Raw genomic sequence first — 57671 nt, 5'->3', positions numbered from 1 at the left:
CGTCCTGGTAGGCAACAGCACGGACACGCCGCGCATTCCCGCCCGGCGTGGCGCGACCGGGCCGATCGGCGCGGTGGGGCACAGTGGACGGTGTGAACGTGGCGCAGACGACACCGATTCGCGTGGGTGATCCGGCCTTGCGCCGCTGGTGGCTGGGGTTGGCGGCGGTGTCGTTGGCACTCACCGGGTGCGCGCAGAGTGTCAGTGGGACGCCGGTCGCCGAGAGTGCGGTGTCGGTGCGGCAGGTCGAGGGTTCGCTGGCCGAACTACTGCCGCCACCTTCGCGGTTTCCGGCCCGATACCCGGCGGTGGTGCTGCCTGCACAGGCGGCGACGGCGGCCGCGGCCGATCTCGACGGCGTGGGGGCGGGCGCATCGGTCAGCCCCGCGCAGTGCACGCCGATCGAGGCAGAGCCCGGTGGGGAGCCCGCGGCGGTGGCGGTCGGGACCGACGATGCGAGCCGGGCCACCCTCACCGTCGAATTGTCGCGGAGCGCCGAACCGGTGGCCCGGCTGCGCGATCGACTCCACGAATGCGGGCAGATCCAGGTTCGGCGGGCCGGTGCCGGCTCCACCGTCACAACCGTGCTCGACCAGGCTGTGCCTGTCGGTACCGATGATGCGATAGCGTTGCGGCGCACCGTGGTTCCCGAGGTCGGTGGTGTGGGGCTCACGCAGACGATGCAGACCTCGATCGGACAGATCGGCGACGTGCGAATCACGGTGACGTCGATGACTTTCGGTGCGGGACAACCGGATACGGCCGCTGTGGACGAGATGTTCGCGACAACCGTTGCCTCCGTACGAGGCAGCTGACGGATCTACCACGAGGCGGTGACAGATTCGCCGACGGCGCATCGCCGGGACCGGGGTTACTCCACAGTGTCGGCGCTACTCACAGGGCGGATAAAAGCCCAGTTCGGCGCACCCGGTGTGCGGTAGGCGGCGGGCACGGTGGAGCCATGACGCCTTCGACGAATCCCACCCGCCGGGCCGAGCGCACCGGGCCGTTTCCCCGCGCACTCGGCTGCGCCGAATCCACCCCCCGCTATCCCGGCGGACTGCCACGCCCACCACTGCGGGTCGACGAACCCGGTGAACTGATCGCCGCCCTGCCCGCGATGCTCGGCTTCGTTCCCGAGCGATCCCTCGTTGTCGCCGTTCTGCACGAGGTGGCGGGTGGCGTGGCCGAGGCAATCGAGGCAGTGGTGCGCTTCGACCTCGACGTGGCCACCGACATGCGGCTGCTCGACCAGTTCACCGCCTGCCTGGCATCGATCTGCTTGCGCGAAGAGGCAACCGGGGTGCTCGCCGTCTTCGTCGAGGACCGCGCCGAGTTCGAGGGCGAGGAAGTTTTGCGCGCGGCCGAATTGATCGACGTGCTCGCCGAGGACGGTATCGCGGTGCGCGGTGCCTGGTCGGTGCCCGCGATCGCGGTGGGCGAGCGCTACAGCAGCGTGTTCGGCACGGTCGGGACCGGCCTGGTCGCCGATCCGTCATCGTCGATCGTGGCGCTGTCACATGTGCTGGAAGGCAAGCAGATTCGCGGTTCCCGCCACGAGATGACCGCATTGATGATTCCCGACGACCTGCTGAGCGCGCGAGTGCGTGCCCAGCTCGGGGCGGCGGACGCGCGGTACCGGGGTGGGCTGGCCGCGGCCACGCGCGCCGGGAACACGGCAGCCTACCAGCGGCGGGCACTGGAATGGGTGCTGTGGCAGATCGCCGACACCGCCTCCGGCGCACCGCGGGCCGATCGCGAACTCGCGCGACTGGCCGCGACCCTGCGTGACCGGCCGATCCGCGACGCCATGTACGGGCTGGCACTGGGCGATCACGCCGAAGCCGCCGAGCTGCTGTGGGCGCAGCTGGCTCGGGCGACTCCAGGTACCGACCGCGCCGAAGCAGCGGCCCTGCTGGGTTTCAGCGCCTACCTGCGCGGCGACGGACCGTTCGCCGGTGTCGCTATCGCCGCCGCCGTCGAGGCCGACGCCGAGCACGCGATGGCGGCACTGCTGGAGACGTCGCTGCAGACCGGATTGCGGCCCGAACGGCTACGCAGACTCGCGCATTGCGGTCACCAGATCGCCGCCGATCTCGGGGTCGACATCGGCCCGATCGCACCGTGAGGCGGGCGTTTCAGCGAGCGCTGTGGGCTTTCGTGCCGAGGGAGCGCAGGAAATCCCAAGCGTCGGAGACGATCTCGTCGAGGTCATTGTGCTCTGGTTGCCAGCCCAGTTCGGCGACCGCGCGGTCACTGGAGGCGATCAATACGGCCGGATCGCCCGCGCGCCGCGGTGCGTCGATCGTCTCGATCGGCAGGCCGGTGACCCGCTCGCACGCCGAGATCACTTCGCGCACCGAGAAACCGGTGCCCGAACCGAGGTTGCAGATCCGGTGTGTGCCCGGCTGCGACGACGACAGCGCGAGCAGGTGTGCCTGCGCCAGATCGCGGATGTGGATGTAGTCGCGCACACACGTACCGTCCGGCGTCGGCCAGTCGGTGCCGTACACCGAAATGGCCTTGCGGTGACCCAGTGCCACCTGCAACACGAGGGGGATCAGATGTGTTTCCACGACCCGGTTCTCGCCGAGCCCGGCATACGCGCCTGCCACGTTGAAGTACCGCAGGCTGGTCGCGGCCAGATCGTGCGCCGCCGCATAGGAGGTGATGGCGTGATCGATGGCCAGCTTGCTCGCACCGTAGGGATTGGTGGGGCGAGTGGGCGAGTCCTCGGTGATCGGGACCTGCTCGGGCTCGCCGTACACCGCGGCCGTGGAGGAGAACACCAGGCGCGGCGTGCCGGTCTCCCGGATCGCCTCGAGCAGCGTCAGCGTCTTCACGACATTGCCGTGCCAGTACTTCTCCGGCTGCTCCACCGACTCGCCGACCAGCGACTGTGCCGCGAAATGCAGGACGCCGTCGAAGGATTCGGCACGCAGCAGTTCGGGGGCGGCGACGGCGATATCGCCGTCGACGAATCGGGCACCGGCCGGGACGCCGTCGGCGTTACCGGTCGAGAGGTCGTCGACGACGACGACCTCGTGGCCCTCTTCGAGCAGCACTGCGGCGCAGCCGCCACCCACATAGCCGGCGCCGCCGGTGACAAGGAGTTTCACGAATCAGACCAGCCTCACCTGGACGGCATGCGCCATCTCTTCGGACAGTTCGAAACCGTTGTGACCCGGCACCGTGATCAATACCGCACCCGGTTTGGTCTCCACGGTAACGCGTGCGTCGGGCACCACGCCCGCCTCACGCAACCGCCCGATGACCTCGGGGTCGGTCTGGATGTGCTCGGCCAGCCTGCGCACGACCACCGCGTGCAGCGCGCCGTTGGGCAGATCGGAAAGCCGGACCAGCTTCTCCTCGGGGGCGGGAGCGTCGCTGAGGCCGAGTTCGTCCAGGCCGGGAATCGGGTTGCCGTAGGGCGAGGTGGTCGGGTGGTTGAGCACCTCGATCAGGCGCCGCTCCACCTCCTCGCTCATCACGTGCTCCCAGCGACACGCCTCGGCGTGCACGTTCTCCCAGTCCAATCCGATGATGTCGACCAGCAACCGCTCGGCCAGCCGGTGCTTGCGCATCACCGACACGGCCATGGACCGGCCCTTGTCGGTGAGTTCGAGATGGCGGTCGCCGGCGACGAGCAGCAGGCCGTCGCGCTCCATCCGCGCGACCGTCTGGCTCACCGTCGGACCACTCTGCTCGAGGCGTTCGGCGATACGCGCCCGCAAGGGCACCACGCCCTCTTCCTCGAGGTCGTAGATGGTACGGAGATACATCTCCGTGGTGTCGACCAGATCCTTCACCTGATACCCCTTCGTCAGCACGAATTCTACCCACGCGCGAACCCCGGCCCGCCCGTCGGACCAGCGGCCCTATTTCTACTGCATGTCAACGCTGCACGGGGGCCGCTGCTTCCGGCTAGCGTGGCGAGCATGGTCACGTCGCCGCGCAGCGAACACGCAGGGACCGTCGTATGGACCGAGCGATTCCTCGGTTACACCTGGAGTCCGGAGCACCCGATGAAGCCGGCGCGCCTGCAATACACTATGTCGCTGGCCCAAAGCCTAGGTCTTCTCGATGGTGTCGAGCCGCTGGCACCCGACGCGGCCACCCGATCCGACCTGATGCGGGTCCACAGCAGCTCCTACATCGAGGCGGTGCGCCGGGCCGGGCAGGGACCGCCGACGCCCGAGGACGCCGCCTACGGGCTCGGAACCGCCGACAATCCGGTGTTCCCCCACATGCACGAGGCGGCGTCGGTGATCGTCGGCGGCACGCTCGCCGCCGCCCGCGAGATCGCGGCGGGCCGGACTCGGCGCGCGGTGAGCATCGGCGGCGGAATGCACCACGCCATGCCGGATTCGGCGGCGGGGTTCTGCGTCTACAACGATGCCGCGATCGCCATCTCGTGGCTGCTCGACCACGGCTTCGACCGCATCGCCTACCTCGATGTCGATGTCCACCACGGCGACGGTGTGCAGCGGGCGTTCTATGCCGATCCGCGCGTGCTCACGGTCTCGCTGCACCAGCATCCGGCCACGCTGTGGCCCAATACCGGCTGGCCCGAGGAGACCGGTGTCGGGGCGGCCGAAGGCACCTCGATCAACCTGCCGCTGCTGCCCGGCACGCGGGACGCGCAGTGGCTGAGGGGATTTCACGCGGTGGTACCCGGCGCGGTGGCCGCTTTCCGGCCGCAGATCATCATCAGCCAGTGCGGTGTCGACACCCACCGCGAGGATCCACTCGCTGATCTGGAACTCACCGTCGACGGCCAGCGCGCGGCGTTTCTCGCGATGCGGGACCTGGCCGACGAATACGCCGAAGGGCGCTGGCTGGCCATCGGGGGCGGCGGATACGGCGTGGTGCGGGTGGTGCCGCGCGCCTGGACCCACCTGCTCGCCGCGGCACTCGACCGGCCGCTGGCCCCTGAAACGCCGGTGCCCGCCGACTGGATCGAACAGGTGCGAGCATCCGCGCCGCGCGTGCAACCACCGACGACCATGAGCGACGGCGGCGACACCGCCTACCGGGCCTGGGACGGCCCCGGCGGCACACCCGAGATCGGCGACGCGGGCCAGATCCGCGCCCAGCGAGCGGTCGACACCGCTATCACGGCCACCCGGCGGGCGAGTTTCGGTCTGCTCGGGCTCGACCCGGAGGACCCCCGTGACTGACCCACTGCTGCCCGATACCTCCGACACGCCCGCGAATCCGCCTGCGCCACCGCAACACTGGTACGGCGATGTACTCGCCGCCGACGGCGGTGTGGTCCAGCTACGCCCGATCGTGCCCACCGATGCCGACGCGCTCGCCGCCTTTCACACGGGTCTGTCCGATCGCACCCGGTATCTGCGCTATTTCGGTCCGTACCCACAGATCTCGCCGAAGGACATGTACCGCACCACCCACGTCGACTACCGCGATCGGGTCGGTCTCGTCGCGGTACTCGGCACGTCCATCATCGGCGTTGCCCGCTACGAGCTGCTCGCCCGGCCGGGCCCACGCGCGGCCGAGGTGGCCTTCGTGATCGCCGACGAGCACCAGGGCCGCGGGCTCGGTTCGGTGCTGCTCGAGCATCTGGCCGGTGCCGCCGCCGAGAACGAAGTGGTCGCGTTCGTCGCCGAGGTACTGGCCGAGAACGAGGCCATGATCACGGTCTTCCGTGAGGCGGGCTACCAACTGCAGCGCAGTCGCGACGGTTCCGAAGTGCACCTCGAATTCGCCATCGACCCCACCGAAGCGCTGCGCACCGTGCGGGATTCGCGGGAGGCGGCCTCGGAGGCGCGCAGCGTCGGAAATCTGCTCGCACCCGGTTCGGTCGCGGTGATCGGCGCGTCACCGGAGCAGACCCGGGTCGGCGGTGCCGTGCTCGCGAATCTGCTCGCCGGCGGTTTCAGCGGGCCGGTGTTCCCGGTGAATCTGCACCGGCGTTCGGTGCGCGGCGTGCGCGCTTACGCCACGGTGCGCGAGATCCCCGACGAGGTGGACCTGGCGGTGGTGGCGGTGCCGCCTGCCGCGATCGGGGCGGTTCTCGACGATTGCATGGCCAAGGGAGTCAAGGGCCTGGTCGTGCTGACCGCGGGCTTCGGCGAGACCGGGGCGGCCGGGTTGGCCGCCGAGCACGACCTGGTCGCCGCGGCACGTGGACACGGCATGCGGGTGGTCGGGCCCAGCGCGCTCGGCATCGCCAATACCGACCCGGCGGTGGGCCTGAACGCCACCCTGGCCCCCGTTCTCCCCGAGCGCGGGCGGATCGGCTTCTTCTGCCAGTCCGGCCCGCTCGGAGCGGCGATTCTCGGCGAGGCCGCGGCCCGCAACCTCGGTCTGTCGACGTTCGTCTCGGCAGGCAATCGAGCCGATGTCTCTGGCAACGATCTGCTCCAGTACTGGGACACCGCCGCTGACACCGAGGTGATCCTGCTGTACCTGGAGAGCTTCGGTAATCCGCGCAAGTTCTCCCGGCTGGCGCGCCGGGTGGCACGCGGCAAACCGATCGTCGCGGTGAGCAGTGGGCGCCTCGCGGCAGGTGCGGACATGGACCGCACGGTGGTCCGTGACCTCTTCGGCCAGGCCGGAATCATCCAGGTCGACTCCATCTCCGAACTGTTCGACTGCGCCGCCCTGCTGGCCTGTCAGCCGCTTCCGAAGGGCCCCCGGGTCGCCGTGGTCGGCAACAGCGCCGCGCTGAACTGGCTGGCTATCGACGCCGCCCGCGGCGAAGGTCTGCACGTGTACCGGCCCGTGACGGCTGTCGACCGGGGTCCCGGCGCCCGCCCGACCGAACACGGCGTACACAGCGCCCGCCCGACCGGCGTGCAGAGCGCTCGGTCCGAGGGGCGGGTCGCGGACAGCGCCCAGCCGACCGAGCGGGATTCGGGTCGTGCGGTCTCGGCCGAGCGAGGTGCGGACAGAACTCTGCGGATCGACCGGGATTCGGCAGCAGCGGCCGAGCGAGATGCGGACCGAGCAGGGCGAGTCGGCCGGGGCGCAGATCGTGGAGGCGCCGGGCGGGGAGCAGATCGTGTGCGGCGGACCGCACGGGATTCCGATCGTGCGGAGCAGGGTGCGGATCGTGTCGGCTGGACCGGCTGGGGCGTGCGAAGTTCTCGGCGCGTGGGCCGTGGTGCGGACAGCGTCGAACCTCGCGAGCACGATGCCGACATTGCCGGGCCCATCGAGCGGGGCGTCGTCGGTGTGGACGGGCCGGTGGACCTCGGACCGGATGCCACGCCGGCCGACTTCAGGGAAGCGGTCCTCGCTGCGCTACGCAGCGAGGAGGTCGACGCGGTGATCGTCGTGGTCGCGCCGCCGGTTCCGGTGCCGATGGAGGGCTTCGGGGATGCCTTGCGGGCGGCCGCAGCGGCGGCGCCGGGCAAGCCGGTGCTCACCACGTTCGTCGCCGAATCGGGCATTCCGCGACAGCTGGCGGTGCGTACCACCGCGGGCGCACCCGCGCGCGGATCCATCCCGTCCTATCCGGACCCGGAGCGGGCCGCGCGTGCGCTGGCCAGGGTCGACCGGTACGCGCGCTGGCGGGACCGGCCCATCTCGCCGGTGGTGCGCCCGCCCGGGATCGACACCGCGGCCGCGGCGGCCCTGGTGGAGGGCTGGTTGGCGGAATCGGGCGGCCGGTGGCTCACCGATGAGGAGGCGGTGCTGCTGCTCGGGTGCTACGGGATCGACGTGGTCGAGTTCCGGGCGGTGCGCGATGCCGAACAGGCGGTCGCCGCGGCCGAGGAACTGGCCTATCCGGTCGCGGCCAAGGCGACCGGGGAGCTGTGGCGGCGCCGACCGGATCTGATCGGGGTGCGCTTGGACCTGTGGGGACCGGACGCGGTCCGTCAGGCCTACACCGACCTGGTGGAGATCTGCGGCGATCCACTTCTGCACGTGCAGAGGATGGCGACCAAGGGAGTCGGCTGCGTGCTGCGCGTCACCGATGACCCCTCGTTCGGGTCGGTCATCCAATTCGGCCTTTCCGGCATGATCATCGACCTGCTCGGCGACCGTGCCTACCGCGCTCTACCGCTGACCCAGGACGAAGCGACCGCACTCATCGACGCACCACGCGCGGCACCGCTGCTGTCGGACGGACCGGGCAGAGCGGGCGTCGACAAGGCAGCCCTCGCCGAACTGGCCCAACGCATTTCGGCCCTGTTCGACGACATCCCCCAGATGCGCGAACTCTCCTGTGACCCCGTGCTGGCCGCCCCGGCATCGGCGGAGATCATCTACGCCCGCGCCCGCATCGGCCCCGAACCCAGCCGCTTCGACACCGGCCCCCGCCGATTGGCCTGAGGTGCGGGTGAACGAACAACGCCGACCGGCTCGCGACCCGGAGGGGAGGGGTTCGCGGTCGCCGGTCGGCGTTTCGGCAGACGACCCCGGGGGGCCGTCGAGATTTGGGATCAGCTGGCGTAGGCGCGCAAGCGGTCGGCGCGGTCGCCCTTGCGTAGCTTGGACATGACCTCGCGCTCGATCTGGCGGACCCGCTCACGGGACAGGCCGAACAGCTTGCCGATCTGGTCCAGGGTGCGCGGCTGGCCGTCGTCGAGACCGAAGCGCAGGCGAATGACCTGCTGTTCGCGCTCGTCGAGGGTGGCGAGGACGCTGCGCACGTCGTGGTGCAGCAGGCCCGCGATGACCGCGCTCTCGGCGGAGGTGGCCTCGGAGTCCTCGATGAAGTCGCCGAGCGGGGCTTCCTCGTCGTTGCCGACGGGCATGTCCAGGCTCACCGGGTCGCGGCTGTGGTCGAGCAGGTCGGCGATCTTCTCCACCGGGATGCCCGACTCGTTGGCGAGTTCGGCGTCGGTGGCCTCGCGGCCCAGCTGCTGATGCAGTTCACGCTTGATCCTGGCGAGCTTGTTCACCTGTTCGACCAGGTGCACGGGCAGCCGGATGGTGCGGCTCTGATCGGCCATGCCGCGGGTGATGGCCTGACGGATCCACCAGGTGGCATAGGTGGAGAACTTGAAGCCCTTGGCGTAGTCGAACTTCTCCATCGCGCGGATCAGCCCGAGGTTGCCCTCCTGGATCAGGTCCAGCAGCGGCATGCCGCGACCGGTGTAGCGCTTGGCCAGGGATACGACCAGACGCAGGTTGGCCTCGAGCAGGTGCGAGCGGGCGGCGGAGCCCTCGCGGACCAGGATCGCCAGATCACGCTTGCGAGCCGCCGTCAACCGCTTACCGGTCGATAGCAGGTTCTGGGCATACAGGCCCGCCTCGATGCGCTTGGCCAGCTCGACCTCGTCGGCCGCCGTGAGCAGTGCCGTGCGTCCGATTCCGTTGAGGTACACGCGTACCAGATCGGCTGCGGGGCTCTGGGCGTCGATATCGGCCTCACTGGGGCGCAAACGAGTGGTGGCGGGGCTTGTCATGACTTGCCTCCTGTCGGTGGTGTCTCATTCCGTTCAACGGACCCGACTTAGAGAAAGTTCCCGTTCCCGCGGTCGATAAACCGCTCTGAGCTGCTGGTTCCCACCCCAACGGCTGAGAAGTTCCTGAGAAGAGCGCCGTGGTCGCCACTCGCTGCCACCGCGGGCCGGTTCAGACGGGCCGGACCAATCCGTGGCGGACGAGTCCGGCGACGACGCCGAGTGCCTGGGCGGCGAATTCCGGCGTGACCTGCTCGGCTCCGTCGGCGAGGGCGAGTAGTTCGATCAGTTCGTACAACGGCAGTCCGTCGGGCCGCATTCCCGCGACCAGGGCGACCGTCGACTCGTCCACCTCGTGCTGCCAGCGTGGTCCGTCGCCGCGATGCAGCCGGGACACCTGCTCGGTCCAGCCGAACTCGCCGGGCAGGTACACCCGTTCCAGCGCGGTCGCCGGGCTCGGCGCGAAACGGGATGTCCACGCGAGTTTTTCGTCGCCCGCCACCGCGCGCAGCCACGCGGACCGCGCGAAATACCCGGCCACCTCGGTGCCGAGCGGGTCGTCGAAACCGTGGGTGAGGTCCTCGGCGAGGAGTTCGGTAGGCCCGTCGATCGCGCGCAGATAGACGAAGCCGAACCCGATTCCTTCGACGTCGGCGGCATCGAAGGCATCGAGCCACCGCGCCGCCTGTTCCTGGGCGGCCGGGTCGCGGGGGTCGAGGCCCGCGTCGCGCAGCCAGGTGCCGACGTAGAGGGCAGGATCGGCGACGTCGCGCTGCACGACCCACGCGTCGACGCCGTGGGCGGGCAACCAGCTCGACACCCGTTGCCGCCAGTCCTCGCCGTCCACGTGCACCCAGGCGGCGAGCATCGCGGCCGTGCCGCCGGGTGCCAGCAGCGCGGGCGCCTGCCCGATGACCAGTTCGCTGGCGCCGTCCAGGGCGAGCCCGGAGTCGCGATAGGTGTGCTCGATGCGTGCCGGACCGACCACGAACGGCGGATTGGCCACGACCTGATCGAAGCGCCGCCCGGCCACCGGCTCGAACCAGGACCCCTCGAGCAGCTCGATCTCGAGTTCGTTGAGCGCCGCCGTGGCCTGCGCCAGCCACAAGGCCCGCGCGTTGACGTCGGTCGCGGTGACCCGGCCCGCGTAACCGGCCGCGTGCACGGCCTGTACGCCACAGCCGGTGCCCAGATCCAAGACGGTGCCGACGGGTTCGGTCGGTGTCGCGCGCAGCAAGGACAGTGACGCGTGCCCGACGCCGAGGACGTGATCCTCGGTAAGCGTGCGCCGCCGCATCGAATCGTCGAGATCGGACAGGATCCACCGCGTACCCGCGCCTGCATCGAGCGGCCGCAGATCCAGTGCGGCCCTGACCTCGTCACCCTCGCGGATGAGCAGACCCGCCGCCACCGCCGCGTCGATGCGCACCGGCGCCAGCGCGGCCGCGACCTCGCGCTCGGGCAGCACATCGCCGAGCAGCAACAACCGCACCAGCGTGCCCAGGTCACCGGCCGCGCGCGCGGCCCGGCGCACCGGCACCGGCTCCGAACGGCTCAGCGCCGCATGCACATCCGGCCCCAATGCCTCCACCAGCGTGTCGGCGTCGTAACCGACCCGGAGCAGCGCGGTGCGCAGGTCCGGGCACAGCGCGGTGAGCAGGGAGTCGGTCATCGTCGGGTTCGTAGGCACGCGCCCACTCTGCCAGGACCGTGAGCACGGAGATCGACCAGCTACCGCTGCGTGTCGCCGTGTACGCAGACCTCTGGCCGCCTGAGCGGCGCGGGTGGCTGCGGCGGTTTGTGAACACGCGGCGCACCGAAAGCCGTCGGGCCGGATGGCGCGTCTACTGTGTTCGCGGTGGGTCGATGTCGGCGGTGGCTCAGCCGGTGTAGGGGTCCCTGGATGTCACGCAGTACAGGCCGTTTCCTGGGTCACGTAGGACTATCCAGTGTTCGGCGTCGGTGATTCGGGTGGCACCGAGGGATTCGTGCCAGGCGGCGGTGGCGGTGATGTTCGACGAGGCCAGGTCGGCGTGGGCGCCCGTGGGGCCGGGGTCGTCGAGACGTTGGAGCAGAAAGTGCAGTGGCTGGTCGGGGCCGCGGAGGCGGGAGAACTCCGGGCGGCGGCCGGGCTTGTGCGTCCAGTCGGTGAGTGCCTGCCAGAAGGCGGTATCGGCGTCGATGTCGGTGGGGGACAGGTCGAGACAGATCTGGTCGAGGCGGGTCACTGTGCCGTCGGGTGCGGTCGATACCGTGACCGGTGCGGGCCCGAGACCCGATCGGTCGGCGGCCGGGGTGAGGCAGAACGTCTGTCCGGCAGGCGATTCCAGCACGGTGTAGTCGGGCTGCTCGGCCGTGACGCGGGCGCCGAGGCCGGTCGCGGTCGCTACCGCCGATGCGATGTCGTCGACGTCGAGGTCGAGATGGATGCCACCGTCGTCACCGACCGCTTGCATCTTGATCCACGCGGGTCCGGTGGCGGGCAGCAGCGTGACGAACTCGTCGTGCTCGCCACGCGGCGCCGACACCGTGGAATCGGTGACCTTCGCCCAGAACCGCGCACACTCGGCGAACGTATCGACGGGTCGATCGAGAAACGCCCAGGTCCAGCGAATCATGCTGTCTCCCTTCCGGTATGCGGGACTCGCCGAGCGGTCGGCCCGTTCCGGTCGCACTGTCGGCAGTCCTGTCCGAACGGTAGGCGGCATGAGGGCCGCTGTCGACCAGTTGCGCGAGCGCCGCGGTCGAGGGAACCTTGCGTGCAGGGTGCGGGAGTCGAGAGTTCTTGGTGCACAGTGTGTGCGGCCGTCGACAAGGCCCGCTCGCCAGTATGCGTTGGCAGGATATCGACGAAACATGTCATACCGGCCACTAGTCCGTCCTTGGCCGATCCGGCACGCTGGGCAAGTGACCGATCTACGTGCGCCCCTGCCGCCCACCGGCGACGAACCGGCCGACAACCTCACCCACGCGCCGGCAGCGGGCACCGACGGACGCGGTCGACTCCATCCCGCGTGGATCGTGGCGGGCGTCGGATTCGTGGCCCTGCTCGGCGCGGCAGCCTTCCGCTCGGTTCCCAGCGTCCTCATCGACCCGCTGCACACCGAGTTCGGCTGGTCGCACGCGACGATCTCCACCGCCATCTCGCTGAATATGCTGCTCTACGGCCTGATTTCGCCGTTCGCCGCCGCGCTGATGGACCGATTCGGCATCCGCAGGGTGGTGTGTTCGGCGCTGGTGCTGATCGCCGCGGGCAGCGGGCTGACGGTGTTCATGACCCAGGCGTGGCAGCTGGTGGCGACGTGGGGACTGCTGGTCGGCGTCGGTGTCGGGTCGATGTCCATGCCGTTCGTCGCCACCATCACCGGACGCTGGTTCGTCCAGAGTCGCGGCCTGGTCACCGGGGTGCTCACCGCCGCGGGCGCGACAGGGCAGCTGGTGTTCCTGCCACTGGTGTCGATGCTCGCCACCGAGCACGGCTGGCGGTTGCCGTCGCTGATCGTGGCGGCGGTGGCGCTGTCGGTGGTGCCGCTGGTGTGGTTGTTCGTGCGCGACTACCCCAGCGATGTCGGCGTGCGCGCCTACGGGGCGCCCGCCGATTCGGACGCGGGGGCGCGGGTGCCGATCGCCGGCGGCGCGAACCGGGCGCTGACGGTGTTGGCCTCGGCCGCGCGCAAGCGCGGATTCTGGCTGCTGGCAGGCGGGTTCGCGATCTGTGGCGCCTCGACGAACGGCTTGGTCGGCACCCATTTCGTCACCGCCGCCCACGACCACGGCATGCCACCGACCACCGCGGCCGGACTGCTGGCACTGATCGGAATCTTCGATGTGGCGGGCACCATCGCCTCGGGCTGGCTCTCCGACCGCGTCGACCCGCGCTACCTGTTGCTCGGCTACTACTCGCTGCGCGGGCTGTCGCTGCTGATCCTGCCGTCGCTGCTCGGCCCGCACACCGAGCCGAGCATGTGGGTGTTCATCGTGTTCTACGGCCTGGACTGGATCGCGACGGTCCCGCCGACGGTGCTGCTGTGCCGTGAGCTCTTCGGCGCCGACGGCCCGATCGCGTTCGGCTGGGTCTTCGCCGCCCACCAGGTCGGTGCCGCGATCGCCGCGACCGGCGCCGGCCTCATCCGTGACCTCCAGGGCTCCTACGACCTCGCCTGGTATGTCGCGGGCGCGCTCTGCGGCATCGCGGCCGTCATGTCGATGCTGGTCCGCAGACCGAAGACGGCGGGGTAGCGGAGAACCAGCGGGGTCGGTCGGCTATTCGATCGACTTGTGGTGCCCGGATTCGAGGGCGATCTGATTGTTGCGGCCGTCCCAGCGGCTCGGTTCGTCCTTGGTGCGCGGCGGCCGGTCGTTGGCGATCAGCACCGCGATCCACGGCAGTGGCACCGAGGCGGCGATGATCAGGATCGACAGCAGCGGGTTCTCGAACGCGCTGTAGGCGATCGCGGCCAGGATCAGGCAGGGGATTCGGAAGGCCATGATGAACGTGTAGCGGCGCACCCTGGCGCGATGCTGCTCGTCGAGCGAGGGCGCGGCCTCGGTGATCAGCACGGCATGTTCGGCGGGGGCGGGACGGAAGAACCCACGCGAGGGCTTGGGCTCGGTGGGCATGGTCACTTCCGGGTCCGGCTTCGGTTGGTCGGCGCCTGGGACATCGCCGTAGGACTGCATACCCCGAGTCTTCCACTCTGCGTCGTCGAGCGCACACGCGGCTGGTCAGCGGTGCGGGCGCCGGATGCGGCATCATGGATGGCGTGAGTACAGACACTCTGGTACGCCCGGAAACCACGACCGACGAGACGACCAGCGATGACACCCCCAAATTCTTCCACTATGTGAAGAAGGACCGGATCGCCGAGAGTGCCGTGATGGGCACGATGGTCGTCGCCCTGTGCGGCGAGGTTTTCCCGGTGACGCGTTCGGCCAAGCCCGGCTCGCCCGTGTGCCCGGACTGCAAGAAGGTCTACGAGGGCTTGCGCAAGGACGGCGACTGAGCGCAGGGCTCGGTCGGTGACGCCGGTGCCTCGGGTGGGGCGTCGGCGGTTTCGTCGTGCTCGTCGTCGTCGTCCTCCTCGTCACCGCGCACCTGGCTGGTGATCCACTCCTTGACCTGCTCGATCCGGGTGGCCCGGGCAGGCCAGAACTCCTGAACGGCGGCGTTGAACTCCGCGCCGAGGATCACCGCGAAGCCGAGGAAGTACGTGAACAGCAGGAACGCGATCGGGGTGGCCAGCGCGCCGTAACTCACCCCGGTGGCGGTGATCCACGACAGGTACCGGCGCAGCAGGTCGCTGGCCGCCAGGAAGAAGACCCCGGCCACCAGCGCACCGCCGAGGAGCCGATGCCACGGCAGCGATTTGTGCAGAGCCAGCTTGTAGAGCGTGGTCAGGCCGAAGATCAGCAGCACTCCCACGATCGGGTAGTAGAACGTGTCGATCAGCCGCAATCCCGGCTCGCGCCACGTCTCGGGCAGCACCCGCCCGATCCGTGTGGGGCCCAGCGCGATCACCGGCAAGATCAGCACCGCGGCCACCAGGAACTGCACATACAGCAGCAGCGCGAAGATCCGCTGCCAGACCGGATGACGCGCGTCCTGCTGCCCGTGCGCCTCCACGATGGCGTCGACGAAGGTGGCCATCGCCGAGGATCCGGCCCACAGCGACAGCACGAAACCCACCGACACCACCGCGCCGCGTCCCCGGCCGAGTACGTCGTCGACTGTCGGTTCGATCAGATCCGAGACCACCGACGGACTGAAGAACTCGCGGCTGAACGCGATGATCTTGCTCTCCACGATCTGCACGGTGTCGGGCCCGAACAATCCGCCCACATAGCCGAGGCTGCCGAGCAGGCCGAGCAGCAGCGGTGCCAGCGACAATGTCTGCCAGAACGCCGCGGCCGCGGACTTGGCGAAGATCGAGTTGTCCCAGCACTTGACCGCGACCCGGACCACCAACCGCCACGCCGTAGCCAGCCAGCGCACCCACGGCGCGTGATCGCTGCGACGTTGCGGGGCGGCCTGCGCGGCGACCGCTGGGCGCGCGGGCGAGTCGCGGGGCGGGCGCGCGTGCGGCGGGTGCGCCGCATCGGCAGCCGGGACCTGGTCGTTGCTCATCTCAGTGTCAAGCATCCCGCACGTCGGTGGTCCGTGTGGTGCGGGCCGGGCATCGTGTCGGCGGGTAACAGGTAAATGGCCGGTGACCACGGGTGCGGTTGTGATGCCTGTCGCCCACCCCGCGTCGGTTTGGCGACACGCCGCATCGGGCGGCTAGGGTCGTCTGCGTGACTGGGTCGGGTGGTGCCGCTACGGCGAAGCAAGTGGGGACACCGGGCGATTCTGCCGCCGGAGGTGCCCCATCGGGTTCGTTGCGCGCCTGGCAGCGGCGCGCGCTGACGAAATACCTGGCCACCAAGCCGCGTGACTTCCTCGCGGTCGCGACACCCGGCGCCGGTAAGACCACCTTCGCGCTGCGGGTTGCCGCGGAGTTGCTGGCCGATCGCACGGTGGATCAGATCACCGTCGTCGCCCCGACCGAACACCTCAAGCACCAGTGGTCGGCCGCCGCCGCGCGCACCGGGATCCAGCTCGACTCACGGTTCTCCAACTCCACCGGCGCGACCTCGGGCGACTATCACGGCGTGGTCGTGACCTATGCCCAGGTCGCCGCCCACCCCACCCGGCACCGTGTACGCACCGAGAACCGGCGCACGCTGGTGATTCTCGACGAGATCCACCACGCGGGCGACGCCAAGACCTGGGGCGAGGCGACCGAAGAGGCGTTCGGCGACGCGACGCGCAGGCTCGCGCTGACCGGAACCCCGTTCCGCAGTGACGATTCGAAGATCCCGTTCGTCACCTACGAGCCCGACGAAGGTGGTTTCCCGCGTTCGCGCGCCGACCACTCCTACGGCTATGCCGACGCGCTCGCCGACGGCGTCGTGCGTCCGGTGGTGTTCCTGGCCTACTCCGGCGACGCGCACTGGCGCGACAGCGCGGGCGAGGAGCACACCGCCCGGCTCGGCGAACCGCTGAGCGCCGAACACACCGCCCGGGCCTGGCGCACCGCACTCGATCCGGCGGGCGACTGGATCTCGTCGGTGTTGCGCGCGGCCGACATGCGCCTGCGTCAGCTGCGCGCCTCCGGCATGCCCGACGCGGGCGGTCTGGTGATCGCCACCGATCAGGAACGGGCCCGCGACTACGCCGAACTGCTCGAACACATCTGCGGTGAGCGGCCGACGGTGGTGCTCTCCGACGATCCGCAGTCCTCGCAGCGCATCGGTGAGTTCGGCAAGAGCACCCAGCCGTGGATGGTGGCGGTGCGCATGGTGTCCGAAGGTGTCGACGTGCCACGGTTGGCCGTCGGCGTGTATGCCACCAGCGCGTCGACGCCGTTGTACTTCGCGCAGGCCATCGGCCGTTTCGTGCGTGCCCGCAAGCCGGGGGAGACCGCGAGTGTGTTCCTGCCGTCGGTGCCGGTGCTGCTGGATCTGGCCGCGCAGCTCGAGCTGCAGCGCGATCACGTCATCGGCAAGCCGCATCGCGAGAAGGACGGCCTCGACGATGAGCTGCTGATGGACGCGAACAAGGCCAAGGACGAGCCCGGTGAGGACGAGAAGTCCTTCGTCGCGCTCGCCGCGGACGCCGAACTCGACCAGGTGATCTACGACGGATCCTCCTTCGGCACCGCCACGATCGCGGGCAGCGACGAAGAAGCCGACTACCTCGGCATCCCCGGTCTGCTCGACGCCGACCAGATGCGCGCGCTGCTGCGCGACCGGCAGACCCGCCAACTCGCCGACCGAAGCGCCGCCCAGGAGTCCGCCCCCCAGCCCGCGGCGGTCGCCGAACGCGTCGCGACCTCCGACAAACTGGGCGAGCTGCGCCGCGAACTCAACAGCCTGGTCGCCATGCACCACCATCGCACCGGCAAACCGCACGGCGTGATCCACGGCGAGCTGCGCCGCGAATGTGGTGGTCCGCCAACCGCATTGGCGAGTGTCGATCAATTGGGCGAGCGCATCGCGGCCCTGCGCCGACTCTGAGAGATCCCGCCGACGGGTCGCCCTCGCCGTAGCCCCCTGTCCGGCCGTTCGCCGATCACGCGGCTCCACTAGCGTGTCGCGGCCGCCAGTGTCTGCATGGCACTGTCGACGGCGATGTTCAGTTCGTCGGGCCCGACGCCGTCTCTGGCCTGGATCGACAGGCCGTAGAGCACAGTGCTGAAAAGCATGGCGAGCGAAGCGGTGTCGGTGCCGGGGGCGAGGTCGCCCTCGGTGACGCCACGGTCGAGCCTGGCGTGGATGTCGGCCGTGGTGCGGCGGCGGGCTTCGACCAGGAATTCGCGGACCGCGGCATTTCGGGTGGTGTAGGTCGCGCCGGCGAGGACGACCATGCAGCCGTGCGGAAGGCCGGGGTCGGTGTAGATGGGGATGTTGTCGCGCAGCATCGCCTCGATCGCGGTGTAGGCGGTGGGTTGCTCGCGCAGCGCCCTGGCCGTGTGGGACCCCTCGCTGCGGCCGTAGAGCTCGACGGCCGCGCGGAACAGGGCTTCCTTGTCGCCGAAGGCGGCGTAGAGGCTGGGGGAGTTGATACCCATGGCGGCGGTGAGGTCGCTCATCGAGGCGCCGTCGTAGCCGCGTTCCCAGAACACCTCCATCGCCCGGCGCAGCGCGACCTCACGGTCGAAGCCCCGGGGACGCCCGCGTTCTGCCATGCGAAACCTTTCTGTGCCGATCGGTAAATATACCGCGCCGAGCTGGGGTCGCGGCGCCCGCCCGCTATTTCTGTGTCGATCGATAAGAAACTCTTGACGGCTGGGTGTGGATGCGCTTGTCTATTTGTGTATCGACCACTACAAAATTGGAGCGAGCCTGATGACGAGCAGTAACCCTGATGACGAGCAGTAACACCGTGGCCCTGGTAACCGGCGCGAGCCGTGGGATCGGCGCGGCCATCGCCCGCGCACTGGCCGCCGCGGGCACCGATGTGGCGTTCACCTACCAGCGCGACGAGGTCGCCGCGAAGGCGGTCGCCGCCGACATCGAGGCGCTGGGCAGGCGGGCGCTGCCGATCAGGGCCGACAGCGCCGATGCCGCACAGGTCGTCGCCGCCGTCGAGCGGACCGCGCGCGAACTGGGTGGCCTCGATGTGCTGGTGAACAACGCGGGCATCTTCCCTGCCAAGCCCTACGAGGAGTTCACCCTCGACGAGATCGACCGCGCGCTGAACATCCACGCACGCGCCGCCTTCGTCGCGGGCCAGGCCGCGCTACCGCACCTCGGCGAGGGCGGCCGGATCATCTCCATCGGCTCCAACCTGTCCGAGCGCGCGCTCTTCGGCGGGCTGGCGCTGTACAACCTGAGCAAGTCGGCCCTCAACGGCTTCACCAAAGCCCTTGCGCGCGAACTCGGTCCGCGCGGCATCACCGTCAACCTCGTCCAGCCGGGCCCCACCGACACCGACATGAACCCGGCGGCCAGCGACCACGCCTCGACCCAACGAGAGTTCAACGCCCTCGGCCGGTTCGGTGCCGCCGCCGATGTCGCCGACCTGGTCACCTTCCTCGCCGGACCGTCCGGCCGATCGATCACCGGCGCGATCCTCACCGTGGACGGTGGCACCAACGCCTGAGCGGGGCTGACGGGCACCTGATCGTGGTGCGCGTCCACCGGCAGGCCCGCGATGTCCCGGCTCAGGAGGCGGGCACGAAGAACTGGGTCGGGTCGAGCGTGTTGATACTGGTCCAGCGCGGTTCCTGCGCGGGCAGATCGGCGTCGGTGGTGGCGTCGAAGTAGCCCTGCAATTCCAATGCCAGGCGCGGATTCTCGTCGACCTTGCGGGCGATCGTGTACAGCGTCGCGAACACGTGCACGCAGCGCGCGGTCCGTGCCGAGCAGGAGCAATCGGTGCTCACCAGGGTCGGCGCGGGGGAGTGACCCGCGTCGAGCAGGGCCCGGTGCATCTCGTCGGTGAGGACGGTCGGGTCGGTGATCGTGAGACCGATCGCGGTCACCGCCGCCCGCGACAGCGGTGCCACCTCCACATGCGCGATCGAGGCCTGACCGCCGCGATGCAGGTGCGCGCGCACGGTGCGCCCCTGTATCTCGGTGCGGACACCGTCGTTGCGGGCGATGCTGCGGGCCCGGGGCAGCAGGGGTTCCGGGCGGGTCTGGCGTAGTGGTTCGGCCAGCCGGACCCAGTCCATTCCCCATGGGGTGTATCCGAATTCGTTGTCGGCCATCAGTTCTCTCGCTTCCGGCGCAGGATGTCGACGAGGGCGTCGTCGTCGAGGCGGGCCAGCTCGGCGATGCCCGCGGTATCGGACAGGTCCGTCAGCGCGGACTTGCGGGTGTGCATCGCCGCGATGTGTTCCTCCACCGTCGTGGCACTGGTGAGGGTGGTGACGGTGACGGTGCGGGTCTGCCCGATCCGGTGCGCCCGGTCCGAAGCCTGCGCCTCCACCGCCGGATTCCACCAGCGATCGAAATGGATCACATCGGCCGCGCGGGTGAGGGTGAGGCCGGTGCCCGCGGCGCGCAGGCTCAGGATCAGCACCGGCGGTCCGTCCGGTGCCTGGAAGCGGGTGACCAGGTCGCCGCGCTGGGTGGCGTCGAGCCCGCCGTGGAAGAACGGCGCCTGGATCCCGAACTGCTCGGCCAGGTGACGCACCAGCAGGTCGCCGGTCTTGCGGTACTGGGTGAAGATCAGCGTGGGATCACCGGTGTCGAGGTTGGTGGCCACGATGTCGGTGCACAGGTCGAGTTTGCCGGAGCGGCCCGCGAGTTCGCCCAGGTCGCCGGCGACCAGTCCGGGGTGGTTGCACACCTGCTTGAGGTGGGTGAGCGCGGCGAGTACCCGTCCCTGTCGTTGCAGGCCAGAGCCGAATCCCTCGTCGATGGCCTCGGCGAGCACCGCGTCGTACACCCGTTCCTGCTCGGCGGTGAGATCGCACAGCAGATCACTGTGGATCTTCGCGGGCAGCGACGCGGCCACCTGAAGTTTCTTGCGTCCCAGGACAACCGGCTCGACCGCATCGCGCAGCCGGGCCGCCGCTGTGGCCGAACCCTCCTCGATCGGCCGGACGAACCTTCGCCGGAACTGCGTTCGATGCGCGAACAGTCGCGGCACGGTGAGGTTGAGCAGCGCGAACAGTTCGTCGAGGTGGTTCTCCACCGGCGTGCCGGTCAGCGCGACCTTCGCGTCGGCGGGCAACGCGCGCGCCGCCCGCGACACCTGGGTACGCGGATTCTTCAGCGCCTGCGCCTCGTCGAACACCACGGTCGCCCACTGCTCACCGGTCAGCCCCGCACCGTGCAGCCGCAAGGTCGGATACCCGGTCACGACGACCGTCCCCGCTCCGGCGGACACCGCACCACCACGCCACGGCACCGGCTTCGACCCCGGCGCGAACCGTTCGATCTCGTGCACCCAGTTGCCGACCAGCGAGGTCGGACACACCACCAGCTGCGGCCCGTCGGCGCGCCCCTGGAGGAACCCGATCGTCTGCACCGTCTTGCCGAGGCCCATCTCGTCGGCCAGTACGGCCCCGCCGTACGCCGAAACGGTCTCGCGCAACCACCCCACCCCACGCACCTGATACGGCCGCAGCGTGGCATCGAGAACCCCCGCCAGCTCCCCGTCCAGCGCCTGGGTCTCGCGCAACACCCGCGCCGCTCGTTCGGCGGAGACGATCGCGGTACCGACCGCATCGGGCACCGCGTGCGCGGCGGTGGGCAGTCGGGCGGGCCGCTCGTCGGTCATCAACGCGCGCCAGGCCAGCGCGGACGGGGCGAGGTCGCCGACTGTGGCGTCGGCCAGTTCGGCGGGTGTGACCACGGCGGTCGACACCTCGACGGGCTCGATCGCGCCGCGCTCACCCACGGGCAGCGCGAGGGCGAGCTGTTCCGGATCGCCGATTCCCGCCGGCGCGGCACCGGCATCGTGCCCGGTCCACGTCCACAAGGCGAACAGGTGACGGTCGGGAAGGTAGGTGGCCTCGATGGCGGGCAGAACGTTCTCCTCTGATCGGGAAGCGCGAACAACCGAACAACGTACACTGTACTGAGTTTGTTCCCGAACGCTCGGACAAGTTCCGGAGAGGACGGCTCGTGCCCGCCGACGAGGACGCGAAATCCACCGCACAGGCCACCCAGATCCTCGAATTGCTGTGGCGCCACGCCTTGCTGCCCAAGCCGGGCGCGCGCGGTCCGAAACCCGGTCTCACCGTGGACGACGTGGTCGCGGCCGGCATCGCACTGGCCGACCGCGACGGTATCGGCAAGCTGACCATCCGGGCGGTCGCCGCGGAACTCGGCCTGCGCGCGATGAGCCTCTACACCTACGTCCCCAGCAAGGACGCCCTGATCGTGCTCATGGTCGACGCCGTCGCCGCCGCGGACACCCCGATCCCGGTCGACCTGCCGGTCCGGGAACGCATGATCGCCATCGCCACCCAGATCAGGGCCGAACTGATCGAACACCCATGGCTCCTGGAAGTGTCCCCGTGGCGTCAGGTACTCGGCCCGGCCAGGATGCGCCGGTACGAACGTCAACTGGCCGCGATCGACGGCGTCGGCCTCGACGATCTGGCCATGGACCGCGCGATCGCGGTGCTCACCGACTTCGCCACCGGCAATGCCCGCCTCGCCATCGCAGCCGCCGGAGCCGCGGCGCAACTGAGTGACGCGCAGTGGTGGGAGGTCAACGGCCCCGTGCTGGCTCGGGTGATGCCCGCCGAGGAATTCCCGCTCGCCGGGCGGGTCGGCACCGCAGTCGGCGAGCACTACCAGGCCCCCGCTGACCCGGACGGTGCGTTCGGCTACGGCGTGGGCACTCTCGTCGACGGAATTCTCGCCGACGCCTGACCAGCGGCGATATCCGGATACAGCAACAGCGGGCGCCCTGTTCGGGTCGCCCGCTGCTGGGAGTTTTCGGTTGTCAGATGTGGTTGTTTCGGACGCGAGGAGTGGTCAGATCGCGGGAGCTTCGTCCGTGTTGATCACGGCTTCGAGTTCGCGCAAGCGGTCCATGTGTTCATTCGCGTGGTGCTGGCAGAAGAGCAACTCGCCACCCGCGGGAAGCACGGCACGCACTCGGGCAGCCGCCCCGCAACGATCGCAACGATCGACAGCGGTCAGTGGGGTGCTGGTCAGGGTTCCTGGCATGACTCCTCCGTCCCGGCTCCCGGCGCTGCGTGGCCGTTCGCCTAGGTGTGGGCCTCGTGGTCACTCCACGCGGCTCGCGTCCGCTACTTCCCAGCAGTGGTACGACTACTCTGTCAGACGTTCGGGGTTCAGGCTTTGTTCCCGGAAGTGAATCTTTGTGTTTTCGATAACAGACCTGCGGTTTCGCTGAAAGCGAACACCCACCGGTCGTCTGATTCGAGCACCCACCGATCACCCGCGAAGCGCTGATGCCACCTCCCACTCGATCCTGATACTCATCAATATGTCGCTCGCTGCGGTGTTGCTCGCTACGCACGGGGCGCACCACCGAACCGGGCCGATCATGTCGAGTTGTGACAGGGTCTTGACCGTCCGAACCTGTTGTCTACCCGGAGGTTACCCGTGACATCCGACACTCACACGCTTGTTCACCTGTGTTCTTCCCAAGAATGGGAACAAGCCCGCGGCGCGGGCGAGCGCAGGCCGCCGTCGCTGGCCGACGCGGGCTTCGTCCATCTGTCCACCCCGGAGCAGGTCCACCTGCCCGCCAACCGGCTCTTCGCCGGGCGCGCCGACATGGTCGTGCTGTGGCTGGACCCGGCGGCGTTCACCGGCGAGGTGAAGTGGGAGCCGGGTGTGCCGAGCGACCCGTCGTCGATGCTCTTCCCGCACCTCTACGCCCCGCTGCCGGTCGCTGCGGTGCTCGCCGCGCAGCCGTACCTGCCCGGCCCCGACGGCGTGTTCACCACACCGCGCCGGGACGGAGTGGCGTAGACCACAATCGATGCCGGGCGCGGCTACTGTTGATGAGGTGAACGTCGACGTCACAGCGCTACCGGGCATCGGAGTGCGCAAGGATTTCGAAGTCAGGTCGGGGCGCCGCGTCGGGGTGGTCGCCCACCGCGACGGTGACATCGATCTGATCGTGTCCAAACCCGACGACCCGGACGCCATCGCGGCGCAGGTGCCGCTGTCCACCGACGAGGCGTCGGTGCTGGCGAACCTGCTCGGCGCACCGCAACTGGTCGCCAAACTCAACGACGACCACCGCGATCTGCCGGGCATCACCACCCGCCAGCTCGCCATCGTCGACGAATCACCCTATGCGGGACGAACCCTCGGCGAGACGGGCATGCGCACCCGCACCAAGACCTCGATCGTCGCGGTGATGCGCGCCGGTCAGCTCCACCCCTCACCCGGCCCGGATTTCACCTTCACCGAGGGTGATCTGCTCGTGGTCGTCGGCACCCCGGACGGCCTGGAAGCGGCCGCGAAGATTCTCATGCACGGCTGAGCGCCGTGACCTCGCAGGCCTTGGCGCTGCTCGAGCTCGGCGTGATCTTGTTCGCGCTGGGGATCTGCGGGCGAGTGGCAGGCCGGTTCGGGATGTCACCGATTCCGCTGTATCTGCTCGGCGGGCTGGCGTTCGGTCGCGGCGGGTTCTTCGAACTGGACGCCGCCACCGAGTTCGGGCACATAGCGAGCGAGATCGGCGTCGTGCTGCTGCTGTTGCTGCTCGGGCTCGAGTACACCGCCCCCGAGCTGATGACCGGCCTGCGGCGCTCGTGGGCGGCCGGAGTGCTCGACCTGGTGGCCAACGCGCTCCCCGGCGTCGCGGTGGCGCTGATCCTGGGCTGGGGTGTGGTCGGCGCCGTAGTGCTCGGCGGGGTCACCTACATCTCGTCATCGGGGATCGTGGCCAAGGTACTCGACGATCTGGGTCGCCTCGGTAACCGTGAGACCCCGGTGGTGCTGTCGATCCTGGTGCTCGAAGACCTCGCGATGGCGGTGTACCTGCCGATCCTGACCATGATGCTGGCGGGGCTGAGCCTGCTGAGCGGACTGATCTCGCTGGCGATCGCGCTCGCGACCATCACGGTGGTGCTCGTGGTCGCGCTGCGTTTCGGTCGGGTGGTCTCGGCGGTGCTCGACAGCGCCGATCGCGAAGTGTTCCTGCTCCAGCTGCTCGGCGCCGCACTGCTCGTGGCCGGCCTGGCCTCGGCGCTCAATGTCTCGGCCGCGGTCGGCGCGTTCCTGCTCGGCATCGCCATCTCGGGGTCCACCGCGCACGAGGCGGCGAAACTGCTGGAGCCGCTGCGTGATCTGTTCGCCGCGATCTTCTTCGTCGCGTTCGGCCTGTCGATCGACCCGGCCGCGATCCCGCCGGTATTCGGCTGGGCGGTCGCGCTGGCGGTGGTGACCACCGGCACCAAGATCGCGGTCGGCTGGTGGGCGGCGAGCAGGCAGGGAATCCGGCGGATGGGTCGCGCGCGGGCGGGCGCGGCGCTGGTGGCGCGCGGCGAATTCTCCATCGTCATCGCCGGATTGGCGGTCGCCTACGGCAAGGCCGATGTGAAACTGGCCGCGCTGGCCTCGGCCTATGTGCTGCTGATGGCGATCCTCGGGCCGATCGCGGCGCGCGTGGTCGAGCCGGTGGTCGAATTCGCCAGGCGCCGTTCGGATGTCGCGACGAGCTGATCAGTCGACGACGCGACGCGGCCAGGCGCCTGCACCGTCGTAACTCAGTTCCTCGGTGCGGTACTCCTGCTGTGCGGGCGGCGCGAACTGCGCGACCGGCGGTGTGGGCCTGACCCGTCGCGGCCGCGGACGGTGCCGGGAGGTGAGCCACATGCGCGGTAGCGCTTCCTCGTTCTCGATCTCGGTGAGGCTCACACTGATCAACACGAGCATGGTGACGATGCTGCTCACCCCGATCAGCGGAGCCAGCAGTTCCATCGCCTCGGCGCCCGTCGCGGGCGCGGTCTGATGCCCGGTGTGGGCGTGCATCGACGCCATCCCGGTGTAGTGCATGCCGCACACGGCCACGCCCATGATCAGCGCAGCACCCACGGTGGCGAGAAAACCCTTGACGCGCAACGTGAACCACAGCGCCACGATCGAAGCCACCACCGCGATCACCATCGACAGTGCCACGATCGCCGGGTCGTATTTCACGGTCGCGCTGGACTTCATCGCGTACATGCCGGTGTAGTGCATGGTCCCGACACCGAGGCCGGTGATGGTGCCACCGGCGAGCAACGAGCGCAGAGTCGGCTGCGGCTTGTTGACCATGAACAGCCCGATCCCGACCACCACCATCGCGGTGATCGCGCTGCACAGCGTCAACGGGATGTCGTAGCGAATGTCGGCGCCGCGGATGGTGAAGCCCAGCATGGCGATGAAATGCATGACCCAGATGCCGGTTCCGCCGATCGCGATCGCGGCGCCGATGAGCCAGCCGACCCGTCCCTCGGCGGCATTGCGACCCCGAGCCGCGCACTGGAGCCCGAGCAGACAGCCCGTGACAGACATGAAGTAGGCGAGAACAGGGGTGATCCAGCCGTAGCTGAAGTGATAAATGTCGAGCACGCGCGAAAAACCCTCAATGCCGATACCGCAGACCTGAGGCGGTAGAACGAAAAACTGAACGTGACAATACGGTGAAGATCGCCAATCCGTGTCCTCCACAGTGCAATCCGGCAGTGTGGGGTTGATCACGAAACGATCACCCGTCCGTGAATTGGATAAACAGACCGCTGGGAATGTAGCGATCGAAACGAAAACGAGGCCCGTACCACCGAATCGGTGGTACGGGCCTCGTTTTTCGTAGAACCGTTAGTCGAGGTAGTCGCGCAGAACCTGCGAACGGCTCGGGTGGCGCAGCTTGCTCATCGTCTTCGACTCGATCTGGCGGATACGCTCACGCGTGACGCCGTAGACCTGGCCGATCTCGTCGAGGGTGCGCGGCTGACCGTCGGTGAGGCCGAAGCGCAACCGCACCACGCCCGCCTCACGCTCGGACAGCGTCTCCAACACCGACTGCAGCTGATCCTGCAGCAGGGTGAAGCTCACCGCGTCGACCGCGACGACCGCCTCGGAATCCTCGATGAAGTCACCGAGCTGGCTGTCGCCCTCGTCGCCGATGGTCTGGTCCAGCGAGATGGGCTCACGCGCGTACTGCTGGATCTCCAGCACCTTCTCCGGCGTGATGTCCATTTCCTTGGCGAGCTCCTCCGGCGTGGGCTCACGGCCCAGGTCCTGGAGCAGCTCGCGCTGGATGCGGCCGAGCTTGTTGATCACTTCGACCATGTGCACCGGGATACGGATGGTGCGGGCCTGATCGGCCATGGCGCGGGTGATGGCCTGACGGATCCACCACGTCGCGTAGGTCGAGAACTTGTAACCCTTGGTGTAGTCGAACTTCTCGACCGCGCGGATCAGACCGAGGTTGCCCTCCTGGATGAGATCCAGGAACGCCATGCCACGACCGGTGTAGCGCTTGGCCAGCGAGACCACCAGGCGCAGGTTGGCCTCGAGCAGGTGGTTCTTGGCCCGGTTGCCGTCGCGCACGATCCAGTTGAAGTCGCGGCGTGTCGTCACCGAGAGCTTCTCGCCCGCCTCGGCGAACTCGCGCATCTTCTCCGCGGCGAACAGACCGGCCTCGATCCGCTTGGCGAGTTCGACCTCCTCTTCCGCGTTGAGCAGCGCGACCTTGCCGATCTGCTTGAGGTAGGCGCGCACCGAGTCGGCGGAGGCGGTGAGCTCGGCGTCCTTGCGTGCTTGACGCAGCGCTTCGGACTCCTCCTCGTCCCAGACGAAATCACCGGAAGCCTTGTCCTTCTCGGACGGCTCCGCGGTCTCGGCGACATCGGCGGTTTCCTCGGCGACGTCTTCGACGACGACTTCCTCGCCGACGAGTTCGTCCTCGGCGACTTCGAGATCACCGAGATCGTCGACTTCGACCGACTCGTCGTCGAGCTGCTCCTCACCGCCCTCGCCCGAGGTCGCCTTCTTCGCGGCGGTCTTCTTGGCCGGAGCCTTCTTGGCGGCAGCCTTCTTCGCCGGCGCCTTCTTGGCTACGGCCTTCTTCGCCGGGGCCTTTTTGGCGGCGGCCTTTTTGGCCGGCGCTTTCTTGGCCGGGGTTACGGCGTCGTCGGCATCGGCGTCGGAGGCCGAGTCGGCGGTCTGACGGGTATTCGTGGCTACCACGTACGCCCTTTCGTGACGGTCTCGTGCGGCGTCACGCCAGAGTGGTTTTCCGGCGGAGCGGTCGGTCGGGTTGCACCGGCGATGCGTCGGCCGGGGGAAGTCGGCGCTCGTTCACCGACCTTCTCGCGACCGGCCGCGGCCGGAAGGTTTCACCGGCTCACCGCCGGACGTGTTCCATTGTAACGATCCAACCAGGGTACTCATGGCACGATGCCACCCAGGCGTTGCGTCGCAGGCCGCACCGGGCTACGGCGCGATGCCCGCATCGATGGCCATCGCCGCGCCGACGATACCCGCGGTGTTCTTCAATACGGCCGGAATCACGGGAGTTCGGTTGGTGAGCAAGGGAATCCACTGTTCGTGATCGCGGCTGATGCCGCCACCCGCCACGATCACCTTCGGCCAGAACAGGTCCTCGATGTGACGCAACACGCGACTCACCCGGTGCGCCCACTCGGGGTAGGTGAGCTCCTCGTTGTCCTTGACCGAGGCCGCGGCCAGATCCTCGGCGTCGACGCCCTCGATCTCGAGATGACCGAGTTCGGAGTTGGGCACCAGCACGCCGTTGTAGAGCAGCGCGGAGCCGATGCCGGTGCCGAAGGTGAGCAGCAGGGTCAGCCCGTCGAGGTCGCGCGCGGTGCCGTAGGCGTCCTCGGCCAGGCCCGCGGCGTCGGCGTCGTTGAGCACGGTGACGGCTCGCCCGCCCAGTGCCTCGGCGAACAACGCGCGGGCGTCGGTGCCGATCCAGGCCTGGTCGATGTTGGCCGCGGTTCTGGCGTGGCCGTCGAGCACCACACACGGCATGGTGATGCCGACCGGGCCTTCCCAGCCCGCCTGCGCGACCAGCTGGGCGACCGCCGCGGCGACGGCCGCGGGCGTCGACGGCTGCGGGGTCGCGATCTTGATGCGGTCATGGGTGAGCAGGCCGGTGGCCAGATCGACCTCGGCGCCCTTCACGCCGCTGCCGCCGATATCGATCCCGAATGCGTGCCCCCGAGTGGACATGGTTCAACCCCTTGCTGACGCGGTCGATGTGCCTGACAGACACCAGCAAGCAGAGTAGCGGTAGTCACCTCTCGCGCGAGGCGCCACGACATGTGATGCGATGGAGAGGTGCCCGAATACACCGAGCCCGAGACTTCGACCGCCCCCCTCACATCCGCCGATTACGAGCAGTTGCGGCGCCTCGCCGTCGAGCTCGCCGAAGCGGCCGCCGCGCATGTGCGCGCCCGCAGGCCCGAGGTGTTCGCCGACGGCGGACCCGTGGCGGGCGCCGTGACCACCAAGGGGCACGTCACCGATCCGGTCACCATCGTCGACACCGAATCCGAACAGCTGATCCGTGGGCTGCTCGCCGAGCGCAGGCCCGGCGACGCGATTCTGGGGGAGGAGGGCGGCGGCGATGTCGGCGCCACCGCGCCGGGCACCGTCACCTGGGTCGTCGACCCGATCGACGGCACCGTGAACTTCCTCTACGGGCTGCCCGGCTACGCCGTCTCGGTCGGTGCGGTGGTCGATGGCAAGCCCGTGGCGGGCGCCGTGGTCGATGTGGCCGCCGCGACCACCTACAGCGCCGCACTGGGCGCTGGATCGCACGCTGTGCGCCCGGACGGCACCCGTGTGACACTTCGGTGCAGTAGTGAGGATTCGCTCTCGGTGGCCCTGGTAGCCACCGGCTTCGCCTACGGCAGCGCGCGCCGTGCCCGCCAGGCGCAGCTGCTCACCGAGATCCTCCCGCGGATTCGCGACATCCGCCGCCTCGGCGCCGCCGCCATGGACCTGTGCCATGTCGCCTCGGGCAGGCTGGAGGCCTACTACGAGCACGGCCTCAACGCCTGGGACTGGGCCGCGGGCGCCCTCATCGCCGCCGAAGCGGGCGCGGTCGTCCACGTCCCCCCGGTCACCGTCGGTGGTGCCGCGGGCGAACTGACGGTCGTCGCCGCCCCCGGCATCGCGAAGGACCTCGACGGGCTCCTCGACCGTGTCGGCGCGCCGACGGCCCTACCGGACTAACTCAGCACTTGACTTCGCGCGCGGCGTCGAGGAGGTCGGGGTCGATCGAGGACGAGCTGGCTCCGGGAGCCAGGTTCTTCAGCGACCGGAGCACCGCCTCGGCGTCGGCACCGGGGCGCAGCGACTCGCCGAACGCTTGCCCGAGGACCAGATCGACGGTGTCGTCGGTGCGCGGATCCTCGATCAGCTCGGCGCAGGGCGCGATCAGCTGCACCGAGGCGGCCGCCGGTCGACCGTTCACACCGAACCGGATCTGACCGGTGCAGGTGAGGTCGCCGCTGACATAGACCGGATCGTTACCGACCTGTGTCCCCGGCGCGCCCGCGAAGCCGAGGTCGGCCAGCGCCGCGCCGATGTTGCCCGCCTGGCCGCTCTTGCCGTTGGCGTTGAACACCCGCACCCGCGACTCCGACAGGGCCGCCGGGTCGACCTCCGCGAGTCGCGTCGGACCCACCCGGGTACCCAGTGCCGCGGGCTTCGGTGCGTTGGTGGCCGTCGGCGTGCTCGGCGCGTTGCACGCCATCGGTTCGTTGCTCTCGTCACGGGTTCGGAACGCCGTGATCCAGACGAACAGGCTCACCAGAGCCAGCACGAGGACCAGCGCGAGCCAGAGCTCGGGCCGCCGCCGCGGAAAGGGTTTGCCGTCGCGATCAGTCGCGCTGCCTTCGGTGATCAGTGAAACCACGCGCTCACTCTACGAGTCCCACGGCCGTGCGCGAGTCCGGGAGGTCTCGGCGAGTTTCCCGGCAGGTGACGATTCGTCGTCGGTTTCGGCTCGGCGGGGGTTTGATTGCGACTTTCGCCCATTGGTCCGCTATTGTCTGGCCGCCCAGATCGAATATTTACCGGTGAAACGGTGGTCGGTCGCGGGAACAACAAGGGCATGTCCTGCGTTTACCGAACGCTGTCGGAGTAGATCGCTAGCCGATCGAACCTGATAGACGACCGGTGCACGTGTGAGGTGCACCACCGGCGGGGCGGTACGAACGCCGGACCCCTGCGGGGTTACGGCAATCGACTGATCCGGGATATACGGAGTAAGGACTGAGGGGAAGACGACATGGCAACCGACTATGACGCACCGCGGCGCACCGAATCCGACGAGGTGTCGGAGGATTCGCTCGAGGAGCTGAAGGCGCGCCGCAACGAGGCGCAGTCCGCCGTCGTGGACATCGACGAATCCGATACAGCGGAATCGTTCGAGCTTCCCGGCGCGGATTTGTCCGACGAGGTACTCAGCGTTCGGGTGGTCCCGAAGCAGGCTGACGAGTTCACCTGCTCGAGCTGTTTCCTCGTGCATCACCGCAGCCGACTGGCCACCGAGAAGGGTGGCCAGCTGATCTGCATGGACTGCGCGCTCTAGAGGCAGGCGATGCGCGGCACCTTGCGGGCGAACTGATCCGCACGGGCTGCGCAGTCTGATCCGGTACGGATCAGCGAGGAAGGGTCAGCCCGCGCTCGGGAGTCCGAGCGCGGCCAAGACCCGGTCCGGCCTACGCGTACTGACCAACCAGTACGGCGTCGGATCGTCCGGGTCGTCCAGTACCAGCAATGCCATCGTGCCGATCCAGGCCCGATGCTGCACATAGGCGGCGGGGTCGAGTTGCCGGCCCAGCGCCGCGCTCTTGGCCGTCGGCGCGACGGCCGCGGCACGCGCGACGAAGCTCACCGGCAGGTGGGCACGGTCGACGCGCAGTTCCGCCGTACCGTCGTCGGCCACGGTGACCTCGAGGCGATGCCTGCTCATCCACAACAGAATCCAGACCGGGACCGGCGCCAGCAGCACATACGGCAGCCAGGCCCGCAGTCCCGGCGCGCCCATGTGGATCTCGGCCGCGAGCAGGCCCGCGATCGCGAAGCCGACGGGCCACCACCACAGCGGCACCCACAGGCGCTCGGAGTAGGGCGACGGACCCTGCGCGCTCGGCGCGCGGTGGTCGGTGTCTGCGGTCGCGGTCGTCGGGGAATCGGGCTGGTCGGGCACCCCTCAACACTAGGTCACCGCACCAGGGCTGCGACGAGAAGGTCCGGCCTCGACCGCGTAGTCTCGACCGATGTGAACGCACTTGCACCGATTCCGCTGCGGCGGCTCGATCCCGGCATCCCTGTGCCGACGCGTGCCCATCCGGGTGACGCGGGCGTCGACCTCTGTACCACCGAGGATGTGATCATCGAACCGGGCGAGCGGGTGCTGGTCGGCACCGGGATCGCGATCGCGTTGCCGATGGGCACGGTCGGCTTGATCCATCCCCGTTCGGGCCTGGCCGCGAAGGCCGGTCTGTCGGTGGTCAATACGCCCGGCACGGTCGACGCGGGCTACCGCGGTGAGATCAAGGTGTGCCTGATCAACCACGACCCACGCACCGCCATCGAGCTGCGACGCGGTGACCGCATCGCGCAGTTGCTGGTGCAGCGGGTCGAGCTGGTCGATTTCGCCGAGGTCGACGATCTCGACGACACCGCCCGTGGCACCGGCGGATACGGGTCGAGCGGCGGGCATGCCAGCCTGGCCGGCAAGGAGGCGTGATGGGTCTGTTCGGAAAGAAGAAGCGCGCGCGCGACGACGATGCCGACTACGTCGAGTACGACGAGGTCGAGTACGACGAGGCGGACTACGACCTGGACGCGGACTCCGACGAGTACGACACCGACGAGTTCCAGCGCCCCGACTTCGCGCGCCTCGACTTCGACGACGCGCCGACCGATGAGCGCATCTACGGCAACTTCGACCACGCCCCCGATGCCGCCGCGGGCCCCTACGACATCAGCGAGGTCTCCGACGAAGCGATCGCGCGGCGCCTCGACCTGGGTTCGGTGCTCATTCCGGTGCCCCAGGGCGGGCAGTTGCAGGTGGAGATGAGCCCCGACGGCACCCCGCAGGCGGTGCACCTGGCCACCGAGCACGGCAGGCTCACCGTCGCCGCCTACGCCGCGCCGAAGTCGGCGGGCCAGTGGCGCACGGTCGCCGCGGATCTGGCCGAGTCGCTGCGCGGTGACGGCGCGAGCGTGGCCGTCGAGAAGGGCCCGTGGGGTCGTGAGGTCAAGGCGATCACCGAGGGCGCCGACCTGCGCTTCATCGGCGTCGACGGTCCGCGCTGGATGATCCGTCTGGTCGCCGCCGGTCCCAAGGGTGCCGTCGACGACCGCAGCCCGCTGATCACCGCCGCCCGCGCGGTCCTGGCCGACGCCGTGGTCCGCCGCGGCACCGACCCCCTGCCCGTGCGCGACCCGCTCCCGGTGGTCCTGCCGCAGGAACTGGCCGAACAGCTGGCCGCTGCCCATCAGCAGCAGGTCCAGGCCCAGCAGGACGCCCTGGAGGCACAGGCGGCCGCCGCGGCCGCCCCGCCGCCCTCGGCCCTCCCGCCGAAGCTGCCGGACGAGCCGCGTCGAGGCGCGGACGGTTCGGCCATGCAACAACTGGGCCTGAACTAGGGGCTGCGCCGCCTCTCCGCGACTTTTGCCGGTCGTGGGGAGGCGGTTCAGCTACTTGCCGGGCCGGCGGTTTTGGTCGGGTGGCGTGTTGGACGTGCCCGGCGAGTTACCCATGTACTCGCGAAATCAGTTGTCCTGCAAGGCTGTTCGTTGTCTGTGTGGTCGCTGGGAGCAACGCGCTCAACTCTGCGAATCCGGCATGCCCGAGTATTGCCGGGTCGGCGCCCAGCTCGGTGAGTGTCACTCGATGCAGTCGGGCCGACGGCAATGTTGCCGCCCATTCCTCGGCGACAGCGATCGGGTGCACCGGGTCGTCGCTCGCGCCGACCACCGCGACCGGCACATCGTTGGCGGCCAACGCTGCCAGCGACGGCCACGCATACCCCGCGGCCTCGTCCAGCGCCGCGGGCAGATGCGGCCACTGCCCACGCCACGACTGGGTCAGCGCGTCGGCCAGCCACGGCGGGCTCGACGCCCGCATCCGCTCGATCACTGCCTCCAAGCCGTCGGCTCGTAGTTGCTCGGCGGTAACCGATGCGCTCAATGCGGCTGGGCACGCGGCGGTTTCGGCACCGGTCCAGGCGGGTAATGCTGTGATGACACCGACTACCGCGGTACGGTGCTCGGCTGCCCAGTCGAGCGCGATCGCGGCGCCGAGGGAGATGCCCGCGGCCAGGACCGGACCGCGCTCCGCGGCAGCGTCCAAAGCCGCGGTACAGCTCCCGATCACGGCCTGCGGGTCCGGTTCGACGGCGTGGAAAGCGAGTCCGCGCGCATGGGCGGCAGGCCCGAACGCGCGGGCCGCGAAATCGGCGTCGGAGCCGGTCCCCGGCAGGGCGACCACGGTGACCTGGGGTGGGGTGCACAACACCGACCGAGCGTAGCGGCCGGGCGTTTGCCCATCTACAGTGGCGGTGTACGGCCAACTAGCGGGAGAAGCGTGACATGTCGTCATCCACGGGCGGACACAAGTCGGGATCGGGTCCGGACTCGGGATATTTTCGTCGACTCGGTCGTCGTCTCACCGCCGATATCGATCAGCTCGACGCCGAGGAATTGGCCGAGACTGTCGATGCCTCCGGTGCCCGGCGGGCCAAGGATTGCTGTCGCGGTGAAGAGGCGACGATTCTGGGCAGGCTCCGCAGTGTCGAGGCGTGTCCGAAGGCGGCCGGTGCCACCGTGCAGGCCGAGTTCTTCGACGGCACCGACGCCATCACCCTGGTGTGGATCGGGCGCAGGCGCATTCCCGGTATCGAACCGGGCAGGCGCATTCTGGTCCGTGGCCGCGTCGGCGACCGCGACGGCCGTAAGGTGATCTTCAACCCCTACTACGAATTGCGCGGGAACAGCTGACGTATGCCCTCCAGCGACGAGTACCGCCACGCCGCGGACCCCGAAGCCACCGTGGCGTTGCCCGTGGTCACCGATGAATCGGTGGACCCGGATATCGACACCGAGGTCGGCAAGGCCGAACAGACCTTGCTCGAACAGCTCGGCGGTTTCAGCGGCCTGATCTATTCCACCCTCCCCGTTCTGGTCTTCGTCCCGGTGAACACCTTCGCGGGCCTCACCGTGGCCATCTGGGCCGCCCTCGGCGTCGCCGCCGCCATCCTCATCTGGCGGCTGGTACAGCGCAGCCCGATCCAGCCGGCGATCTCCGGCTTCCTCGGCGTCGGTGTGTGCGCGCTCATCGCCCAGCGAGTGGGAGAGGCCAAGGGCTTCTTCCTGTTCGGCATCTACACCAGCCTGGTGTACGCGGGCGTGTTCGCGTTGTCGATCCTGCTGCGCAGACCGCTCGTCGGGGTGATCTGGGGCGCGCTCAACGGGCACGGTCACCGCTGGCGCACCGACAAGCGCATCCGCAAGCTCTACGACCTGGCAACGGGCGTCTGGGTGGTCGTGTTCGGTGCCCGCTACCTGGTGCAGTCGCAGCTCTACGACACCGACCACACCACCTGGCTGGCCGTGGCGCGCATCGGCATGGGCTGGCCGCTCACCGCGATCGCGCTGGTGGTCACCGTCTGGGCGGTGCGACGCGCCGGACATCTGCCTGCCGAGAAAGCTGACAAGCCCGGCGCCGGAACGGAATCCGTGTCCGCGTAAGGGTGGGTGGCGCGCCGCCGGAGGGGGGAAGTACCCACCCTGGGGTGCCTGGTCGCGACCGCCTGTTCGTCGCACGATCAATGCGTACCGAAAAATACGCGATGATCGTGAGAGGACCGGCGACCATGATGGCAACCGAGCACCGAAATGAGCGACCGGCCACCGCGGCCCGCCGCGACGCCGCCGCCAAGACGCCGGCACCGGTGCTGTCGGAGAGCAAGCGCATCGGCGCCGAACTCGACGCGCTGATCGGCCCGGCCGCCCGCGGTGACCGCGACGCCGTCGCGGAGATCCTGCGCCTGGTGCACCCGCTGGTTCGCCGGTACTGCTCGGCGCGGATGGGCACCACCGGCCATCTCACCGTCACCGCCGACGATGTCACCCAGGAAGTCCTGATCGCCACCGTCACCGCCATCCCGCGCTACCGCGATCAGGGCAAGTCGTTCTTGGCCTTCGTCTACGGTATCGCCGCCAACAAGGTCTCCGACGCCTTCCGCCGCGGCAAGCACACCGCCTACCCGACGGCCGACCTGCCCGACACCGCGAGCGCGTCGGCGGGACCGGAGGACTGGGTGCTCGCCTTCGAACGCCGCGCCGCCACCCACGAACTGATGAAGGTGCTCGCCCCGAATCACCGCGAGGTGCTGGTGATGCGGATCGTGCTCGGCTGGAGCGCGGCCCAGACCGCCGAGGCCATCGGCACCAGCCCGGGCGTGGTCCGGGTGATGCAGCACCGCGCGCTCAACAAGCTGCGCGCGGAACTGAAAGTGGCGTAAGGACTTACGGCCGCACGCCGTGCGTCGCCAGGGTCAGCCGCAGATCCTCTTCGGCTTCCACCGAGGTGACGAACAGCAGTTCGTCGTCGCCCTCGAACGGATCGTCGGGTTGCGGCACGATCACCCGGCCACCGCGCAGGATCGTCACCAGCGCGGTGTCGCGCGGCATCGACAGCGTGCGCACCGGCTTGCCCGCCAGCTGGGTATCGGTGGGCAGGGTGATCTCGACCAGGTTGGCCTGTCCCTGACGCAGCGTCATCAGCCGCACCAGATCACCCACCGACACGGCCTCCTCGACGAGCGAGGCGAGCAGCCGTGGCGTCGAGACCGCCACATCGACGCCCCACGACTCGTTGAACAGCCATTCGTTGCGTGGATCGTTGACCCGCGCCACCACCCGGCGCACCCCGAACTCGGTCTTGGCGAGCAGGGCGTGCACCAGATTCGCCTTGTCGTCACCGGTGGCCGCGATCACCACCTCGTAGGTCTCGAGATCGGCGTTCTCCAGCAGCGACAGCTCGCAGGCGTCGGCGTGGACCCAGACGGCGTCGGGGATGGCGTCCTGGTCGATGTGGTCGAGCTGGCGTTCGAGCAGCATCACCCGATGCCCCCCGCGTAGCAGTTCCCTGGCGATCGAGCGCCCGACCGCGCCCGCTCCGGCGATGGCGACCTTCATGTGTTCAGTCCTCGCTCACGGGGGGCTTGGCGGCCAGTGCGATCGCCTCGCCGACAGTGCCGGACGTGGCCGCGACGTAGACGACGTCGTCGGCCTGGACGATCGTCTTGGATTCGGGAAGCAGGCCCTGGCCGAAGCGCAGGATGAACGCCACCCGCACCTGCAGTTCGCGTTCCAGATCGCGCACCGTGCGGCCGGACCAGTCCTCGTGCAGGGTCAGCTGGGTCACCGCGACCGCGCCGGTGGGGTCGCGCCAGGTGGTGGTCGAGTTGTCGCCGATGAGGGTGCGCAGGAACCGGTCGGTGGTCCACGGCACGGTCGCGATGGTCGGGATGCCGAGTCGCTCGTACACCTCGGCGCGTTTGGCGTCGTAGATGCGAGCTACGACACGTTCGACACCGAACATCTCCCTGGCCACCCTGGCCGAGATGATGTTGGAGTTGTCACCGGAGCTCACCGCGGCGAACGCGTCGGCGCGCTCGATTCCCGCGCGGGTCAACACCTCGCGGTCGAAACCGACGCCGATCACCTGCTCGCCGGTGAAGCCCTCACCGAGGCGGCGGAACGCGGTGGGATCGCGGTCGATGACCGTGACCTCGTGACCCACCCGGGTCAGCGCACGCGCCAGTGACGAGCCGACGCGCCCGCACCCCATGATCACTACGTACACCGTGCACCCTCGTTCCTGGCCTACCCGTGGCGTCCGGCAAGGACCGTACCCGCCGGATGCTCCCATCGCCCATTTTCCCCGCGCCGACGCGGTACAAACAATCCAGACATCGCCGTGACGCCGATGAACGTGCGCGCGAAGGTGCTGGTGAACTCCTCTATGCTCAGCCCGGTGTCCAAGTTGACGACGGCAGCCAAGCGTGTGCTGCTCGGCAGGCCGTTCCGTAGCGATACGCTCGGCCACACGCTGTTGCCCAAGCGTATCGCTCTTCCGGTGTTCGCCTCCGATGCGATGTCGTCGGTCGCCTATGCCCCGGAGGAAATCTTCCTGGTGCTGTCGGCGGCGGGCATCTCGGCCTATGTGTACGCGCCGTGGGTCGGTCTCGCGGTGGTCTTCGTGATGGCGGTAGTGGTCGCCAGTTATCGGCAGAACGTGCACGCCTACCCTTCCGGCGGCGGTGATTACGAGGTCGCGACCAAGAACATCGGCCCCAACGCGGGCTTGACGGTCGGCAGCGCGCTGCTCGTGGACTATGTGCTCACGGTGGCGGTGTCGGTCTCGTCGGCCGCGTCCAACATCGGGTCCGCCATTCCCTTCGTCGCCACCCACAAGGTGTTGTTCGCCGTGGTGGCGATCGTGATCCTCACCGCGATGAACCTGCGCGGGGTGCGCGAGTCGGGGTCGGCGTTCGCGGTTCCGGTGTACGCCTTCATCTTCGGCATGCTCGGGATGCTCGCGTGGGGCCTGTTCCGGGTCTACGTCCTCGGAGACGACGTCCAGGCCGCGTCTGCCGGGTTCGGTCTCGAGGCCGAGAACGAACACCTCTACGGCATCGCTTTCGCCTTCCTGATCGCCCGCGCCTTCTCCTCCGGCTGCGCCGCGCTGACCGGTGTGGAGGCCATCAGCAACGGTGTGCCCGCCTTCCGGAAACCCAAGTCCCGCAATGCCGCGACCACGCTGCTGTTGCTCGGCTCGATCTCGGTGATGTTGCTGATGGGCATCATCATCCTGGCCCAGAAGATCGGTGTCGTCTACGCTCACGACCCCGGGCATCTGGTCGGCGCGCCTGATGACTACCACCAGAAGACCTTGATCGCCCAGATCGCCGAGACCGTGTTCCAGGGCTTCCCGATCGGCTTCTTCTTCATCACCATCGTCACCGCGCTGATCCTCGTGCTGGCGGCCAATACGGCGTTCAACGGTTTCCCGGTGCTCGGTTCGATCCTCGCGCAGGACCGCTATCTGCCCCGCCAGCTGCACACGCGCGGCGACCGGCTGGCGTTCTCCAACGGCATCCTCTTCCTGTCGGGTGCGGCCATCGCCTTCGTGGTGTTCTTCAGCGCCGACGTGACCAGGCTCATCCAGCTCTACATCGTCGGCGTCTTCGTCTCGTTCGTGCTGAGCCAGACGGGCATGCTGCGGCACTGGACGCGCCTGCTGCGCACCGAGACCGATCCGGCGGTGCGCTCGCGGATGAAGCGGTCACGGGTGATCAACGGGATCGGTCTCACCGCGACCGGCACCGTGCTGGTGATCGTGCTGCTCACCAAGTTCTTCGCGGGCGCCTATATCGCGATCCTGGTGATGGTGGCGATCTTCGTCGTGATGAAGCTGATCCGTAAGCACTACGACTCGGTCTCGCGCGAACTCGACGAATCCGACTGGGACGGTGTGCTGCCCAGCCGCACCCACTCCCTCGTGCTGGTCTCCAAACTGCACCTGCCGACCCGCCGGGCGCTGGCCTACGCGCGTGCCACGCGGCCGGACACCCTGGAGGCAGTGACGGTGAACGTCGACGACGCCGACACCCGCAAACTGGTGCGCGAATGGGAGAACAGCGAGATCAACGTCCCGCTGAAGGTGATCGAATCGCCGTACCGCGAGGTCACCAAGCCGGTGCTCGACTACGTCAAGCGTGTGCGCAAGAACGCACCGCGCGACGTGGTCACCGTGTTCATCCCCGAATATGTGGTCGGCCACTGGTGGGAGCAGGTACTGCACAATCAGTCCGCGTTGCGGTTGAAGGGCCGGTTGCTGTTCGAGCCCGGTGTGATGGTGACGAGCGTGCCGTGGCAGCTCAGTTCCTCCGCCCGCGCCAAGCAGACAGCAGATGTGAACGCACCGGGATCGGTGCGCCGAGGTTTCGAACGACCAGGAGGTCGCGAATGAGCGGCGCGCCGGTCGAGGGTGAGAGTGGGTGTTGCCGTGAGTGATTGGAGCGGACAAGAATTCGAGGTGCGTCTCGGGGCGCCGGGGCACGGTGGTTTCATCGTCGCGCGCCACGAGGGCCGGGTCGTGTTCGTGCGGCACGGGCTACCCGGTGAGCTGGTGCGGGCCCGGGTGACCGAGGACCGCGGCGGTTCGTTCTGCCGCGCCGATGCCGTCGAGATCATCGAGGCGTCCCCGGACCGGGTGCCCGCGACCTGTCCCGTGTCGGGGCCGGGCGGTGCGGGGTGCTGTGATTTCTCCTTCGCGACGCCCGCGGCGCAGCGTGCGCTCAAGGCCACGGTGGTGGAAGAGCAGTTGCGCCGCTTGGCCAAGATCGAGCGGGAGGTGACGGTCGAACCGATCGCGGGTGATTCCGGTGAGGTCACCGGTGGCTGGCGCACGCGGGTGCGTTTGGTCGTCGACGGTGCGGGGCGTGCGGGTGTGCACCGCCACCGCAGCACCGAGGTGATCGCGGATCTGCGCTGTCCACAGCCTGTCGCCGGCGCGCTCGACGGTGTCGCGGATCGGCTGTGGACACCGGGAGCCGATCTGGTCGTCGCGATCGACGGCGACGGTGAGCGTCACATCGTGGAACTGGCCGAGACTCCTGCCGGCGGCCCGTCCGGTCGCCCCGAGACTCCGCGCGGTGCGAGTCGCGGTCGTGGTCAGCGTCCGGGGCGCCGTCGTGAGTCGGCGCCGCCCGCGGGTGATGAGCGTGGTGCGATCCGGGACCGGGCGGCTTCGCGGAAGTCGGCGATGAACGCGCCTCGTGAGGAGTGCGTGGTCGAAGGTTCCGGCCGGGTCGTGGAGTATGTGGCGGGGCGTCGCTGGGAACTGTCGGCGACCGGGTTCTGGCAGGCGCATCGCGGTGCGGCGCAATGCTATTCGGATCTGATCGCCGATTGGTCGGGGCTCGCTCCCGGTGGTTCCGGCTGGGATCTCTACAGCGGTGTCGGCGTCTTCGCCGCGCGTCTGGCCGAGCAGACAGGGCAGACCGGCGCGGTGACCGGCGTCGAATCCGCCCGGTCGGCGGTGGTCGACGGTGCGGCGGTGTTGGGGGATCTGCCCTGGCTGGAATTGCGCAGTGACCGGGTCGAGCGGTGGGCTCGAAGTGCTTCCGGTAGGCCCGATGTCGTGGTTCTCGATCCGCCGCGGGCGGGTGCGGGCAAGGAGGTCGTCGCCGCTGTCACCGACGCCGACCCCCGCCGTATCGTCCATATCGGTTGTGACCCGGCGGCTTTCGCTCGCGATCTCGGGTTGTACCTGGATGCGGGCTACCACCTTGCGGAGTTGCGGGCCTTCGACGCCTTCCCGGCCACGCACCATGTCGAGTGTGTGGCACTGCTCGACCGCTGACGGCCCGAGTCAGTCGAGTGCCCAGGTGACGCGGACGCTCGCGCCGACCTCGGTCTCGCCGGGCACTACGGGAACGGGGGAGCTGGCGCGTGCCATCAGCATCGGTGACGAGTCCATTTCGGCGCTGATGTCGTAGGCGCGGGGTGTGGGGGGTGCGGTGTCCTCGGTGATCTGCAGGACTGCGCCCAGGCTCACCCCGGCCCGGGCCGCGTACTGCTCGGCCTTGGCTTTCGCGTCGTCGAAGGCGGCGTCCCTGGCCTGCTCGAGCAGCGGTGCCGGATCGGCGATGCCCCGGGTGAGTCCGCCGAGGCGGACATCGTCACCGCCTGCGTTCACCGCGGCGGCGACCGTTTCGGCGGGGTCGGTGCCGGTGTCTTCGCGCAGCGACACACTGAGCCCGGTGGACGCCAGGTATCCGACGATCTCGTTGCGCCCGTTGTCGGTGTAGACGGTCTCGGTGCGCACGCTCAAGCCACTGGTCGCCATGTCCGCGTCACTCACCCCGGCTGTCCGCAGTGCCGCGACGACCGCGCTCACCCGGTCACCGGCCCGCCCATACGCGGCGGCGACGGTGTCGGCGCGCGATTCCACCGACAACGTCAACCGGATCAGATCGGGCACCGCGCGCACCACCCCGCGCCCGAACGTGGTCGTGCTCGCCTGCCAGGGCTTCTTGCTCACCGCGGTACTCCTGTCGGTCGAAGGCTGCTGTGCTGCTCAACGTCTCGCGTCCGGACCGAGTTCCGTCGCCCGGGTCAGTAGTTCTCGGCATTCGCCGACACGGTTCGTACAGCGGCGTTCGGAGATGGTCAGTAGTTCTCGGCGTTCGCCGATACGGTTCGTACAGCGGCGTCCATCTGCGCATACGCCCCGGCCGCAAGTCGTTGCAGCAGGGCGAGTTTCAGTTGCGGGTGCTGCTCGGCGAGCTCGTCGAACACGGCCGGGCTCATCACCGCCACCCGCACGTGCGTTTCGGCGACGATCTCGTTGACGAACGGTTCCCTGATCAGCATCGGAATCTCGCCGAACGACATCCCGGCCGACAACGTCACCAGCCGATGCACCCGCCCGTCCGTGCCGGGAAACGTGACCCGCACCCGCCCGTCGAGGATCAGATACAGCCCCGACCGTTGCGCCGCGCGCTCGGCGATCACCTCACCCCGGGCGAACGTGCGCATCTCGAAATCGGCGCACAACCGGTCCCGATCGGCCGTGTCCAGCCCGATCAGCAGCGGATGTTCGTCGAGGCGTATCGACCTGCCCACGCCTGTGCCCGGCGGCCGATGCCGGTCGAGCACGACGTCCTCGCACCATTCGGTCGCCGTGTCCCGGTCGATGAACACCCGCCCGAGCGGGTCGTCGGGATCCAGACTCGACACCTCGTGCCCGAGCTTGGCATCGGGATCGACCAACGCCACCCGGCTGCCGCGCCGCACGAGCCCGGCCTGCAATTCATCGAGCATGTGGCGGGCCACCTGGCTCACCTCGCCGACGCGACGCAGGTCGATCACCAACGCGTCCAGCTCGTCGGCCCTGCCCTCGATCGCCCGCACCGCACGCTCGGCCCCGGCGAACAACAGGTCGCCGTGCAGTTCGTAGACCCGCGCCCGATCACCCTGCTCGGCCAGCACCGCGGCGTCCTCGGGTGTCCGGCGCAACCGCGACGGCAGCTGCGCCACCGAGTAGTCGGCGCGGATCGCCGTGCGCGCCGACCGGGTCACGTGACAGAAGTGCAACTCGAGCCGCCGCGACAGCTCCCGGCACGCGGCGACCCCGCGCACACTGTTGCCCTGCCCGTCCAGCCTCGGCGAATACACCGAGATCCCCAGCTGGCCGGGCAGCACCGCGATGATCCCGCCGCCGACCCCGCTCTTGGCGGGCAGCCCGACCGTGGTCACCCAGTCACCGGCGGCGTTGTACATGCCGCACGTGGTCATCACACTGAGCACCCGTTCGGTGAGCGCGGTCGACAGCGCCCGTTCGCGAGTCCTCGGATTGACCCCGTTGTCGGCGAGTGTCGCCGCCATCACGGCCAGATCAGCGCAGGTGATCTCGATCGAGCACTGCCGGAAGTACCGGTCGACCGCGTCGTCGGGATCGACGTCGATGATGCCGACCGAGCGCAACATGTACCCGATCGCCCGATTGCGGTACCCGGTGCGGGCCTCGGATTCGTAGACCGCCTCGTTCATCGTCAACTCGCGCCCGGCGAACCGGGAGTAGCAGCGCCGGACCCGCTCGAACTTGTCGGCGGCGTCGCGGCCGTTGATCAGCGAGGCCGCGGTGATCGCCCCGGAGTTGATCATCGGATTACTCGGGCGCTGGCTGTCCGGTTCGAGGCTGATCTCGTTGAACGGCTCGCCCGATGGCTCCACATCGATGTGCTCGGCCACCCCGTCGAGCCCGCGATCGGCCAGGGCGAGCGCATAGGTGAACGGCTTGGAGATGGACTGGATGGTGAAGTCGATGTCGGTGTCGCCGACCTCGTAGACGAGCCCGTCGGCGGTGGCCAGACACAACCCGAACGAATCCGGTGCGACCGCGGCGAGCTCGGGGATGTAGTCGGCGGGTGCGCCGGAGGTGTCGTCGCGGCAGACCGCGTACACCTCGTCGAGGATGCCCGCCACCACACCCGGGTCGATCGTGCGCGTCGCGCCGTGCGGTCGGGTCACAGCGTCACTGTAGGTCGCGTCGGCGGTGGCCCGGGCGGGGACGCGCGGGAGATAGTCCTCACAGCCGAGAACGCGGTGAGGTAAGCCTTTGTCGAACCCGATTTCCGCTCGCGCGTCCTGTTCAGCGGCATGCGGCGGTATCGTCGTCGCGACCGTAGACCTCGTCGTGCCCACGCTGGGAAGGGCCCGCGAGCCGGTGCCCGTCACGCGGGCAAATACACTGGGCGGATCACAATGTAGTCCGGAGGGAGCGAGTTCAGGTGGGAGTGCTGTCGCGGGTGGATTCACCCGAAGATCTGCGCCGGCTGAGCGTGCCGCAACTGCGGGAACTGGCGGGCGAGATCCGCGAGTTCCTGGTGCAGAAGGTCGCCGCCACCGGAGGCCATCTCGGCCCCAATCTCGGGGTGGTCGAACTGACCATCGCCCTGCACCGGATTTTCGATTCGCCGGCCGACCCGTTGATCTTCGACACCGGTCACCAGGCGTACGTGCACAAGATCCTCACCGGCCGCAAGGACCGCTTCGACTCGCTGCGCAGCCGCGACGGCCTGTCGGGCTATCCGAGTCGCGCCGAGAGCGAACACGACTGGGTCGAGTCCTCACATGCGTCGGCCGCGCTGTCCTACGCCGACGGTCTGGCCAAGGCGTTCGCGCTCACCGACCAGGACCGCACCCCGGTCGCGATCGTCGGAGACGGCGCGCTCACCGGCGGCATGTGCTGGGAGGCGCTCAACAACATCGCGGGCGCGCCCGATCGCCCGGTGGTGGTGGTGGTCAACGACAACGGCCGCTCCTATGCCCCCACGATCGGTGGACTCGCCGACCGCTTGACCGCGCTGCGCACCCAGCCCGCCTACGAGCACGCGCTCGACGCCGGGAAACGCATTCTGAAAAGCATTCCCGCCGTAGGGGATTCGGCGTATTCGATGGTCCACGCGCTCAAAGCCGGGATCAAGGACGCGGTGAGCCCGCAGGAACTGTTCTCCGACCTCGGCATGAAGTACGTGGGCCCGGTCGACGGCCACGATCTCGTCGCGCTCGAGGCGGCGATGCGGCGCGCCAAGGACTTCGGTGGTCCGGTCGTCGTGCACGTGGTCACCCGCAAGGGCAACGGTTACGAGCACGCCGAGAACCACGTCGCCGACCAGATGCACGCCTGCGACCCGATCGACCCACTCACCGGCCGCCCCCTGGCCGGCAAGAAGGCCAAGGGCTGGACCGCGGTGTTCTCCGAGGAGCTCATCGAACACGGCTCGCGTCGTGAGGACATCGTCGCCATCACCGCCGCGATGCCGGGCCCCACCGGCCTGGCCGCCTTCGGCGAACGCTTCCCCGAGCGCATGTTCGACGTCGGCATCGCCGAACAGCACGGCATGGCCTCGGCCGCCGGTCTGGCGCTGGGCGGCATGCACCCGGTGATCGCCATCTACGCCACCTTCCTCAACCGCGCGTTCGACCAGCTGCTGATGGACGTGGCGCTGCTGAAGCAGCCCGTCACGGTCGTGCTGGACCGCGCGGGCGTCACCGGCCCCGACGGTGCCAGCCACAACGGCATGTGGGACTTCTCGCTGCTCGGCATCATCCCCGGCATCCGCGTCGCCGCCCCCCGCGACGGCGCCACCCTGCGTGAGGAGCTGGCGGAGGCGCTCGCCGTCTCCGACGGTCCCACCGTGCTGCGTTTTCCGAAAGGCAGTGTCGCCGAGGACATCACGGCCGTGGAACGTCTCGACGGGCTGGATGTGCTGCGGCTGGCCGTGCCCAGTGCGGGTTCCGCGCAGTCCCAGCACGGTGACGTCCTGATCGTCGCCGTCGGCCCCTTCGCCGAGACCGCCATGAAGGTCGCCGAACTGCTCGACCCCCAAGGGATCTCGGTCACCGTCGTCGACCCGCGCTGGGTCATCCCGGTCTCCGACACCCTGGTCAAGCTCGCCGAGAACTACCGCCTCGTCGTCACCGTCGAAGACGGCGGCCTGCACGGCGGCATCGGCTCCACCGTCTCCGCCCGCCTGCGCGACGCGGGTCTCGACGTCCCCACCCGCGATCTCGGTGTGCCCCAGCAGTTCCTGGACCACGCCTCCCGCAACGAGATACTCGAAGAACTCGGCCTCACCCCCGATGCCATCGCCCAGCGGATCGGCGGCTGGCTGCAATCGCGCTGATCAGGACCGGGTAGCGCTCAGCGGCCTGGCCGCCGGGCGACGACGGCGAAATTCAGCGGGATGCGCGGCGCGCCGTCCCGCAGCGTCCACCCTTGTTCGCAGGGCACGAGATCGGAAAACGCGGGCCAATCCATGAAGGGCAGCTCCGTCAACGCCTCGATGACGAGCCCGGCCGCGAGCAGCGCTCCGACGATCTCCCCCAGGTCGTGGCGCCACTCGTGATTGGTGGTGTGGGTGATCTGCCCGTCGGAGTCCTCGGTGTAGGTACCCGAGTCCGAGTAGCTCCGAGCGCCGCCGCCGCCGAGGTAGTCGTCGTCGATCTCCCACGGTTCGAACTGCATCGCGCCCAGAATCGGATGGTCGTCGCGGATCACGAACACCCCACCCGGTTCGAGCAGATCATGGATCGACCGCGCCCACGCGGTGAGCTCCGGTAGCCAGACGATAGTTCCGGCACTGGTCACGATGGTCTCGAAACGTCGGTGGAGCACCGCCGAGGCGAACCGCGCGTCCCCTTCGACCCAGGTGATGTCGCGACCGTCGGCCTCGGCGATCCGCGCCGCGTGCCGCAGCGAGTTCGGCGACAGATCCAGTCCGTGTACCTCCACCGCGCCCAACCGCGCCCAGGACACGGTGTCGGTGCCGATGTGACACTGCAGATGCAGCAGCGACCGTCCCTGGATCCCGGATTCGGGGAGGTGTGGCGCCAGCACCGCGAGATCGTTGCGCACCACCGAGGAAATGTCGTCCGGATCGGCCAGAAAGGCATCGACGTCATACATCTGCGAACGCGCGTGCACGTCGGCCCGGTCGTCCCAATTCGCCCGGTTGGCGGCGATCGCTTCGGCTTCGAGCACGGTGTGACCTTTCGACGGCGGGGTGACGGCGAGGATCAACGCTAGCGTCGAGCGCGCGTCGGGTCGATTGATTTTGTGCCGCCGGATCTCTCGGAACGCTCACGGAATGCGGCGGGCGGGGGAGTATTCCTGTTCGGGGCGGCCGGTGGTGCCGTAGCGCAGTTGCATGCGCAGGTCGCCGGTGGTGACGAGCGCGGCGAGGTAGCGCTGAGCGGTGGCTCGCGAGATGCCGGTGGCGGTGGCCACCTCGCCCGCCGACATCGGAGTGGGGGCCTGGTGCACCGCGCGGAGTACCAATTCACGGGTGGGGGAGGCGGTGGCGGATGCCCGGTCCGGGGTGGCCGGGGCGGGGCGCAGTGCTTCGAGTGCCGCATCGACTTCGCGTGCGCTGACCTCGGGGACGGAGAGGATTCTGCGGTAGCGGGCGTAGCCTGCCAGGCGGGCGGCGAGCACGGTGTGGTCGAACGGTTTCACCAGATACGCCAGCGCTCCCGCCGTCGAGGCCGCACGGACGGTGCTCGATTCGGTGGCAGCGGTGAGCATCATCGCGTCGCAGTGCAATTCGCGCACCAGATCGATACCAGAACCATCCGGCAAGTAGACGTCGACCAAGGCGAGATCGATGGCGGTCGTGCCGAGTGCCTGACGCGCGGCGGCGACCGTGTTGACGACCGCGCCCACAGCGAATCCGGGTAGCGCGCCGACGATTCCGGCATGCATGTTCGCCACCCGGAAGTCGTCATCGACCACGAGCACGGTGAAATCGGGCCGGTTCACGACACTTCTCCCTCGCTGAGCACGCCGGGTAGGCGCGCGATGAACTCCGCCCCGCTCAGTTCCCCTCCGGCAGAACCGGCCGAGGCCAACCACACATCCCCACCGAGCGCCCGAGCGACCTGCCGCGACAACGCCAACCCCACCCCGCGACCGCCGGGCACCCCACCACCGTGCTTCGTCGAAACCCCGTCGGCGAACAGTGAATCCACCAACTCCGGTCCGATTCCCGGGCCACTGTCGGCCACTGTGATATGCAGTGTCGATCCCTCCCGCACCAACTCGACCTCCACGAGTGCCTGCGCGCCGGGCTTGCTCGCCGCGGAATCGTCGCCGGTTCGCGTATCGAACGCGCCGTCCACGCCAGCTCCCGACCCTGGGTCGGCAACGCGCACCGCATCGATAGCATTGTCGAGCAGATTTCCCAGCACTGTCGTCACATCTACCGGCGCAACAAGATTCGCGTCGACCCAGGTACTCGGCCCCAGCCGCAACAGCACCCCGTTCTCGCGGGCGTGAGCCGCCTTGGCCGCGAGAAACGCCTGCAGATACGGATCGCGCACCGCATCGATCCCGGGCATCGCGGCACCGAGGGGCCCTGATCCGAGCAACTCGTCGATATAGCTCGCGGCCTCGCTGGGCCGATCACCGTGCAGCAATCCGCTGAGCAGATGCAACCGATTCGCGAACTCGTGCCGCTGCGCCCGCAGCACCGTACTCATCGACCGCACCGCGTCCAACTGCCGAGTCAGCGACTCCACATCGGTCCGATCGCGCACATCCAGCACCGCCCCCAGTGCGCGCCCGTCACGGTTGACCATCCGGGCGGTGACCACGACGATCCGATCACCGACCGCCGCCTGCGCCGGCTGCCCATCGGCGGCGCGAAAAGCCTCGAGCACGCGAGGCGTGAGGCCGATCGAATCCACCGAACGTCCACTCTCCCCGTCGATTCCGAGCAAAGTCCGCGCCTCGTCATTGATCACCGTCGTGTGCCACCTGGCATCGACCGCGACCACCCCCACCCCGATCCCGTGCAGCACCACATCTTGTTCCCGCACCAATTCGGCCAGCTCAGCGGGCTGCAACCCCAAAGTCAGCCCGTGCCACCGCCGCGCCAGCAACATCGACCCCGCGATCCCGGCGAACAACGCGCCCAACACCAGCACCGCGGCCCGGCGCAGATCGCTCACCAGCTGATCGCTCACCGCCTCGGTGGAGATCCCGACACTCACCTCACCCACCACCCGATCCGAACCCGGCTCGCGCACCGGCACTTTCGCCCGCACCGAGTCGCCGAGCGTGCCGTGCTCGCGGATCACCACCTCGCGCCCTGCCAGCGCCTCCGACGGATCCGTACTCACCTTCTGACCCAGCCGCGCCGGATCGGGGTGGGCCAGTCGCAACCCCGCGTCATCGGTGATCACCACGAACAGTGCCTCGGTCCGCAACCGCGCCGCCTCGGCGGTCTGCTCCAGTTCCCCGCTCGCGAGCTCCGCGTGCGGCAACGGCCCCGGCTCCAACGCCGCGTACCGGGCGACCTCGTCGCGCACCAGCGGATCACTGGCGACAGTGCGTGCGATCGCCAACGCCCGCTGCCCGTACTCGGCTGACAGCCGCTGATCACTCAGATACGCGAACACCCCGAATGCCAGCCCCAGGATCAACGCAACCAGCGCTACCTGCAGCAACACGATCTGTGTCCGTAGCCGGACGACACGGGGGAACAGCCTCACCGGCTCAGTCTAGGCACCTACGGTGGCGGTGAGCACAATGCGCACAACGCCGATATCGCCGCTTGCGCTGGTTGTGCGCACAAGCGCGCGCCCTGTGACCCACACCACTTATCTTTCGATAGCGGCCGCACATCACACCCAGCGGCGCCGGACACAGGAGCAGCAATGAGCAATCCACTCATCGAACTCCGGGGCGCGACGAAGCGTTTTCCCGGAACCGACGGTGGCATCCACACCGCGGTGAAGAACATCGACTTCACCGTTGCGCCAGGCGAATTCGTCGCGGTGGTCGGCCCGACCGGCTGTGGTAAGTCCACTACCCTCTCGCTGGTATCGGGCCTCGAGCCCACCTCGGCGGGGCGCACCATGGTGCACGGCAAGGATGTCGACGGCATCCCCGACGGCATCGGTTTCATGTTCCAGCAGGATGCCGTGCTGCCGTGGCGCAGCGTGCTCGACAATGTCGCGCTCGGCCCGCGCTTTCGTGGTGTGCCGAAGGCCGAGGCGAAGGCGAAGGCCGCCGAGTGGGTACGCATCGTCGGGCTGGCCGGGTTCGAGGACTATTACCCGCATCAGCTCTCCGGCGGCATGCGCAAGCGCGTCGCACTGGCGCAGACCCTGGTGAACGAGCCCGAGATCATGCTCATGGACGAGCCGTTCAGCGCGCTCGACGTGCAGACCCGTCAGCTCATGCAGGACGAACTGCTGCGTGTGTGGGCAGGCACCGACGCCGCGGTGATCTTCGTGACCCACGACCTCGAGGAGGCCATCGCCCTGGCCGACCGGGTGGTGGTGATGACCGCCGGCCCCGCGACCGTCTGTGGTGACTTCCGCGTCACCCTCGAACGTCCGCGCAATGTCGAAGAGGTGCGCCTCACCGAGGAATTCCGCGACCTCTACCGGGAAATCTGGGAAACGCTGCGCGATCAGGTCGAGGCAGCACGCGCGAAGGGAGCGACCCGTGTCGCTTGAGACGATGACCGAGATCGCGGCCACCGCGCCGGAAGTCGAGGCCGAATCCGAGGAGCAGATCCTGGCCCGGGTCAAGGCAAGGAACCGCAAGTCCAAACTGCGTGTGTGGGGCCTGCGCGCCGCGCTGATCGTGCTGTGGCTCGGTTCCTGGGAACTCGTCGCGAGCCTGTGGATCGACCCCTTCTTCTACTCCAAGCCGTCCCTGATCTTCGACCGCCTGGTCGAATGGTTCACCGAGGGCACACAATTCGGTTCGATCTGGCTGCAGATCTTCACCACCGTGCAGGAAGCAGTGCTCGGTTTCGTGATCGGCACCGTCGCCGGTGTCGTGCTCGGCACCCTGCTCGGCCGCAGCCGCTACTGGGCCGATGTGCTCGCCCCGTTCATCAAGGCGCTCAACGCCGTTCCTCGCATCGTGCTGGCCTCGCTGTTCATCATCTGGTTCGGCCTTGGCCTTAGTTCCAAGGTCGCCACCGTAGTGGTACTGGTGTTCTTCGCCGTGTTCTTCAACGCCTTCACCGGCGCCAGGGAAGTCGACGGCAATGTCATCAACAATGCCCGCATCCTCGGTGCCAGCAAGCGCCAGATCCTCGGCTCGATCGTGCTGCCCAGCGCCACCACCTGGATTCTGTCCAGCCTGCACACCGCCTTCGGCTTCGCCCTCATCGGCGCGGTCGTCGGTGAATACGCCGGCGCCAGTAAGGGTTTGGGCCTGTTGATCTCCAATGCCCAGGGCACTTTCGACGCGGCGGGCATCTACGCGGGCATGATCATCATCACGGTGGTCGCGCTGATCGCGGAATCGCTGATCGGCTTCGCGGAAGGCCGCTTGCTGAAATGGCGTCCCTCGCAGGCGCAGTCGGGTCATGGGGTGTAGACGATGAGATACCGCAAGCCCTTCGCCATCACCCTGCTCGCGATCAGTTCGCTGCTGTTGGCCACCGGATGCCGCGATTCGCGGTCGATCCCGATGTCCGACGGCAGGCCCCAGATCACCATCATGGTCGGCGGCCTGGAGAAGGTGATCTACCTGCCCGCGATGCTGGCCCAGCAGCTCGGCGCCTTCGAGGCCAACGACATCGATGTGAAACTACTCGGCGAACAGTCCGGTGCCAGTGCCGAAACCGCGCTGCTCACCGGCGACGTCCAGGCCGTGGTCGGTTTCTACGACCACACCATCGACCTGCAGGCCAAGGATCAGTGCCTGCGGACCGTCGTCCAATTCGCCGACGTACCAGGCGAAGTGGAGCTGGTCTCCACGGCCGACGCCGACACCATCCGCTCACCCGCCGACTTCCGTGGCCGCAATCTCGGTGTCACCTCCCTCGGCTCGTCGACCGACTTCCTCACCCAGGCGCTGGCCGGTCAAGAGGGCCTGAGCACCTCGGACTACACCAGGGTGAAAGTCGGTGCGGGACAGACCTTTATCGCAGGCATGAACCACGACGGCATCGACGCGGGCATGACCACCGATCCCACTGTCGCGAAAATGGTGCAGTCCGGTGACGCGAAGATCCTGACCGACATGCGCAACGAGGAAGGCACCCGCGCCGCACTGGGTGGCCTCTACCCCGCGTCGTCGCTGTACATGAAGTGCGACACCGTCTCCGCCCACCCGGAGATCGTGCAGAAACTGGCCAACGCCTTCGTCCAGACCCTGCGGTGGATCGACACCCACAACCCCGACGAGATCGCCGCGAAGATGCCGTCCCAATACGCGGGCAGCGACCCCGACCTCTACGCGAAATCCATCCGCGACTCGATCGGCATGTTCAACGGCGACGGGCTGATGAAACCCGAAGGCGCCCAGAACGTCCTGCGCATTCTCGGCCAGTACTCCCGCAACGTGGCCCCCGTCCGAGACCGCATCGACCTCGAAGCCACCTACACCAACCAGTTCGTCGAACAAGCCCACCGAACCCCCGCACAGTAACCACCATCGACCCTGCCGCAACCCGCGGCAGGGTCGATGCGTGCCTATCGGTACGCGGGCTCGTTGTCCTCGCGATAGATCGCGAGCGCCGATTTCATCAACCGCACCAACGACCCTCGCGCGTCGCCGGTATCACCCGGGCGCGCCTCGATCACCGAGCCACGTTCGGTGATCAGGTAGCGACCGTCCGGGAAATCCATCACGTGGAAGCCCTGACCGGGTTGCGGCCGGTTGTCGATCGCGGCCCCCGGATAGCCCGCCACATACACCAGCGTCGACCGTGTCCGTCCGAAGAAATCGTCCGCCTTCTGCTGCGGAGTACGCCGATCGGCCGCCCACGGATCGTAGGGCGTTTCCTCGTCGATGTCGTTGCTGTTCATCGTGAACCCTTCCCCGGCTGCCGCCCCCGTCGCCGGCAGCCGGGCAAGGAGCTTGTCGGGCAGCTGCTCGATCTCGAGCAGGCTCATCCGGATGTCACCACCCTCGCGATCCAAGGGCACGCGCTGCTGTTCCAGCAGTACCGCTTGGTGTCCCCGCACCGCCGCGAACGACCGCAACTTCTCCCCGTCGCCGTATCCGGCCAGTTCGAACCGCGCTTCCGGCTCGAGCAGAATCCGCACTGCCGCTTCCAGGGTCTGGTCGAACATCGGCAGCACCCGCTGCGCCTCGTCTTGCCACAGCCGGTCGTAGTCGTCCACGGTCACCGCGTCCGAATGCGTCTGCAGCGGATACGGCAGCACATCCCGATCCGCCGCCCGCCACAGCACGGTGAACCCGAGCGCGCTGAACTGCCACTGAGTCACGTTCACTCTCCGATCACAGGGGGCACGGTTCTGGCTCGCTGATCGTCGCTGAGCCCGGTGAGTTCTTCACCGTTCTCCTGCGTGATCAGATAGTCCTTCGTCCCGGCTTCCTTCTCGTCGTCGCCCTTGCCGCGACCGCCACCGGCACCCATACCGCCCATGCCGGACATCCCGCGGCCCGCACCGCCGGAACCCGTGCCGCCTGCGCCCGCGCCCGCTTTCCCAGCGGTCGCGCCTCCCGGCGTACCCGGAACGGCCGCTCCGGGAACGCCGGAACCGGGTGTGCCCGCACCGGGCGAACCCCCGCCCGGAGAGCCGCCGGTCCCCATGGGTGTCGTCGAGGCGGGCGTGGTGCCTGCCGGTGAGGTCGGAGTGGTCGGCACGGTGGACTGCGGTGTCGTCGCGGCCGGCTCCGTGCTCGAGGGTGTGGTGTCGTCACCGGTGTCGTCGTCGGACGGATCCTCCGTCGTCGGCTGTTCGGTGGTGGGTTGTTCGGTGGTGGGCTGCTGCGTGGTCGGCTTCGTGCCGGTGGTGTCGTCCTTGCTGCCCGGGTCGACACCAGGCTTCGATCCGGTGTCGAGGGGGTTGTAGGGCTGTGGCACCAAGGGGACGTCGGTGTCCGCGATCTTGATCGCCTCGTAGTAGATGCCCTTGACCACTTCCGCGCCTTCGGATTTCGCGGTGTCGGCGTTGTGGCTGTCCATCTTCCAGGTGGGTCCGGGGATGTAGCTCGCGATCCCGCTGATCGTGGATCCTTCGTGCGGCTTGACCCGGTCCTTGGCGATCTGCATGGCGGACTCGACGACCTTCACCTTCTCGGCCATCATCTGCGCCGACCCGAGGAGGTTGCCCGACTTCTCGACGTATTCTTTGATTCCCGCACCGGCGCTGGCGCCCGCGTTGCCGGTCCACTTCTCGGCGATCGCTGTCCCGATCTGGGCGTCGTAGGTCTTGAACCCCTCTTCGAGCTTGTTGCGCAGGGTTTCCCACCGGGTGTGCAGCGTATTGACGTCACTCATCGACATCGCGGAGACCCGCTCGTACAGGTCCGACATCTGGCTCGGCTCGTCGTAGGAGACAACCTGCGGCTTCTGATAGGTGCCGTCGAATTCGGTCTTCAACTCCGCCAGCCGATTCCGTGCGATGTGCGCGTCCGGGCTCTCGTCCGTCGAGCGGGTCGGCTTGCTGCCTTCGGCGTAATCCTTCAACGAGAGGTAGGTACTACCTCCTGGGATGGAGGTGACGACGGCCCTGCCGAGGTTGTCCAAGAATGACACTATTGACCACCGGGGATGTTGGCGCCCTGTGAATTAAGCGCTTGAGCTTGAGCTACTTGCTGGTCTTCGTACTTCTTCACCGAGATCTCGATGGTGTCGCGGATGAGCTCGAGGACTGCTATATGTTCCTCGAACGCGGTGTTGAAATCTCGTTCTCCGCCAATAGCTTTCATGCCCAACATCTTGGCGAGCTCGTCGGCGGCGGTGAATCTTCCAAGGCCGGTCACAACCGATAGTCGTTGTAGGTCGTTCTTCAGTTGGATGAAGAGCGCAATCTGGTTGTTGCTTGCATCGCGGCAGCTTGTGGCAACCGACGGGTCCAGGTAGAGGCGACCGGCCTTCGCCTCCTCGTTCAAGTATTGCCAGCGGGACTTCTCATCAGTTGGAGCCACCGCACCCCCTAATCTTTTCGACGATTCACTTGGGAAACAGAGGAACGATCGCTTCCGCGATCGGCTTCAGCCGCTCGCAGGGCGGCATCGACTTCGACTTCGTACTGATATTGAGCAGGTCGATTTGCGCAAACCCGCTCGCAGTCGGGAAGGCGAGGGAGCATTCCTCATTCGCGTCGTTATGAGTCTGCCGGTATTGCACGCCGCTGCGACCTGCGACTACGACATCCGAAAACGCGATATTGGTAGGCTTCGCCCGGACCTCATCGATTGTGTGGATCGTCGAGTACGCGCCGACACCGTAGTTCGGGGGGAACTCGGAATCTTCCCACCCGCAGATCTTCCACCCCGGCTCTTCTGCCCCGAGGATTCCGGACCGCTTCGACGCCACATCCAAACCCAGGTTCGTCAATGTCGAATCCGGGATCTGCGTGCACGGGTCCCACAGCGCAGCGGTAGCCACCGCCTGATCGGTAGTCGCGCTGGGCTGGGCATTCCCGTTCTCGGTGGTGGAACATCCCGCCATAGCAAGCGCTCCACACAACACAGTGGTCGCCACCACGAACCGTCGCCGCACGAGCATCCTCCGTCTTCCCAGCTCACCGAGCCACACCATCATGACGAGCCCGCACCAACCCCACGGCGGCCCCGAGTACTCCCCGCACCCGGCCACCCCGTCGTTCCGCACAGCCTACGACACCGCCCCGCCCAATTCATCCCACCGCCCCCGACCCATGGAACCTCCACAACCACACAGAGTTCCGCCGCGCCAGAGTTCTGCCAACCCTCCACAACAACCCACGGCCGTAAGCCGACGGCCGCGAGTCATGCAAGTCGAGCACCAATCCTCACCGCCCTACATATCCCGCACAATGGGGCACCGAGATGGCACTCCTTCACCCCCTTAGACGCACCGAAGCCCCTTCCGGTTCCATCGATTTCACCACCGGCATCAAACCCATCCCGATCCGCTACGCTCGACGATTGGCACTGCGTGCCGCAGGTCGTAGCCGTCGGGTCCGACCTGCTCGATCAGGATCGAACACCGCAGGTCACGGCAGGGAGTGCCGGTCGACCAGGGGTGGCATCACGTACGAGGGGCGGGGCACCACATGACCAGCGCTGGCGGGGAACTGAGTATCTCCCCGGACAAGATCAAATCCCACGCCACCAACGTCACCTCGGCCGGTTCCGGGTTGACCGAAGCACTCGAAGCAGCCCAAGCGGTCTCGGCGCCGTCGGACGCGTTCGGGAAACTCTGTGCCTTCCTCGGCCCCTTGTTCGTCGACTCGGTCGAAACCGACGGCATCGACGCCATCCAGGCCGCGATCGACGCATTCTGCAACACCAGCTCGAACCTGACCGCCGTCGCCGACGCGTTCACCACTCGCGATAACACCAACGCCGCCGCGCTGAAGAACCTCGACGTCTGATGACCAATCCCCTCATCGCCGCGAAGGAAGACACCACCGACTGGTCCACCGGCATCAGCCTGGTCAGCTCGGTCACCGACCTGTCCGACGCGATCTCGGGCGGTTCCTGGATCGAGGTAGGCCTCGGTGTCGTCGGCCTCGCCGCCGAAGCGGTCTCCCTGGTCGTCGACCCCCTCGGCACCCTGGCCGGTTACGGCGTCGGCTGGCTGATCGAACACTGCCAACCCCTCCAAGATGCCCTGGACTGGATCGCGGGCGACCCCGCCCAGATCGAGGCCTACGCCAAAACCTGGGACAACGTCGCCACCCGCATCAGCGAAGTAGCCACCGCCCAAAACAAGGCCGTGACCACCGATGTGACGGATTGGACCGGCCAAACCGCCACCGCCTACAAATCCGCCGCTTCCAACACCACGAACCTGCTCACCGCGGCCAACACCGCCTCGACCGCGGCAGCCTCCGCGATCCGCATGGCAGGCGGCATCGTCGCCGCGGTCCGCGAAACCGTCCGCGACCTGGTAGCCCAAACGGTCGGCCGTCTCGCGGTCTGGGCTGCGGAACTGGTGTTCTCGGTGGGTTTGGCGACGCCGCTCGTCGCGATCCAAGCCACCGCCTACATCGCCAAGACTGTGGCGACGATTTCGAAGTTGTTCTCGAAATTGGCCAAGACGATGGCGAATTTGAAGCCGCTGCTCAAGCAGTTGAAGTCGGCATTCGGCGATATCGCGAAGGCGTTCAAGAAGACCCCGTCGAAGTCGAAGAACGCCGACAACACGACAACCAGCCCTGCGGCCACGAAGAACACCGACACCTCGACAACACCCTCGACCACCAAGCAGCCTGACACGCCAACGAATCCGTCGAGCACGCCTGACACACCGGCCAAGACAACCGACAATCCGGACACCCCGGGTAGCACGAAACCGGCGAGCACTCCGAGCGATACCGGCAAGCTTCCAGACCAATCCGGTTCCGAGAAACCCGACCTCAACAAGACCGCGAAGCAAACCACCGACTGCGGTGACCCGGTCGACGTCGCGACCGGCGAGTTCCTGCTCCCCGCAACCGATATCGAGCTGCCTGGGGTGTTGGCGTTGGTGCTGACCCGCCGCCATCGTTCTTCGTACCGGTTCGGTCGATGGTTCGGGCCTTCCTGGGCAGCGACCCTGGATATGCGGGTCGAAGTCGACCAGGTCGGCGTCCGGTTCGTCGGACCCGACGGTGAGCTGTGGCAATTCCCCCACGCCGCCCCGGACCTCCCCGTTCGTCCGGTCCACCAGGGCATCCGCGCAACCATGACCCGCACCGAAACGGGCGGATACTCAGTCCACGACCCAGACCGCGAGCTCACCTGGAGCTTCCGGCCCACCGCAATGTCGGCCGGGTCGGAAACCCCCCTCGGCAACTATCCGATCACCGAGATCACCGACCGCCACCACAACCGAATCACCTTCCACTACAGCGACACCGGCCACCCAACCGAAGTCACCCACTCCGGCGGATACCGCGTCCGGATCGACACCACCGACAACCGTGTCACCGCCCTGACAGTGCTCGGCACCACCCCCACTGGCGAACCGCTCGAAACCACTGTTCGCGAATTCAGCTACACAGCAGGTGATCTCGCCTCGGTCACCAACGGCGTCGCCGCGACCACAACCTTCCGCTACGACGAACAACACCGCATGCTGTCATGGCGCGACTCCCGCGGCACAGAAATGCACAACACCTACGACCGATCCGGACGGGTCATAAAACAAGTCGGCACCGACGGCATCCTGTCGGCGACTTTCGCGTATGAACCGCGTCCCGAATTCGGGCGATCGCGCACCCACCACACGAACTCCCTCGGCGCCACCACCATCTTCGAGTTCGACGAAGACC

The 57671-nt window shown here is 68.3% G+C and carries 55 protein-coding genes (1 of these 55 cut by a window edge); 27 read left to right on the top strand and 28 right to left on the bottom strand.

Annotation, left to right across the window (positions count from 1 at the left end; genetic code table 11):
* Nucleotides 1–92 precede the first annotated feature (92 nt).
* Together ACFWPK_RS12705 and ACFWPK_RS12700 are read left to right on the top strand one after the other, a co-directional pair.
* Nucleotides 93–815: a sensor domain-containing protein gene (locus ACFWPK_RS12705; RefSeq protein WP_378914884.1), complete on the top strand. Its 723-nt coding sequence runs from the start codon at nucleotides 93–95 to the stop codon at nucleotides 813–815.
* 146 nt (nucleotides 816–961) lie between these two features.
* The gene (locus ACFWPK_RS12700; protein ID WP_378914882.1) at nucleotides 962–2128 is read left to right on the top strand and encodes a DUF4192 domain-containing protein; all 1167 of its coding nucleotides are present in this window, start codon (nucleotides 962–964) and stop codon (nucleotides 2126–2128) included.
* Nucleotides 2129–2138: 10 nt separating this feature from the next.
* Here ACFWPK_RS12700 and galE read toward each other — a convergent pair whose 3' ends face one another.
* Both galE and ACFWPK_RS12690 read right to left on the bottom strand, forming a co-directional pair.
* Nucleotides 2139–3119 carry a UDP-glucose 4-epimerase GalE gene (gene galE, locus ACFWPK_RS12695; RefSeq protein WP_378914880.1) on the bottom strand — a complete coding sequence of 327 codons (981 nt, stop codon included), beginning with the start codon at nucleotides 3117–3119 and terminating at the stop codon, nucleotides 2139–2141.
* Between the two features lie 3 nt (nucleotides 3120–3122).
* Nucleotides 3123–3809 carry a metal-dependent transcriptional regulator gene (locus ACFWPK_RS12690; protein ID WP_378914910.1) on the bottom strand — a complete coding sequence of 229 codons (687 nt, stop codon included), beginning with the start codon at nucleotides 3807–3809 and terminating at the stop codon, nucleotides 3123–3125.
* A 129-nt stretch (nucleotides 3810–3938) separates the two neighbouring features.
* On the opposite strand from ACFWPK_RS12690, the gene ACFWPK_RS12685 reads away from it, so the two are divergent.
* Both ACFWPK_RS12685 and ACFWPK_RS12680 read left to right on the top strand, forming a co-directional pair.
* Complete coding sequence (locus ACFWPK_RS12685) at nucleotides 3939–5180, top strand: acetoin utilization protein AcuC (protein WP_378914878.1); 1242 nt, start codon at nucleotides 3939–3941, stop codon at nucleotides 5178–5180.
* Nucleotides 5173–8304: a GNAT family N-acetyltransferase gene (locus ACFWPK_RS12680; protein WP_378914876.1), complete on the top strand. Its 3132-nt coding sequence runs from the start codon at nucleotides 5173–5175 to the stop codon at nucleotides 8302–8304. Before ACFWPK_RS12685 ends, ACFWPK_RS12680 begins: the two co-directional genes overlap by 8 nt.
* Nucleotides 8305–8414: 110 nt before the next feature.
* On the opposite strand, the gene ACFWPK_RS12675 is transcribed toward ACFWPK_RS12680, so the two are convergent.
* From ACFWPK_RS12675 to ACFWPK_RS12665, 3 genes are all read right to left on the bottom strand, one after another.
* The gene (locus tag ACFWPK_RS12675; protein WP_056811283.1) at nucleotides 8415–9383 is read right to left on the bottom strand and encodes a sigma-70 family RNA polymerase sigma factor; all 969 of its coding nucleotides are present in this window, start codon (nucleotides 9381–9383) and stop codon (nucleotides 8415–8417) included.
* Nucleotides 9384–9552: 169 nt separating this feature from the next.
* Complete coding sequence (locus ACFWPK_RS12670; RefSeq protein ID WP_378914874.1) at nucleotides 9553–11052, bottom strand: methyltransferase; 1500 nt, start codon at nucleotides 11050–11052, stop codon at nucleotides 9553–9555.
* Between the two features lie 208 nt (nucleotides 11053–11260).
* Nucleotides 11261–11998, bottom strand: a complete 738-nt coding sequence (locus ACFWPK_RS12665) for a VOC family protein (RefSeq protein ID WP_378914872.1) — start codon at nucleotides 11996–11998, stop codon at nucleotides 11261–11263.
* A gap of 289 nt (nucleotides 11999–12287) precedes the next feature.
* Between ACFWPK_RS12665 and ACFWPK_RS12660 the strand changes: the two genes are divergently transcribed.
* On the top strand, nucleotides 12288–13619 hold the full coding sequence (locus tag ACFWPK_RS12660; protein WP_378914870.1) for an MFS transporter: 1332 nt from the start codon (nucleotides 12288–12290) through the stop codon (nucleotides 13617–13619).
* A 24-nt stretch (nucleotides 13620–13643) separates the two neighbouring features.
* Here ACFWPK_RS12660 and ACFWPK_RS12655 read toward each other — a convergent pair whose 3' ends face one another.
* Nucleotides 13644–14000, bottom strand: coding sequence for a DUF3099 domain-containing protein (locus ACFWPK_RS12655; RefSeq protein WP_378914908.1), 357 nt, complete (start codon nucleotides 13998–14000; stop codon nucleotides 13644–13646).
* 143 nt (nucleotides 14001–14143) lie between these two features.
* Here ACFWPK_RS12655 and ACFWPK_RS12650 point away from each other — a divergent pair, with 143 nt between their 5' ends.
* Nucleotides 14144–14383, top strand: a complete 240-nt coding sequence (locus tag ACFWPK_RS12650) for a DUF3039 domain-containing protein (protein ID WP_056815556.1) — start codon at nucleotides 14144–14146, stop codon at nucleotides 14381–14383.
* Here the strand turns inward: ACFWPK_RS12650 and ACFWPK_RS12645 are convergent.
* Complete coding sequence (locus ACFWPK_RS12645) at nucleotides 14353–15519, bottom strand: YihY/virulence factor BrkB family protein (protein ID WP_378914868.1); 1167 nt, start codon at nucleotides 15517–15519, stop codon at nucleotides 14353–14355. The two genes, ACFWPK_RS12650 and ACFWPK_RS12645, sit on opposite strands and share 31 nt — an antisense overlap.
* Before the next feature lie 188 nt (nucleotides 15520–15707).
* Between ACFWPK_RS12645 and ACFWPK_RS12640 the strand changes: the two genes are divergently transcribed.
* Complete coding sequence (locus ACFWPK_RS12640) at nucleotides 15708–17435, top strand: DEAD/DEAH box helicase (protein WP_378914906.1); 1728 nt, start codon at nucleotides 15708–15710, stop codon at nucleotides 17433–17435.
* 68 nt (nucleotides 17436–17503) lie between these two features.
* Here the strand turns inward: ACFWPK_RS12640 and ACFWPK_RS12635 are convergent, their stop codons facing one another.
* The gene (locus tag ACFWPK_RS12635; RefSeq protein ID WP_378914866.1) at nucleotides 17504–18106 is read right to left on the bottom strand and encodes a TetR/AcrR family transcriptional regulator; all 603 of its coding nucleotides are present in this window, start codon (nucleotides 18104–18106) and stop codon (nucleotides 17504–17506) included.
* A 179-nt stretch (nucleotides 18107–18285) separates the two neighbouring features.
* On the opposite strand from ACFWPK_RS12635, the gene ACFWPK_RS12630 reads away from it, so the two are divergent.
* Complete coding sequence (locus tag ACFWPK_RS12630) at nucleotides 18286–19023, top strand: SDR family NAD(P)-dependent oxidoreductase (RefSeq protein ID WP_378914864.1); 738 nt, start codon at nucleotides 18286–18288, stop codon at nucleotides 19021–19023.
* Nucleotides 19024–19084: 61 nt separating this feature from the next.
* On the opposite strand, the gene ACFWPK_RS12625 is transcribed toward ACFWPK_RS12630, so the two are convergent.
* Entirely contained in the window at nucleotides 19085–19633 is a 549-nt protein-coding gene (locus ACFWPK_RS12625) for a hypothetical protein (RefSeq protein ID WP_378914862.1), read from the bottom strand.
* Nucleotides 19633–21363, bottom strand: a complete 1731-nt coding sequence (locus tag ACFWPK_RS12620; protein ID WP_378914904.1) for a DEAD/DEAH box helicase — start codon at nucleotides 21361–21363, stop codon at nucleotides 19633–19635. Before ACFWPK_RS12620 ends, ACFWPK_RS12625 begins: the two co-directional genes overlap by 1 nt.
* A 137-nt stretch (nucleotides 21364–21500) precedes the next feature.
* Between ACFWPK_RS12620 and ACFWPK_RS12615 the strand changes: the two genes are divergently transcribed.
* Nucleotides 21501–22256, top strand: a complete 756-nt coding sequence (locus tag ACFWPK_RS12615) for a TetR/AcrR family transcriptional regulator (protein ID WP_378914860.1) — start codon at nucleotides 21501–21503, stop codon at nucleotides 22254–22256.
* 105 nt (nucleotides 22257–22361) lie between these two features.
* Here the strand turns inward: ACFWPK_RS12615 and ACFWPK_RS12610 are convergent, their stop codons facing one another.
* Nucleotides 22362–22556: a hypothetical protein gene (locus tag ACFWPK_RS12610; protein ID WP_378914858.1), complete on the bottom strand. Its 195-nt coding sequence runs from the start codon at nucleotides 22554–22556 to the stop codon at nucleotides 22362–22364.
* Between the two features lie 402 nt (nucleotides 22557–22958).
* On the opposite strand from ACFWPK_RS12610, the gene ACFWPK_RS12605 reads away from it, so the two are divergent.
* From ACFWPK_RS12605 to ACFWPK_RS12595, 3 genes are read left to right on the top strand one after another with little or no spacing between them, the layout of a single operon-like run.
* Nucleotides 22959–23330: a DUF952 domain-containing protein gene (locus ACFWPK_RS12605; protein WP_378914856.1), complete on the top strand. Its 372-nt coding sequence runs from the start codon at nucleotides 22959–22961 to the stop codon at nucleotides 23328–23330.
* Between the two features lie 37 nt (nucleotides 23331–23367).
* Nucleotides 23368–23850, top strand: a complete 483-nt coding sequence (locus ACFWPK_RS12600; protein ID WP_378914854.1) for a cation:proton antiporter regulatory subunit — start codon at nucleotides 23368–23370, stop codon at nucleotides 23848–23850.
* Nucleotides 23851–23855: 5 nt separating this feature from the next.
* On the top strand, nucleotides 23856–25034 hold the full coding sequence (locus tag ACFWPK_RS12595; protein WP_378914852.1) for a cation:proton antiporter: 1179 nt from the start codon (nucleotides 23856–23858) through the stop codon (nucleotides 25032–25034).
* Here the strand turns inward: ACFWPK_RS12595 and ACFWPK_RS12590 are convergent, their stop codons facing one another.
* The 3 genes from ACFWPK_RS12590 to ppgK all read right to left on the bottom strand — a co-directional run bounded on the left by ACFWPK_RS12590 (nucleotide 25035) and on the right by ppgK (nucleotide 28550).
* Nucleotides 25035–25925 (bottom strand): MHYT domain-containing protein, encoded by an 891-nt coding sequence (locus ACFWPK_RS12590; protein WP_378914850.1) that lies wholly within the window; start codon nucleotides 25923–25925, stop codon nucleotides 25035–25037.
* Between the two features lie 246 nt (nucleotides 25926–26171).
* Nucleotides 26172–27545: an RNA polymerase sigma factor gene (locus tag ACFWPK_RS12585; RefSeq protein ID WP_358187302.1), complete on the bottom strand. Its 1374-nt coding sequence runs from the start codon at nucleotides 27543–27545 to the stop codon at nucleotides 26172–26174.
* 246 nt (nucleotides 27546–27791) lie between these two features.
* Nucleotides 27792–28550, bottom strand: a complete 759-nt coding sequence (gene ppgK / locus ACFWPK_RS12580; RefSeq protein ID WP_378914847.1) for a polyphosphate--glucose phosphotransferase — start codon at nucleotides 28548–28550, stop codon at nucleotides 27792–27794.
* Between the two features lie 108 nt (nucleotides 28551–28658).
* Between ppgK and ACFWPK_RS12575 the strand changes: the two genes are divergently transcribed.
* A complete protein-coding gene (locus ACFWPK_RS12575; protein WP_378914846.1) occupies nucleotides 28659–29558 on the top strand; it encodes an inositol monophosphatase family protein in 900 nt (299 codons plus the stop codon).
* 1 nt (nucleotide 29559) lies between these two features.
* Here ACFWPK_RS12575 and cei read toward each other — a convergent pair whose 3' ends face one another.
* Nucleotides 29560–30243 carry an envelope integrity protein Cei gene (gene cei, locus ACFWPK_RS12570; RefSeq protein ID WP_378914844.1) on the bottom strand — a complete coding sequence of 228 codons (684 nt, stop codon included), beginning with the start codon at nucleotides 30241–30243 and terminating at the stop codon, nucleotides 29560–29562.
* A gap of 375 nt (nucleotides 30244–30618) precedes the next feature.
* Here cei and ACFWPK_RS12565 point away from each other — a divergent pair, with 375 nt between their 5' ends.
* On the top strand, nucleotides 30619–30921 hold the full coding sequence (locus ACFWPK_RS12565) for a DUF4193 domain-containing protein (RefSeq protein WP_056811237.1): 303 nt from the start codon (nucleotides 30619–30621) through the stop codon (nucleotides 30919–30921).
* 84 nt (nucleotides 30922–31005) lie between these two features.
* Here ACFWPK_RS12565 and ACFWPK_RS12560 read toward each other — a convergent pair whose 3' ends face one another.
* The gene (locus ACFWPK_RS12560) at nucleotides 31006–31542 is read right to left on the bottom strand and encodes a DUF3093 domain-containing protein (protein ID WP_378914842.1); all 537 of its coding nucleotides are present in this window, start codon (nucleotides 31540–31542) and stop codon (nucleotides 31006–31008) included.
* Nucleotides 31543–31614: 72 nt separating this feature from the next.
* Here ACFWPK_RS12560 and dut point away from each other — a divergent pair, with 72 nt between their 5' ends.
* Nucleotides 31615–32085, top strand: coding sequence for a dUTP diphosphatase (gene dut, locus ACFWPK_RS12555; RefSeq protein ID WP_266290988.1), 471 nt, complete (start codon nucleotides 31615–31617; stop codon nucleotides 32083–32085).
* Between the two features lie 5 nt (nucleotides 32086–32090).
* Nucleotides 32091–32990 (top strand): DUF3710 domain-containing protein, encoded by a 900-nt coding sequence (locus ACFWPK_RS12550; RefSeq protein WP_378914902.1) that lies wholly within the window; start codon nucleotides 32091–32093, stop codon nucleotides 32988–32990.
* A 106-nt stretch (nucleotides 32991–33096) separates the two neighbouring features.
* Here the strand turns inward: ACFWPK_RS12550 and ACFWPK_RS12545 are convergent, their stop codons facing one another.
* Nucleotides 33097–33861, bottom strand: a complete 765-nt coding sequence (locus ACFWPK_RS12545; RefSeq protein ID WP_378914840.1) for an alpha/beta fold hydrolase — start codon at nucleotides 33859–33861, stop codon at nucleotides 33097–33099.
* A 74-nt stretch (nucleotides 33862–33935) separates the two neighbouring features.
* On the opposite strand from ACFWPK_RS12545, the gene ACFWPK_RS12540 reads away from it, so the two are divergent.
* From ACFWPK_RS12540 to ACFWPK_RS12530, 3 genes are all read left to right on the top strand, one after another.
* Nucleotides 33936–34343: an OB-fold nucleic acid binding domain-containing protein gene (locus ACFWPK_RS12540; RefSeq protein WP_101466671.1), complete on the top strand. Its 408-nt coding sequence runs from the start codon at nucleotides 33936–33938 to the stop codon at nucleotides 34341–34343.
* A gap of 3 nt (nucleotides 34344–34346) precedes the next feature.
* Nucleotides 34347–35093 carry a DUF3159 domain-containing protein gene (locus ACFWPK_RS12535; protein WP_378914838.1) on the top strand — a complete coding sequence of 249 codons (747 nt, stop codon included), beginning with the start codon at nucleotides 34347–34349 and terminating at the stop codon, nucleotides 35091–35093.
* 128 nt (nucleotides 35094–35221) lie between these two features.
* Nucleotides 35222–35869 (top strand): sigma-70 family RNA polymerase sigma factor, encoded by a 648-nt coding sequence (locus ACFWPK_RS12530; protein ID WP_378914900.1) that lies wholly within the window; start codon nucleotides 35222–35224, stop codon nucleotides 35867–35869.
* A gap of 4 nt (nucleotides 35870–35873) precedes the next feature.
* Here ACFWPK_RS12530 and ACFWPK_RS12525 read toward each other — a convergent pair whose 3' ends face one another.
* A complete protein-coding gene (locus ACFWPK_RS12525) occupies nucleotides 35874–36545 on the bottom strand; it encodes a potassium channel family protein (RefSeq protein WP_378914836.1) in 672 nt (223 codons plus the stop codon).
* Nucleotides 36546–36549: 4 nt separating this feature from the next.
* Complete coding sequence (locus ACFWPK_RS12520; RefSeq protein ID WP_378914834.1) at nucleotides 36550–37215, bottom strand: potassium channel family protein; 666 nt, start codon at nucleotides 37213–37215, stop codon at nucleotides 36550–36552.
* A gap of 171 nt (nucleotides 37216–37386) precedes the next feature.
* On the opposite strand from ACFWPK_RS12520, the gene ACFWPK_RS12515 reads away from it, so the two are divergent.
* Nucleotides 37387–39384: an APC family permease gene (locus ACFWPK_RS12515; RefSeq protein ID WP_378914832.1), complete on the top strand. Its 1998-nt coding sequence runs from the start codon at nucleotides 37387–37389 to the stop codon at nucleotides 39382–39384.
* A gap of 36 nt (nucleotides 39385–39420) precedes the next feature.
* Nucleotides 39421–40779: a class I SAM-dependent RNA methyltransferase gene (locus ACFWPK_RS12510; RefSeq protein WP_378914830.1), complete on the top strand. Its 1359-nt coding sequence runs from the start codon at nucleotides 39421–39423 to the stop codon at nucleotides 40777–40779.
* 9 nt (nucleotides 40780–40788) lie between these two features.
* Here the strand turns inward: ACFWPK_RS12510 and ACFWPK_RS12505 are convergent, their stop codons facing one another.
* Complete coding sequence (locus ACFWPK_RS12505; RefSeq protein WP_378914828.1) at nucleotides 40789–41460, bottom strand: SIMPL domain-containing protein; 672 nt, start codon at nucleotides 41458–41460, stop codon at nucleotides 40789–40791.
* Between the two features lie 128 nt (nucleotides 41461–41588).
* Entirely contained in the window at nucleotides 41589–43451 is a 1863-nt protein-coding gene (gene glsA, locus ACFWPK_RS12500; RefSeq protein WP_378914826.1) for a glutaminase A, read from the bottom strand.
* A 260-nt stretch (nucleotides 43452–43711) separates the two neighbouring features.
* On the opposite strand from glsA, the gene dxs reads away from it, so the two are divergent.
* Entirely contained in the window at nucleotides 43712–45610 is a 1899-nt protein-coding gene (dxs, locus tag ACFWPK_RS12495; protein ID WP_378914824.1) for a 1-deoxy-D-xylulose-5-phosphate synthase, read from the top strand.
* Between the two features lie 17 nt (nucleotides 45611–45627).
* Here the strand turns inward: dxs and ACFWPK_RS12490 are convergent, their stop codons facing one another.
* The 3 genes from ACFWPK_RS12490 to ACFWPK_RS12480 form a co-directional block, all read right to left on the bottom strand.
* Entirely contained in the window at nucleotides 45628–46467 is an 840-nt protein-coding gene (locus ACFWPK_RS12490) for a class I SAM-dependent methyltransferase (protein WP_378914822.1), read from the bottom strand.
* Between the two features lie 99 nt (nucleotides 46468–46566).
* A complete protein-coding gene (locus ACFWPK_RS12485) occupies nucleotides 46567–47244 on the bottom strand; it encodes a response regulator (RefSeq protein ID WP_378914820.1) in 678 nt (225 codons plus the stop codon).
* The gene (locus tag ACFWPK_RS12480) at nucleotides 47241–48977 is read right to left on the bottom strand and encodes an ATP-binding protein (RefSeq protein ID WP_378914817.1); all 1737 of its coding nucleotides are present in this window, start codon (nucleotides 48975–48977) and stop codon (nucleotides 47241–47243) included. Before ACFWPK_RS12480 ends, ACFWPK_RS12485 begins: the two co-directional genes overlap by 4 nt.
* A gap of 165 nt (nucleotides 48978–49142) precedes the next feature.
* Here ACFWPK_RS12480 and ACFWPK_RS12475 point away from each other — a divergent pair, with 165 nt between their 5' ends.
* Genes ACFWPK_RS12475 through ACFWPK_RS12465 form a run of 3 tightly spaced genes read left to right on the top strand, consistent with a single transcriptional unit; the run spans nucleotide 49143 to nucleotide 51882 of the window.
* Nucleotides 49143–49949, top strand: coding sequence for an ABC transporter ATP-binding protein (locus tag ACFWPK_RS12475; protein ID WP_378914815.1), 807 nt, complete (start codon nucleotides 49143–49145; stop codon nucleotides 49947–49949).
* Complete coding sequence (locus ACFWPK_RS12470; RefSeq protein ID WP_378914813.1) at nucleotides 49939–50826, top strand: ABC transporter permease; 888 nt, start codon at nucleotides 49939–49941, stop codon at nucleotides 50824–50826. The genes ACFWPK_RS12475 and ACFWPK_RS12470 overlap by 11 nt, the downstream gene beginning before the upstream one ends.
* Nucleotides 50827–50829: 3 nt before the next feature.
* A complete protein-coding gene (locus tag ACFWPK_RS12465) occupies nucleotides 50830–51882 on the top strand; it encodes an ABC transporter substrate-binding protein (RefSeq protein ID WP_378914811.1) in 1053 nt (350 codons plus the stop codon).
* Nucleotides 51883–51926: 44 nt separating this feature from the next.
* On the opposite strand, the gene ACFWPK_RS12460 is transcribed toward ACFWPK_RS12465, so the two are convergent.
* The 4 genes from ACFWPK_RS12460 to ACFWPK_RS12445 are packed head-to-tail and all read right to left on the bottom strand — an operon-like array spanning nucleotide 51927 to nucleotide 54973.
* Complete coding sequence (locus ACFWPK_RS12460) at nucleotides 51927–52685, bottom strand: ESX secretion-associated protein EspG (RefSeq protein WP_378914810.1); 759 nt, start codon at nucleotides 52683–52685, stop codon at nucleotides 51927–51929.
* Between the two features lie 2 nt (nucleotides 52686–52687).
* On the bottom strand, nucleotides 52688–53962 hold the full coding sequence (locus ACFWPK_RS12455; protein ID WP_378914808.1) for a hypothetical protein: 1275 nt from the start codon (nucleotides 53960–53962) through the stop codon (nucleotides 52688–52690).
* Nucleotides 53962–54354, bottom strand: a complete 393-nt coding sequence (locus ACFWPK_RS12450) for a hypothetical protein (RefSeq protein WP_378914806.1) — start codon at nucleotides 54352–54354, stop codon at nucleotides 53962–53964. The genes ACFWPK_RS12455 and ACFWPK_RS12450 overlap by 1 nt, the downstream gene beginning before the upstream one ends.
* Nucleotides 54355–54379: 25 nt before the next feature.
* Nucleotides 54380–54973, bottom strand: coding sequence for a DUF3558 domain-containing protein (locus tag ACFWPK_RS12445; protein ID WP_378914804.1), 594 nt, complete (start codon nucleotides 54971–54973; stop codon nucleotides 54380–54382).
* A 493-nt stretch (nucleotides 54974–55466) separates the two neighbouring features.
* On the opposite strand from ACFWPK_RS12445, the gene ACFWPK_RS12440 reads away from it, so the two are divergent.
* Both ACFWPK_RS12440 and ACFWPK_RS12435 read left to right on the top strand, forming a co-directional pair.
* Nucleotides 55467–55787, top strand: a complete 321-nt coding sequence (locus tag ACFWPK_RS12440) for a type VII secretion target (protein WP_378914802.1) — start codon at nucleotides 55467–55469, stop codon at nucleotides 55785–55787.
* Nucleotides 55787–57671, top strand: partial view of an RHS repeat-associated core domain-containing protein gene (locus tag ACFWPK_RS12435; protein ID WP_378914800.1) — the 5' portion only. The gene runs 2615 nt beyond the window's last position; only the first 1885 of its 4500 coding nucleotides appear in the window; the start codon lies at nucleotides 55787–55789; the stop codon falls past the right edge of the window. Before ACFWPK_RS12440 ends, ACFWPK_RS12435 begins: the two co-directional genes overlap by 1 nt.

Source organism: Nocardia sp. NPDC058519, assembly GCF_042719755.1.
Taxonomy (GTDB): Bacteria; Actinomycetota; Actinomycetes; order Mycobacteriales; family Mycobacteriaceae; genus Nocardia.
The sequence above is the reverse complement of the archived record's forward strand: the minus strand, read 5'-3'. Positions and strand labels throughout refer to the sequence as shown.

Coding starts and splice junctions, on each gene's coding strand:
- ACFWPK_RS12525 (WP_378914836.1), bottom strand. CDS start 36,545: ATGAAGGTCGCCATCGCCGGAGCGGGCGCGGTCGGGCGCTCGATCGCC.
- ACFWPK_RS12440 (WP_378914802.1), top strand. CDS start 55,467: ATGACCAGCGCTGGCGGGGAACTGAGTATCTCCCCGGACAAGATCAAA.
- ACFWPK_RS12700 (WP_378914882.1), top strand. CDS start 962: ATGACGCCTTCGACGAATCCCACCCGCCGGGCCGAGCGCACCGGGCCG.
- ACFWPK_RS12610 (WP_378914858.1), bottom strand. CDS start 22,556: ATGCCAGGAACCCTGACCAGCACCCCACTGACCGCTGTCGATCGTTGC.
- ACFWPK_RS12675 (WP_056811283.1), bottom strand. CDS start 9,383: ATGACAAGCCCCGCCACCACTCGTTTGCGCCCCAGTGAGGCCGATATC.
- ACFWPK_RS12535 (WP_378914838.1), top strand. CDS start 34,347: ATGCCCTCCAGCGACGAGTACCGCCACGCCGCGGACCCCGAAGCCACC.
- ACFWPK_RS12670 (WP_378914874.1), bottom strand. CDS start 11,052: ATGACCGACTCCCTGCTCACCGCGCTGTGCCCGGACCTGCGCACCGCG.
- ACFWPK_RS12645 (WP_378914868.1), bottom strand. CDS start 15,519: ATGCTTGACACTGAGATGAGCAACGACCAGGTCCCGGCTGCCGATGCG.
- ACFWPK_RS12630 (WP_378914864.1), top strand. CDS start 18,286: ATGACGAGCAGTAACACCGTGGCCCTGGTAACCGGCGCGAGCCGTGGG.
- ppgK (WP_378914847.1), bottom strand. CDS start 28,550: ATGTCCACTCGGGGGCACGCATTCGGGATCGATATCGGCGGCAGCGGC.
- ACFWPK_RS12445 (WP_378914804.1), bottom strand. CDS start 54,973: ATGATGGTGTGGCTCGGTGAGCTGGGAAGACGGAGGATGCTCGTGCGG.
- ACFWPK_RS12475 (WP_378914815.1), top strand. CDS start 49,143: ATGAGCAATCCACTCATCGAACTCCGGGGCGCGACGAAGCGTTTTCCC.
- ACFWPK_RS12635 (WP_378914866.1), bottom strand. CDS start 18,106: ATGGCAGAACGCGGGCGTCCCCGGGGCTTCGACCGTGAGGTCGCGCTG.
- ACFWPK_RS12655 (WP_378914908.1), bottom strand. CDS start 14,000: ATGCCCACCGAGCCCAAGCCCTCGCGTGGGTTCTTCCGTCCCGCCCCC.
- ACFWPK_RS12625 (WP_378914862.1), bottom strand. CDS start 19,633: ATGGCCGACAACGAATTCGGATACACCCCATGGGGAATGGACTGGGTC.
- ACFWPK_RS12665 (WP_378914872.1), bottom strand. CDS start 11,998: ATGATTCGCTGGACCTGGGCGTTTCTCGATCGACCCGTCGATACGTTC.
- ACFWPK_RS12540 (WP_101466671.1), top strand. CDS start 33,936: ATGTCGTCATCCACGGGCGGACACAAGTCGGGATCGGGTCCGGACTCG.
- ACFWPK_RS12685 (WP_378914878.1), top strand. CDS start 3,939: ATGGTCACGTCGCCGCGCAGCGAACACGCAGGGACCGTCGTATGGACC.
- ACFWPK_RS12465 (WP_378914811.1), top strand. CDS start 50,830: ATGAGATACCGCAAGCCCTTCGCCATCACCCTGCTCGCGATCAGTTCG.
- ACFWPK_RS12530 (WP_378914900.1), top strand. CDS start 35,222: ATGGCAACCGAGCACCGAAATGAGCGACCGGCCACCGCGGCCCGCCGC.
- ACFWPK_RS12565 (WP_056811237.1), top strand. CDS start 30,619: ATGGCAACCGACTATGACGCACCGCGGCGCACCGAATCCGACGAGGTG.